The following is a 57063-nucleotide window of genomic DNA, read 5'->3' as shown; positions in this document are numbered from 1 at the left end:
CGTTCGAGCACATCTACCGCCACCACCGCCGCTACCGCATCACCGAAGGCGCGGAGGAAATCCAGATGCGCAAGGTCGGCGCGTACCTGTTCGGCTATCTCGGGCCGCGCAAGGGGATGTTCGGGTAGGGGGCTACTCGGACAACCCGTTTAGCTGATCGAGAAGTATCGGCAGCGCGCTGCACAAGGTTTCCCAGACAATGTCCAGATTGATGTCGTAATAGCCATGCGCGATCCGGTTCCGCATGCCCCGGATCGCGCGCCATTCGATGTGCCTGTGCGCGTCCGTAAGCTCGGCATGCTGATCCATCAGCTTGGTTGCTGCCTCGCCAATGATCACAAGGTTCAGGATCACCGCTTGCTGCGTGCGCTTGTCGCCGAGGAAGTCGTCACGCTCCATGCCTTCGGTGTAGGTCAGAGCTTGCTCTGCGGCTTCGCGAATATGCTTCAGCAGGTCTTGCGCAGAAAGCGCCATCAGATCGGGCGCGCCTCGGCGACGATCTGCTCCCGAAATTCGGGCGCGATATCCTCGGGTGTGAGCAGGTCAACCCGCACGCCAAGCAGGTCCTCAAGGTCTGCCTGAAGACCACCGAGGTCAAACAGCGTGGCTCCGGGAAGAGGATCGACAAGGATGTCGAAGTCGCTCAGCGCGGTCGCTTGCCCTCGCAGTACCGACCCGAACAGGCGCGGATTTGCGGCGCGCCGCTGTGCCGCGCATGCGATCACGGCGGCGCGGTGGCGGGTCAGGATGCTGGCATGATCCATGGCAGCGAATCTATGGCGCTCGGGAATAGAGTGCAAGGTGTCGGTCGAACAGTCTCGCCGAACTCCATTTTCCTACATGGCGGCAATCCGGTACAAGCGCACCCGGCCCTCGGCCTCCCGCTCTTTGCTATCGTCGTTCTGCCCATGCGCGATTTTCCGCACAAAGTGTCATCTGTCACTTTGTGCGGGAATCACACTTTCAGATCAGTATCTTAAGGCGCATTCCGAAAAGCGACACGGTGTCGCTTTTGTCGCCATTCTTCCAACATTCGCGCCGTCGGCCAGGCCTTGATCAGGCGAACGCGGCCTTCAGATCATCGACGAGGTCGAGGCGCTCCCACGGGAAGAAATCGCCATCCGCCTTGCGGCCGAAGTGGCCGTAAGCAGCGGTCGGCTGGTAGATCGGCTTGTTGAGGCCCAGGTGCGTGCGGATCGCGCGCGGGGTCAGGCCGCCCAGCTTGGTGATGGCCTTGATTGCTTCCTCGATCTTGTCGTCGCCCACCGTGCCGGTGTCATGCGTGTCGACATAGAGCGAGAGCGGCTCGGAAACGCCGATCGCATAGGCGATCTGGATCGTGCAGCGCGTCGCAAGGCCCGAGGCGACCACGTTCTTGGCGAGGTAGCGGGTGATGTAGGCCGCCGAACGGTCGACCTTGGTCGGGTCCTTGCCCGAGAACGCGCCGCCGCCGTGCGGGGCCGCGCCGCCGTAGGTGTCGACGATGATCTTGCGGCCGGTCAGGCCGGCGTCGCCATCGGGACCGCCGATCTCGAACGAGCCGGTCGGGTTGATGTAGTACTTGGTCTCGCGCAGCAGCACCGGCGGGATCACCTCGGCGACGACGCGCTTCACATAGGCGTGCAGTTCGGCTTCCTTCTCGCCCTCGTCATAGCCCGGCGCGTGCTGGGTCGAGACGACGACGGCGGTCGCGGCGACGGGGAGCGAGCCTTCGTAGCGCAGCGTGACCTGGCTCTTGGCATCCGGCTCGAGGAACGGTGCCGCGCCGGAGTGGCGGTCGGCAGCCATGCGCTCGAGGATCTTGTGGCTGTAGTAGAGCGTCGCCGGCATCAGGTCGGGCGTCTCGTCAGTTGCATAGCCGAACATGATGCCCTGGTCGCCCGCGCCTTCGTCCTTGTTGTCCGCCGCGTCGACGCCCTGCGCGATGTGCGCGGACTGGCCGTGGAGGCGGTTGATGAACTCGAACTTCTCCCAGTGGAAGCCGTCCTGCTCATAGCCGATGCGCTTCACCGTCTCGCGCACGGTCTTCTCGATCTCTTCCTGCGCGCCCGGGGCCCATTCGCCGTCCTCGTAGACGCCCTTGCAGCGGATTTCACCGGCCAGCACCACCAGCTGCGTCGTCGTCAGCGTCTCGCAGGCAATGCGCGCTTCGGGGTCCTTTGTGAGGAACAGGTCCACGATGCCGTCGCTGATCTGGTCGGCAACCTTGTCCGGGTGGCCTTCGGAAACGCTTTCGGACGTGAACAGGTAGTCGGTGCGCATGAGGGGCTTCCTATGTGATATAAAGAATCCTTTATGTGGCCTCCCTAGCGCCCTCCGCCCCGCCTTGCAACCACGAGCGCAGCGCCAATCATCAGGAGCGCCCACGCAAGCGCCAGCCGGTTGCCGAGCCGCGCGAACAGTGTCGGCGCGTGTGCCGGCGGCACCATGCCATCGATCCGGCCCGCGCTGAGGCGCGGCACGGACTGGCGAACCACACCGTCGGCATCGATCACGGCGCTGATGCCGGTGGTCGTGGCGCGCAGGACCGGGAGCCCTTCTTCGATCGCGCGCATGCGGGCCTGCGCCAGATGCTGCGGCGGGCCCCAGGCGCCGAACCAGCCGTCGTTCGAGGGGTTGAAGATGTAGTCCGGCCGGTGCGCTCGGTCGGCCACTTCGCCGGAGAAGATGATCTCGTAGCAGATCTGCACGCCCGCCTTGCCGTGGACTCCCATGTCCAGCGTCTGCGGTCCCGGGCCGGGGAGAAAATCGAGGCTGCCCGAAACCAGCCGCGAAAGACCCAGCGGCGCGAGCCATGCGCGCATCGGCAGGTATTCGCCGTAGGGCACCAGATGTGCCTTGGCGTAACTGCCCCGTATCGCGCCGCCTGCGTCCAGCGCGGTGACGACGTTGCGTGCACCCGTGACCTCGCCTCGCTCCATCACGAGATCGGTTGCGCCGGTCAGGAGCAGGCTGCCGGGGCCGATCACCCGCCCGATCCGTGCGCGGGCCAGCGCAGGATCTGCGCCGAAGGTGGTCGCATTGTAGAAGAACTGCGGATAGCCGGGCCGGAGATAGTCGGGCAGCCCGCCTTCGGGCCACAGCACGATTCTGGTCGATCCCGGCTTCGGCGTGAGCGAAAGGCGCCCGATGCCTTGGAACTGGCGTTCGTACAAGCTCGGATCGTTGATCGTGTCCTGTCCGATGTTGGGCTGGACAAGGGTATAGGCAAGATGCCCCTCGCCGCCCTTGCCGTGCCAAGGCAGCATCATGAGCGCGGCGGGAAGTGCCGCCGTCATCGCGGCTACGTGGAGCTTGCCCACCTTCGCTGTCCGCCATGCCATCAGCCAGACACCGGCGAGCAGCATGACGATGCCGGACAAGGCATATGTTCCGGTCCACGGCGCGATGGCGGCCAGACCAGGCCTTCCGAACCCGCCCAGCGCCACCATCGCGAGCGGGTTCCACGCAAAGCCGGTGAACAGCGTTGCGCGAAGGTACTCGGCGATGATCCAGCATCCCGCAAAGGCCGGAAGCAGCGCCGCCTTGAAGCGCTTCGCCAGCCACTTGGCGAGGAAGGCGGCCAGTGCCGGATAGATCGCAAGGTAGATTGCCAGCAGCAAGACCGCGATCCAGCCGAGCCAGGCGGGCATGGCTGCCTGATAAGTGAACGCCGTGGCAATCCAGTTGTTGCCGAGCGTGAAGTAGCCGAGCCCGAACAGCCAGCCCGCCAGCGCGGCGCGGCGAGCCGAACCGGCCTGCTCGATCCGGTGGATCAGGAAGGCCAGCGCCGCCAGCGTGAAGGGCCACAGCGCCAGCGGCTGGAAGCCCGTCGCGGCCAGAGCGCCCGCGCCGATCAGCGCGAGCGGGGCGAAGCGCTTTGTAGTTACCGGCACGCCGCGGCCTCGCTCAGGCGCTGCGAAAGGCCGCGATCAGCCTTCTGCCGCTTCCGGCAGCGGGTTCTTGCGCGGACGGCCCCGACGCTTGGGCGCAGGTGCTTCCGTTGCCGCAGGAGGTGCTTTGGCCGCGGGCGCTTCCTCAGCCGGCCCGGGTTCCGGGGCTGCACGCACGCCGATCGCGGGCGGCAGGCTCATCGGATCGAGCGCGGCGGCAGGTGCTTCTTCGGTCTCGCGCCGGGGGCGGCGGTCGCTGCGCGGACGCAGACCACGCTGCGAGCGGCTCTCGCGAACGAAGGGATTGTCAGCCGCATCGGTGATCGGCTCGCCTTCGTCCGCGCGGACCATGCCTTCGGCTACGGGCGCCGGTTCGAAACGCGCACGCTGGTTTTCGCGCGGCTCGCGGTTTTCGCGCTGCTCACGCGGTTCGCGGTACTCGCGCTGATCGCGGTGTTCGCGCGGCTCGCGATTGTCACGTGGCTCACGGTTGTCGCGCGCTTCGCGCTGCTGGTTATCACGCGACTCGCGGTTCTCGTCGCGGCGGCTTTGCGGGCGATCGAAGGCGGGGAAGTCGTTGTCCATCGAGAAGTCGGTGCCGTCGTCCTCTCCTTCCGCCTCGCTCCAGCGCTCGCCGTTGGGGCGCTGGCGCTGCTCGTCGATCCGGGTGCGGCTGTCGGCGATGACGCGGAAGTAGTGGTCCGCGAACTGCAGGTAGTACTCCGCCTGCACACGGTCGCCGTTGAGATGCGCGTCCTGCGCCAGCTTGCGATACTTTTCGAGCATCTGGGGCGCATTGCCCCGCGCGCGGCTGTCGATACGGTTTAGCTGCTGGCCGCCACCCTGCGGGCGGTTGTTGTTCCCGCGACCGCGCCGGCGGTTGTTCCCACGATTGTTGTTCAAGTCAGGCACTTTCCTGTTCTGGTGCAACCTTGACCCCGTTCTTTTCAACGTGGGCCTGACGTGGCGCAACTCCTGGGTCCGGACTGCATGACCCCGCTGCCGCGCATCCTCCACCACGAATGCTGCCATTCGCGGTGTCCAGCATCTGCGCGTTGCCAGCCTGCCCTGCCGGCGATCGATGCAAATGGTGGAGTAAGCCGGGACGGGAAGCCTTCATCCGTCGCCCTGCCTGCGATAGTGATTAGGGACGCAGCGCCGCCTTGCCAAGCAAAATGTTTGCCCGTTTCACGCCATTTCGACTGCACGTGGCCTGCCTGCGAGGTCCGGATGGACTTTGGCGGCAAGCCCGGCCTCCCGGGCCAGCGCCGAAACAGCATCGCCTTGCCTTGCCCCGATCTCGAACATCGCGGTGCCTCCGGGGGCGAGCAGGTGCGGAATCGCCGGGATCAGCAGACGGTAGTCGTCGAGACCATCGGGTCCGGCGAACAGCGCTTCGGCCGGCTCGTGCGCGCGGACGGAAGGCGCCAGTTCGGCGTCCTCTTCGACGTAGGGCGGGTTGGCGAGGATCAGGTCGAACCGGCCGAGATCACTACCCCACCCGCCTTGCGTCCAGTCGCCAGCGATGATGCGAGCGCGCGATGTGAGGTCATTGGCTTCGGCATTGCGCGCAGCCACCTCCCGCGCCGCGCCGGAGCGTTCGAGGCCTATCCCCTGCGCCTCAGGCCAGATCGTCAGCGCGGCCAGCAGCAGCGCGCCGGAGCCGGTGCCGAGATCGAGGATGCGCTTTGTCGGCTGGCCTTCGCGTGCAAGTCTGACCGCTTCGATCACCATCTCGCTGTCCCCGCGCGGGATCAGCACGGCGGGGCCGACTTCGAGATCAAGGCCATAAAAGGGTTGCGAGCCAAGGATATAGGCGATCGGTTCGTGGTTCAGGCGGCGGTCCAGAATGGACGTGAAGCTTGCTGGAGGTCCGGAATGGAGGTGTCGCAGCAGCAGTTCTGTGCGCGAAACGCCGAGCGCATGCGCCATCAATAGTTCGGCATCGAGCCGCGCCGTGTCGCTGGTGGCCGAGAGCCGCTCGGTGGCCTCACGCAGCGCAGAGCGGATATCAGGCATCGAGCGCGGCGAGGCGCTTGACCTGATCTTCGGCGGCGAGCGCATCGATCAGTTCGCCAAGCCCGGGGCCTTCGAGAATCTCGGGCAGGCGGTGCAGCGTCAGGTTGATGCGGTGATCGGTGACGCGGCCTTGCGGGAAGTTGTAGGTGCGGATGCGTTCGGAGCGGTCGCCCGAGCCGACCATCGCCTTGCGCGCTTCGGCCTCGGCGCCCTGAGCCTCATCGCGCATCTTCTCGTAGAGCCGCGCGCGCAGGACCTGCATGGCCTTGGCCTTGTTCTTGTGCTGGCTGCGCTCGTCCTGACAAGTCACGACAAGGCCGGTGGGCAGGTGCGTGATGCGCACGGCGGAGTCGGTGGTGTTGACGTGCTGCCCGCCCGCGCCGGATGCGCGGTAGATATCGATCTTGAGATCCTTGTCCTCGATCGCGACATCGACTTCATCGGGCTCCGGCAGCACCGCGACGGTCGCCGCGCTGGTGTGGATGCGCCCGCCGCTTTCGGTCACGGGCACGCGCTGCACGCGGTGGACCCCGCTTTCGTACTTGAGCCTGGCGAAAACGCCCTGCCCTGCAACGTTGGCGACAACTTCCTTGAAGCCGCCGATCTCGTTGGCGTTGGCGGAGACCATCTCGACCCGCCAGCCCTGTTCGGCAGCGAAACGCTCGTACATGCGGAAAAGGTCGGCAGCGAACAGCGCGGCCTCGTCGCCCCCGGTCCCGGCGCGGATTTCGAGCATCGCGGGGCGGCTGTCGGCACTGTCGCGCGGCAGCATGGCGATGGCGAGGGTGCGCTCTGCATCCGGCAGTTCGGCGCGGAGATGGGCGATTTCCTCTTCGGCGAGGGCGCGCATCTCCGGATCGGGATCTGTGCTAGAAGACAGTGCCGCGAGTTCACCCCGCATCGCGCTGACATGCGCGGCAGCGCGGGCGACGGGCTCTAGCTCCGCGTAGTCCCGGCTCGCGGCGACGAACGCCGGGCCTTCCAGCGTGCCCGAAGCGAGCCGCGCCTCGAGTTCAGCGAAGCGGGCCGCGATCTGGGCAAGGCGCTGGTCTGAAACGCTCACGGCAGACGGGGATCAATTCTGGACATGAGAGTTGCGAGTCTCTCAGGATCAAGGTGACCCTCGATAAGTGCGCGGCCAGCAACGGATGGTTCTCCGTTACGAATGTCGAGCGAATAGACCCAAGCCGGATTCTGCTTGAGCGCTCGATCGTATCGCTTGCGAGCACTGCCGGTTGAGAAGGCCTCTGCGACCATATTGGCACGGCGAAGTTCGATTGCGACGCGATTTGCTTCGTCGTCCCACGCCGGATTTTCAGCGACAACGGCAATGTCCAAAATCGACTGTGGCACGGAACCAGCAGCCCCCACCAGCATCGCCAGCCGCTCGATCCCCGCTGCCCAGCCGACGGCCGGGGTGTGCGGCCCGCCCAGTGCTTCGATCAGGCCATCATAGCGACCGCCGCCGAGCACGGTGCCCTGCGCGCCGAGGCGATCGGTGACGAATTCGAACGCGGTGTGGCGATAGTAGTCCAGCCCCCGCACCAGCGTTGGGGCGCGCGTCCAGGCCACGCCAGCGGCATCCAGCCCCGCCGTTACCTTGCCGAAGAAGTCCTGCGCCTCGTCCGAAAGGAACGCATCGATCTTCGGTGCATCCGCCGTAAACACCTTGTCGCGCGGGTCCTTGCTGTCGAGGATGCGCAGCGGGTTCTTTTCGAGGCGTTCCTGCGAATCCTCGCTGAGGTCGCCCTTCACCGCGCGGAAGTAGTCGATCAGCGCTGCGCGCCACGCCTCGCGGCTGGGGGCATCGCCCAGCGTGTTGAGCTGCAGCGTCACGCCGTCGGCAATGCCCAGTTCGCGCAGGATCTGGTCGGCCATCACCAGCAGTTCGACATCCGCCTGCGGTTCGCCCGCGCCGAGGATTTCGGCGTCGATCTGGTGGAACTGGCGGTAGCGACCCTTTTGCGGGCGCTCGTAGCGAAACAGCGGGCCATGCGTCGCCAGCTTGAGCGGCGCGTGCTGCTGCCAGCCGTTGGTGAGATAGGCGCGCGCGATGCCGGCGGTGAACTCGGGGCGCAACGTCAGCGATTCCCCGCCGCGATCCTCGAAGCTGTACATTTCCTTGGAAACGACGTCGGTCGTCTCGCCGAGGCTGCGGCTGAACACGGCGGTCTTTTCGAACACCGGCATTTCGGCGCGGCGGAAGCGGTAGAGCCGGCGGACGCGCTCGAAGGTCTCCACCACGAAGGCGAAGGCCTCGGCATCGGGGCCGAAGATGTCCTGCGTGCCGCGGATGGCCTGCGGGGTAGCGGGTGCGGATCTGGTCTTGTCGCTGCTCATGATGGCCCGCGCGATTAGCGGGAATGTCGGCGCGGGGAAAGGGTCTGCACCTTTGCGCGCCAAGAGGCCGGAGCGACTGCCGGTTGCAGTCGCAAAAGCTTCGCGCCATGAAGCGGCGATGATTACCTTCAAGAAGCGCCCGACGCGCCCTGCCGCCCTGCCCAATGTCGCCCTGCTGACTTTTGCCGCAGCTCTGCTCGCCACCACCAGCCCGCTCTGCGCGCAGGTCCAGCCGGCGTCGAACAGTCGCCCGATGGCGGTGCCGATCGCACAGACCATCCCGGACGCGCAGGACACGCCCTGGCCCGGCACGATCCAGCTCGCGATCGATGCCAGCGATACCACCACCGGCGCCTACCGCGTGACCGAGACGATCCCGGTGCCGCAAGGCACGACGAAGCTCACGCTGCTCCACCCCGAATGGCTGCCGGGGAACCACGGGCCGAAGGGCACCATCGCCGAACTGGTCGACATCCGCTTCCGCGCGGCTGGCCAGCTGCTGAGCTGGACGCGTGATCCGGTCGATGTGTTTGCCTTCCACGTCGACGTCCCCGCTGGCGCGTCCGAGATCACCGCGACGTTCATCCACACCTCGCCGCTCCGTGAAAGCGAGGGGCGCATCACGATGACGCGCGAGATGCTCAACCTGCAGTGGGAGAAGATGAGCCTTTATCCTGCCGGGCATTATGTGAGGGCGATCAAGGTGAAGCCCACGGTGACGTTCCCGGCGAACTGGCAGGTGTTCACCGCGCTCGATGGCAAGTCGGCGAACGGCAATGTCGTGACCTGGAGCGAGACCGACTACGAGACGCTGGTCGATTCGCCGATCTTCGCCGGGCTCTATGCGGACCGGCATGACCTCGGGAAAGGCGTCTACCTCGATCTCGTGGCCGACAAGCCGGAGCTCCTCAAGATCGCGCCCGAGAACCTGCAGACCTATCGCAACCTCGTCGACGAGGCGCTGCTGGCCTATGGCTCGAAGCACTTCGATCACTACGACCTGCTGCTGGCGCTGACAGACCGCATGGGCGGCATCGGGCTGGAGCATCACCGGTCGAGCGAGAACCAGTACGAGCCTCGCACCCTTGTCGATTGGGCGGCGGGCGACTGGGACCGCAACGTCGTGCCGCACGAGCTGTCGCATTCGTGGGATGGCAAGTTCCGCCGCCCGGCCAAGCTGTGGACGCCGGACTACCGTGTGCCGATGCAGGACAACCTGCTGTGGGTATATGAAGGGCAGAACCAGTTCTGGGGCCTCGTGCTCGCCGCGCGTTCGGGCGTCCAGAGCAAGGAGCAGGTGCTCGGCCAGTTCGCCAACTATGCTGGCTCGTTCACCCAGTATCCGGGGCGCGAATGGCGCTCGGTCGAGGATACCACCCACGATCCGATCATCGCCAACCGCAAGGCCAAGCCGTTCTCCTCGCTCGCGCGGAATGAGGAATACTACACCGAAGGCGCGCTGATCTGGCTGGAGGCCGAGGCGATCATCCGCGACGGCACCGGCGGCAAGAAGGGCATGGACGATTTCGCCAAGGCCTTCTTCGGCATGCGGGACGGCGATTGGGGCTCGCTGACCTACGAGCTGTCCGATGTGATCCAGACACTCAATACGATTTATCCCTACGACTGGGCCGGCTTCATCAAGACCCGCGTCCAGACCCCGGGCCAGCCCTCGCCGCTCGGCGGGATCGAGCGCGGCGGCTACAAGCTGGCGTGGAAGGAAGAGCCCAACCCCTATGACAAGGCACGCATGGCGGCGGCGAAATACATCTCGCTCAACCATTCGATCGGCCTTGCCATCGACAACGACGGCAAGATCACCGGCAGCCGCTGGGATGGCCCGGCGTTCAAGGCGGGGCTGGTAACGGGGATGCAGATCATCTCGGTCAACGGCAAGACCTACGATCAGGAGACGATCAAGGCCGCGATCACCGCCGCCAAGGGCACCAACATGCCGATCGACCTGATCGTTAAGCGCGACGATCTGGTTCGTCCGATCCGCATCGAATACCACGACGGCCTGCGCTGGCCGTGGCTGGAGCGCGCCGCTTCGGGGACCGCGCCGACCGGGCTCGACAAGCTGCTGGCACCCCGCGCGGCGGCGGCCAAGAAGGCAGCGGCGAAGTAAGGTGGGGAAGCGCGGCGATGCTGGAGAACAGCAGGCCGCACTGCGGTTCGGCCAGCGCTTTGCCCCGCCGCGTTTCGTGCTGTTCTTGGGGCTGCTGATCGGCGGTTTTGCCGCGCGCGGCTGGATGACGGGCTACGCCGATCTGGCCGATGCGCTGGTCGTCGGGTTCGATTTCGCGGTCACCGGCTTCCTTCTTTCGCTGATCCCGCTGCTGCGCGAATGCAAGAAGGAGACGATGCGGCGTCATTCGGAGGAGAACGACGCCAACCGGACCGTGGTCCTCGCGGTCAGCACGCTGATTACGCTGGTGGTCATGGCGGCCATTGCCGGCGAATTGCCTGCAGCAAAGCATGGCGAACCGGGCGCGCTGCTCCGCCTGATCGTTACATTGCTGCTGACCTGGCTCTTCGCCAATGTGGTCTATGCGCTGCACTACGCCCACGAGTATTACCGTGCCGGGGCGGTTCCGGGAGAGGATGCCGGGGGGCTGGAGTTCCCCGGCAGCGGGCATCCCGATTACTTCGACTTCGCCTACTTTTCGCTGACCCTCGGGATGACGTTCCAGACGTCCGATGTGGAGATTTCATCCCGCACGATTCGTCGGATCGTCACCGCGCATTCCTTCGCCGCGTTCATTTTCAACATCGGCGTGATTGCCTTCACGATCAACGGGATCGGCGGAATCTAGCCATTTTGCCCCACGTTCATGTTGCGGCGCACAAAGCGCGGCGCTAGAGCACGCGCGCAAGTTCCACCGGCCGCAGCGCCCAGCGAAAGCATCCCATGCGCATCGACATGATCCCCACCGGCGAGAATCCGCCTGAAACGCTCAACGTGATCATCGAAGTGCCCGTGGGCGGCGAGCCGGTGAAGTACGAGTTCGACAAGGCCTCTGGCGCGCTGTTCGTGGACCGCATCCTGCATACCCCGATGCGCTATCCGGCGAACTACGGCTTCGTGCCGCACACGCTTTCGCCCGATGGCGATCCGCTCGATGCGCTGGTGATCGCGCGCTCGCCGTTCGTCCCCGGCTCGGTCGTGCGCGCCCGTCCGATCGCGGTGCTCAACCTTGAAGACGAGCACGGCGGCGACGAAAAGCTGGTCTGCGTCCCCGACGACAAGACCTTCCCCTACTACCGCGACGTCGCCGAAAAGAGCGACCTGCCCGAGATCGTGCTGCAGCAGATCGAGCACTTCTTCACCCACTACAAGGACCTCGAAAAGGAAAAGTGGGTCCGCGTCGGCAAGTGGGGCGGCGCCGAAGATGCCAAGCGCATCACGATCGAAGCGATCGAGCGGGCCAAGGCCGCCAAGTAATCTGGTTTTGAGGGCGCTGCTGCGCCCTCAATCACCCGCGACGCTGAGGCCGTCGATCATGAGCGTGGGCACATCGATCCCGCGCCAGGTTTCAAGGTCGTCCGCCGCGACCAGCCGCGCGAACATGTCGATCAGGTTCCCGGCCACGGTGAACTCGGCAATCGGCGCGGCGATCTCGCCATTGACGATGCGGAAGCCCGAGGCGCCGCGGCTGTAGTCGCCGGTCACGCCGTTGACGCCGTGGCCGATCAGCTCGGTCACGTAGATCCCGTCCTTGATGTCGCCCAGCAGCGCACTGCGGCTGACAGTGCCCGGCTGCAGCACGAGATTGCCCGCGGTCACATGCGGTGCGCCTGATCCCCCGCGCGAGGCATGGCCGGTGGGCGTCGCACCGAGCTGGCGTGCCGCGGCGGAATCCATCAGCCAGCCGGTGAGGCGGCCATCCTCGACCAGATTGCGTGCGCCTGTCGGCAGCCCTTCGCCGTCGAACGGGCGCGAGCGGGGGCCGCGCTGGCGCAGCGGGTCCTCGCTGATGGTGATCGCGGCAGCGAAGATCTGCGCGCCGTCCTTGTCGAGCAGGAAGCTCGCGCGGCGGGCGATGGCCGAACCCGACATCGCACCGAGCAGGTGGCCGACGAGCGAGCTGCCGACGCGCGGATCGAACACGATCGGATAAGTGCCGCTCTTGACCCGGCCGGGATTGACGCGGGCGACAGTTCGCTCGCCCGCCTCGCGGCCGATTTCGGCGGGCGATAACAGGTCTGCGATGTGGCGGGCGCTGCGCCAGGAATAGTCGCGCTGCATGCCGCTGTCGGTTCCGGCGAGCACGCTGGCCGAGCGACCGTGGCTGGTTGCGGCATAGGCGCCGCTGAAGCCGTGGCTGGTGGCAAGCGCGACCACGCCCCGTCCCGCGCTGGCGCTGCCGCCCTCGCTGTTGGTGACGCCGGGAACCGCGCGGGCAGCATCTTCGGCTTCCTCGGCCCAGCGCCGCAGCGTCTGCGGATCGGGCTCGTATTCATCGACAAGATCGAGTTCGGGCGGAGCAGTGCGAAGCAGCAGCTCTTGCGGTGCAAGGCCGGCGAACTTGTCGGAAGGAGCGGCGCGCGCCATGTCGACCGCGCGGCTGGCCAGTTCGTCGAGCGCGCCGTCTGCCAGGTCTGTCGATCCAATGGAAGCCGAGGCGCCGCCGACGAAGACGCGCAGGCCGATATGTTCGGACTCGGAACGCTCGACATCTTCCAGCGCGCCGAGGCGCACCGAGACAGCTTCGGACGAATCGGCGATATAGACGGCATCGCCCGCTTCAGCGCCGGCCTTGCGCGCGCGCTCGATCAGCGCGTGGCAGCGCTCCTGGGCCTCTTGGGGGGACAGCATCGGGAAACGGGCCTTTCAGCAGATCAGTGTCAGGCCCCGCATATAGGTGCCGCCGCGCGGCGGGCAATCAGAACAGCGTGACGAGCAGCCGGAACACCGCCGCGAGCAGGAACGGCAGGCCGATCGCTACCGCCCAGGTAGCCATCTGATCGCGGCGGAAATCGCTGCGGCGCGCCGGATCGGCCGCGTCGCTATCGCTCAGGGCCTCCCAGCGGCGCTCGAAGTGGCGGAACATCGGGATGACGCCTGCGACCAGCACAACCAGCGCCATCATGGGCAACATCGAACCGCTCGAGCCTTCAAGCGTACGCAAGGTCACGAAGATCTGGAGGCTGGTATAGACAAGCAGGCTGTAGGCGACGGTGTCGCTCATCCGTTTGCGCCAATCGAGTGCATGGCCCTGCATCGCCGTGCCTTCGCTTCCCAGACCCGCAGCAATACCCTTGCGCATCGGTGGTGCCCCCGTTTTCACACTCTCCACCACGAGTAAAACACGCATTCGGCCATGTTTCAAGCGCTGCAATATTACCGGGGGTGTGTCGCGCTGCATCCTGCGATCAGCCATGCATAAATCCTGCCAAAGGCGCGCAGACGGGCTTTGCCCGCGCCGCAGACCGGGCTATGGACCTTCTCGATTATGGACGAAACGCCCGCCACCGCGACCAACCATGCCGCTCTGGAACAGGGCGGGCTCGAAGTGGTCTCGATCGCCAAGAGCTACGACAAGCGCGCCGTGCTGACCGATATCTCGCTGTCCGTGGGCAAGGGCGAAGTGCTGGGGCTGCTCGGGCCCAACGGTGCCGGCAAGACGACGTGCTTCTATTCGATCATGGGGCTGGTACGGCCGGATTCGGGCCGCATCCTGCTCGATGGCGTCGATATCACCCGCCTGCCGATGTATCGCCGCGCGATCCTCGGTCTCGGCTATCTGCCGCAGGAAACCTCGATTTTCCGGGGCATGACGGTCGAGCAGAACATCAATACGGTGCTCGAACTGGTCGAGCCCGACAAAGCGACCCGCGCGGCGGAGCTCGACCGGCTGCTCGATGAATTCGGCCTTACCCGCCTGCGCACCTCGCCCGCGATGGCGCTTTCGGGCGGTGAGCGGCGGCGCTGCGAAATTGCGCGCGCGCTGGCGGCCAATCCCTCGATCATCCTGCTCGACGAACCTTTCGCGGGCATCGATCCGCTCTCGATCAGCGATATCCGCCACCTCGTTATCGATCTCAAGAACCGCGGCATCGGCGTGCTGATCACTGACCACAACGTGCGCGAGACGCTCGACATCGTCGACCGCGCCTGCATCATCTATGGCGGGCAGGTGCTGTTCGCCGGCAGTCCCGAAGCGCTGGTGGCCGATCCCAACGTGCGTCGGCTCTATCTCGGCGAGGGCTTCACGCTATGACGCTGCCCGAGACGGGAGGATAGCGGGCCATGGCGCTGGGTCCGCGGCTCGACCTCCGCCAGAGCCAATCCCTCGTCATGACCCCGCAGCTCCAGCAGGCAATCAAGCTGCTGGCGCTGTCGAACCTCGAAATCGAGGCCTTCATCGGCGATGCGCTCGATTCGAACCCGCTGCTCGAACTGGGCGAAGGCGCGCCGGAAAGCGGCATCGATGCCGTGTTCGAGGGCGAGCCGGATAGCCTGCGCCGGACCACGCTCGAATCCTCCCCGGTCGATCAATTGGTCAGCGAAGGTCGTGCAGCGGATGATCGCCCGCTCGATATCGACGCCAGCGCGCTCGACCGGGACCGTGACACGGGAGATGGCACGCGGAGCGACTTCACGGACAGCTTGGGCGATTTCGGCTCGGCCAGCAGCGCCGGGGGTGAGGCGCCCGATATCGACGAGCGCGGTGGGGCAAGCGAGACGCTGGCCGAGCACCTTCATGCCCAGATCGGCGCGGTGACTTCAGATCCGATGCAGCTGTTTGCCGCGCGCTGGCTGATCGATCAGATCGACGAGGCGGGTTACCTCACGACCACGCTGGGTGAAGCGGGCGAGGCGCTTGGCCTCCCGCAGGCAGCAATGCAGTCCGCGCTCGCCCTCGTCCAGTCGCTCGATCCGACCGGCGTAGGCGCCCGCAACCTCTCCGAATGCATTGCGCTGCAGGCCCGCGAGGCGGACCGCTATGACCCCTGCATGGCGCGCTTGATCGACAATTTCGACCTCCTCGCGCGCGGGGAAATCGCGCGGTTGAAGCGGCTGTGCCAGGTCGATGACGAGGACTTTGCCGACATGCTGCGCGAGCTGCGCAGTTATGATCCCAAGCCCGGCCTGCGCTTCGGCAGCGGTCCGGCCGAGGCGGTGGTGCCCGATATCCTCGTGCAGGCGGTGATCGGCGATGACGGTGCGCCGGGGTGGGACATCGCGCTCAATCCGGCGACCCTGCCGCGCCTCGTGGTCAATCGGCGCTACTATGTCGAGATGCGCCACGCCTGTGTGGGCAAGGACGCCAAGGCCTGGCTGGGCGAGCGGCTTGCCGATGCGAACTGGCTACTGAAGGCGCTCGATCAGCGGCAGAAGACCATTCTCAAGGTGGCAGCGGAGATCGTGAAGCAGCAGGAAGGTTTCTTCCGCTTGGGCGTCGCCCACTTGAAGCCGCTGACCTTGCGAACTGTGGCGGAGGCGATCTCGATGCACGAATCGACCGTCAGCCGCGTTACCTCGAACAAGTATCTGCACTGTGCACGGGGCACGTTCGAGCTGAAGTACTTCTTCACGTCGGGTGTCGCCTCGGCGGATGGCGACGGCGCGGTTTCGGCAGAAGCGGTGAAGGCGGCGATCCGCCAGTTGATCGATGCCGAGGACCCGAAGGCGGTGCTCTCGGACGACACGCTCGTCGATCTGCTCAAGGCGCGCGGCTTCGATCTGGCGCGGCGGACGGTGGCGAAATACCGCGAGGCCATCGGGCTGGGCAGTTCGGTGCAGCGCAGGCGGCAGAAGGCGCTGGCCGGAGTGCGCTAGACCCTTCTGTCAGCCGGGCCGCTCCGCCAGCATGTGCTGGATCATGTCCTGCAGATTGGCGTCAAAGCGAGCGAGGACCGCATGATCCTCCGCCGTCTGCCAGTGCGTCACCAGTTCGCGTCCGTTCCACCAGTGCAGTGCATAGGCGGGCGGATCGGCGACGATCAGCGGGCGCTGATCAGGCACGCCGGGATCGATGGGCCTGAAATCGAGGGCAATCTGGGGCGCGGTCGAGGGACAGGTGGCGACGACAAGGCCTTCCCAATGCGCTGTCACCGCGCGGTGGATGTGCCCGCAGACGAGGCCGATCACGTTGGTCCGCCCGCGCAGGCAGGCCGCGAGCCGCGCGACCCATGGCTCGGCGGGATCGGTGTTCATCCACGCGATGCCGACTTCGATGGGCGGGTGGTGCTGGACGATCAGCGTCTTGCGCTCCGGCTCGGCATTGAGCTGCGCAGTGAGCCACGCCGCGCGCGCTTCGCAGAACGCGCCGCCGTGGCGGCCTTCCTCAAGCGTATCGAGCACAAGCAGCCGCAGCGACGGCGTCTCGATGGCATAGTGCAGGAAGCCGCCGTCGAACGCCGCCTCGGGAAAGACTACGGCAAAATTGGCGCGCTCGTCGTGATTGCCGAGCGCGTAGTAGACCGGGAAGGGCAGGCCGGAGAGTGCTTCGCGCAGCCGCTCGTAGCTGTCGCGGTCCCCGCGGTCGATGAGGTCGCCGGTCGCGAGCAGCATGTCGGGCTGCGGAACCATGCTGCGCAATTCCGCCACCACGCGGTCAAGCCTCTGGCGGTTGAACTCGCCGGGGCTGTCGGGCTCGAAGCCGAGGTGGATATCGGTAATCTGCGCTATCAGCATCCGGCGGTCCCCAGGGCGTCTATCGCAGCATCGGCGGATGGCGAGAACGATCCCAGGCTGCGGTGAGCAGCGCAGGTCCCTTACGCTTGTCGGCCGGCTTCCACGGTGCGCCGTTGTCCATGTGGTATTCGTGGCACATCGCGCAGCCGGACGCGACCGGTTCCTTGACCGCTGTGGAGGCAAGTTTCGCCCCCCCTTCGCCGACATGGCACGAGCGGCAGCCGCCTTGGCCGTCGATGCCGGGTATCAGCACGGCATCGGCATCGTTCGAGCTGTTTGCCTTGACGTGGCAGGTCACGCATTCGGACTTGTTGTGATCCTTATGGTCGAACCAGCCCTTGTTGTAATAGCGCCCGTTCTGCGCGACTTTCTGCACGGTAAAGCCTGCGGTCGCCGCGCTGCCGCCGCGTCCGATCGTATGGCAGTCATAACACATGCCGCCTTTGCTGAAGACTTGGCGCACGGCCTCGTCCGCCTGCATTGGATAGAATTGCACCGCGCGGGCATAGTCTGCGGCCGTCGATTGCTGCGCCGCTGCGCCCGGGATGCGCCGCGCCATCCCGCCGAGGCTGGCCGGACGCGGCGGCATGCCGCCCCGGAACGCCGCGCGCAGATCGGCGACCACCTGTTCGGGCTGGCCATGGCGCAAAGTGCGGAAAGTGCCACCGATCTCGTCGAAGGTCAGCGCGTGGCACGACTGGCAGGCCTTCTCCATCTCCACCGGCTTGAACCGCGCGCCGCCGCTGTCGGTCTGGTGGCAGTCCTTGCAGCCCAGCCCATCATTGGCGGCAAACTCGCCCGGGCGGCGGCGCACCATCTGCGCGATGCCGTTGGTTCTGGAGAGGTGTTGGGCGTGGGTGAACTTGAGCCCGGTGCTTTCCTTCATGCCCTGCTGCCACAAGGCGCGCTGGAACATGGGTTTGCCGTCCCCGCCGATCCCGGCCACGAGCATGGGCCGGAACTGGGGATGGGCCGTTCCGAAATCGGCGGCATCGGCGATCTTCGTATCGGGCAAGCGCGTTTTCAGTCCATCGTGGCAGGTGGTGCAGAATTGCTGCTGCGTGGCAGGCATAGCGCCCGCACCCTCGTGCTCGGTGTGACAATCGACACACCTTCCGGCGGGCTTGTTGAAGGCGCTCGCGACCGCGCGCTGGAATCCGGCGAATCCGGTCGGCTCGCCGCGCGCCTTCAAAAGCCGGGCGCCATCGGCGATGTGCTGGTGGGCATCCTGCGTGTGGCAGGTCATGCAGGCATTGTCGCGCACCGCCACGAAGGGCTTTACATGGCAGGCTTGGCAATCGCCGCCGAGGTTCTTGTGGGCGAGGCTGAGGTTGCCCGAGGACCACGCCAGGTCGCCATGAATGCCCGCCGGCCGACGCGCATCCTTGTGCAGCGCGAGCGGCTGGTAGGTTGCCCACGACCAGATCGGCACCGCAAGGAACGCCAGCAGCATCAATGCGGCAAAGCCCCAGGCGGACAGGCGCTTGCCGGGAAGCAGCTTCTGCAGCGTATAGGCGCTGCCAATGTCGATGGCCTCGGCGCTTTCCGAAACCGCCTCGACGCGGCGCACGGTGAAGGCGGGGAGACCGCTTTCCGCCTCGCGCGCCAACGTGATGCGATGGCCGCCGAAGGCAAGCTCGGCACCTGTGGCGACTTCGAGTTCGCTCGACGTGGTCGAGCGGCCGTTGACCGTAAAGGGTTGCGCGCCGATCGATTCGATCAGCAGCGTATCGGCATCGATCGCGTGGATCCGGGCATGGCGGGGATCGACGGCAAGGTCGGGCAGGTGAATGCCAGAAGACCCGTCGCGGCCGATGACGAGAACGGGTTCCTCGACGACCGCGCGCCGGACGATCTCCTCCCCGCTGGACTTGAGGGCGATCTGGCGGACGACATAGCTCATGGGCGCGCTCACCAGTAGAAGAAGACGCTGACGATATGCGCGGAGAGCGCGGCGATCAGCGCGAAGGTCATGGGGACGTGGACGTAGAGCCAGGCTTGCAGCCAGCCCTTGATCCTGAGGTGCCGCCTGAGGCGCGCCAACATGGCTTCCTTGCGGGTAAGCAGCGCGTCCACCTTGTCGAGCGGATCATCGGCCACGCGCGGCCGATGCGCCCGCAGACGGCGGAGTTCGCTCGCCGCCTCGCGCGTTGCGTCACCGGGGTAGCGCCCGGTCAGCCGGTTGATGATCGAGCCGGTGAACGGGTCCTGCTCAAGGCTGTGGTCGACGAGGATGGCGCACTCCCGGTCGAGCGGCTGGGCGGCGTCATGGAGCTGTCGGTCGAGCGAGCGCAGCGCTTCGACCATCTGCTTCTCGGTGATCGCGCCTTCCGCATCATAGCGGTTGGCGGAGAGTGCGCGGGGCAGGGTGGCATAGGCCGTCACCCCGAAGATGCCCGAGACGATCACGATCATCATCAACGCCCAAGCCAGCGTGTGGACGTTCCAACCGAAGGCGAAGCCCGAATGGAGGGTGCCGATCACGATCAGCAGCACGCCGAGCCAGACGTGGGCGGAGGTCCATGCCTTCAGCGACCAGCGCCCCGGCGTGATCGCGCGCTTGCGCATGCCGAGTGCGGTCAGCCACAGGATGAGCAGCGCGCCCACGGTGCCGAGCGTGTAGCCCAGCCAGCTCGAGCCGAAGTGGTGCGGCGGCAGCGGCACGAAAATGTAGAGCAGGATCAGCGCAGCGGCGAGCGCGGCGGATATCTTGATCCACCTGCCGCTCTTGTGAACGAGGAAGCCCTCGTGCGTGCTCTGCCGCTCGCGCGTGGCGCCGGTGCGGCGGCGGGAGGTGGGGGCCGGGGTGCTTGCCATGGCTCAGGCCCCTTCGTTTTCAAGGCGGGCGACAGTCAGGAACTCGTCGGGCGAGACGCGGATCGCGGCCCCCGTCGGGCAGGCGCGCACGCAGCTCGGGCCGCCTTCGATGCCGGCGCACATGTCGCACTTGATCGCCTTCTTGCGGTCGAGCGCTTCGTCGATGGCCGGGTCGCCGGTGTATTTGGTGTTCTTCTTCGACCATTTGTACGGCGGCTCGCCCGGCCCCGGCCCGCTGCCGAAGAACAGCCATGAGAGGAGCGAGGGTTTCTTCGGCGGCACCTTGTCCATGCGGATCACGCCATAGGGGCAATTGCGCTGGCAGTTGCCGCAGCCGATGCAGGTGTCGTTGATGAAGACCTCGCCGTCCGCCCCGCGGTGGATCGCGTTGGGCGGGCAATCGGCCATGCAATGCGGATGCTCGCAGTGGCGGCATGACGTCGGCACGTGGAGATGCGCGAAGCTCTTGCCTGCCTCCCGGTCAAGCCGGGAAAGGCCATCGTGGCTGTCGGCGCAGGCCTTCTCGCAGTTGTCGCAGCCGACGCAGAGCCGTTCATCGATGAGGAGAACGTCGGTCGCCTCACCGAGGCCCTGGCTGACGAGGAACTTGGCCTGCTCCGAATAGAGATCGACGACGCCGGAGAAACCGTCCTTCTTCGATTCGACGAAAGCATTGGTCGCGCGCCGCGCTTCCATGTCCTTGCGCGCACGCTCCAGCAGCGCCGGCTTGGCCGCAAGCACCCGCGCGAACGCCTCGCCGTCGATCTTGATCACTTCGCTCTTGATCGCCGCACGCACGGTGGCGGTGCGCTGCCCGCCATCGATCAGCGCCATCTCGCCGACATAGGAACCCGCCGGAAGGTAGGAGAGGAACACCGGCTTCCCGCCGACGACTTTCTCGACGATCATCGAGCCGACGCGGATGACGTAAATGTCCTTGTCGTCGGCGCCTTCGGTGATGATCGCCTCGCCCGCGCGTACGCCCATGATCTTGGCGGTATCGACGACTTCGCGCACGTCGTCCGGCGTGAGACCGGAGCCGAACATCTGCAGCAGTTGCCGTTCGGTCGAAATGCGCTCGATCGTCCGCCGGGCGCTCGGTACCTGGCTCTGCAGCTTGAGCGCGGCGTTGCGGCTGATCTCGACGCAGATACAGTCGCTCGCTGCAACCACCGTCGCGCCGCGCCGCCGCCCGGAAATGAGGCCGACTTCACCGAAGATCGAGCCCTTCTGGATCGGCACGACCTTGCTTGGATCATTGGCATCGATCCGCACGTTCACCGATCCATCGGCAATGGCAAAGAGCGAGGAGCCGGGATCGTTCTTCTCGAAGATCGTATCGCCCGCCTTGTAGAAGCGGGCATCCGAATCGAGCATGAACTCGCGGAGCTGCAGCGTGGTCATGCCGTTCAGGATGGCGATATTGGTGCGCAGCAGTTCCAGCCATTCAGCCACGCTGCGCTTGCCGGGCAGGCTGGCGAACTTGGCTTCGAGCAGCGGCTCGTCCGCCGGCTTGAGGTCCGCGTTGCCGTTGATGAACTCGATGACGTCGTAGCCCTGGTTCATGCAGTGCTTGATCAGCGGATAGCCAGCCAGCGCGCCGATCACGAAGATGCCGGGCGCGGTCGATTCGAACTGCGGCGAAAGCGTGGGGAAAGCGAGCCGATCATTGCTCGCAAACTCGATCCCGCAGCCCTCGACGAAGCCGCGCGGCGGGGCCGAGCCGATGCGCGCGATGATGCGGTCGCAGCGGATGCGCTCCTCGCCGTCTCGCGTGTTGAGCGTGATCCAGCCCGGCTCGATGGCCTTGGTCTCGGTCTCGTAGCGGATGGTGAGCTTGCCCGCCGTGTCATCCTCGACCAGCGCCTTGGCATTGGGCTCCTTGGCCGTGGCAAAACTTTCGCGCACGTTTGCCGATTTAGGCGAGCGGTTGAGAATGGTGACGACATTGCCCTGCGCCGAATCTTCGGCAAGCCCGCGCGCGTTTTCGATCCCCGCGTCGCCGGTGCCGACCACGACAATGTGCTCGTCCAGCACCGCATAGGGATCGTCGAGCTGATAGGTCACGTGCGGCAGGTCCGCGCCGGGGCAGCGCATCAGGTTGGGGTTGCCCTGCGTGCCGATGGCGAGCACGACCGAATCGGCCATCACCACTTCGCCGTTCGTCAAGGTGATCGCATAGGGCGGGGCGTGGCGCTGCAGTTCGGTTGTGGTGGTCGATCCGTCGCGCGCGCGGGTGACAATCTTCTGGATCGAGCCTTCGATGGCGGGGCCTGTGCCTTTGATCGATTTGACTTCGGCGTTGTACTTCACATTGACGCCGAGTTCCTCGGTCCGCTTGTTCCAGCGGCCCAGGATGTCCTCGCGCTTGCCGGCATCGAATTCCTGATCGGAGCGCAGCACGAGCTGTGACGGCGTTGCCATCACGTGCTTGCCCTTCTGGTACTTGTAGATCGTGTCGGAAAGGTGGTCGGTCTTTTCGAGCAGGACATGCGCAAGGCCGAGCTGCGCCGCGCGGCTCGCCGCACTCATGCCAGCGGGGCCTGATCCGATGATTGCAACCTTATGGACTTCGCTCACCGGTGCACGCCCCCCGCGCTGCCTGACACGGACCCCTGTTGGCTGGCCCTGTGCCCTGTTTTCCGATTTGCGCCCCTGTTTGCATTGGAGTTTAGCCGATGCACCGTGGTTTGCCAGCCGCAATTTAGCCGGGCTGGTACGCCAATCTGTTCCGATCCGGCGCGAGGCAATCCGCTGCGCTGCCGCTTGCATGGTGCGGGGGGCTGGGGATATGCCCGACAATATGGGGACGCGCCTGAACCGGCGCACAAGGGAGCATGTGATGACCGAGGCCGAATCCAAGCCGACCCCAGATCCTGCCTCCTCGTCTGCCGCTTCAACCAGCAAACCGTCCGGTCGTGGCGGGCGCATCGTGCTTGTGCTCGCGGCGGTTGTCGCGCTCAGTGCCGGTGGTGTCGCGGTCTGGCGCGGGCAGCGCGATGCCGAGATCATCGCCCAGCCACCTGCGCCCACCGAAAGTCAGGCGCCTTCGGTCGATGATGTGATCACTCGCCTGGAGGCACGGCTCAAGGCCAAGCCCGACGATGCGGAGGGCTGGCGCATGCTCGGCTGGTCCTACTTCCAGACCGAGCGCTACGCCGAAGCGGCGACCGCGTTGAAGGAAGCGACCAAGCTCGATGACACCCACGCCGAGACGTACTCCTTCCTCGGCGAGTCGCTCGTGCTGGCGAGCAAGAGCGAAGGCAGGATTCCGGCAGACGCACAGGCAGCGTTCAGGAAGGCGCTGAAGCTCGATCCCAAGGATGCGCGGGCGCGTTACTTCCGCGCTGTGGCGATGGATCTGGCGGGCCAGCACCGCAAGGCGATCGATGCGTGGTTCGCGCTGCTCAAGGATACCCCGTCGGATGCGCCCTATGCCGAAGACATCCGCGCGGTGATCAAGAGCGTGGGGGACCGCTACAAGATCCCCTACGAGGAGCGCCTTGCCGCCGCGCAGTTCGCGCCGCCCGCCAGCGGAATGGCCACCAACGGCGCAGCAGTCGCCTCCGGGGCGATCCCCGGGCCGTCTTCGGCAGAGATACAGGCTGCTTCGGCGCTGCCCAAGGGGCAGCAGGAAGCGATGATCCGCGGCATGGTCGATGGGCTCGAAGCCAAGCTCGCGAAGAACCCGGGCAATGCCGATGGCTGGATCATGCTGATGCGCAGCCGCATGCAACTGGGTGAGCCGGCCAAGGCGGCGAAGGCACTCGAAGGCGGGCTTGCGGCCTTCCGCAACGATCTCGCGGGGACCCGCAAGTTGCGCGAAGCGGCCGGTGCGATCGGTGTTCCCGGCGCCGGACCGGGCGGATAAACCGGGAGTTCTTAAAAAAGGTTTCGCCTCGTGATACGCGCCCGGACATCGAGGTTATCCCAGATAAGGGTTCTTAACTGTTGGATGGAAATGGGAAATTGCCATTCTGGGCACAAATTCCAGATAAGTGATATGCGAGGGGTACCGGGCCGTTCGCTTACGATAAATTAACCTTTCATGTTCATTGGTCATATGGTTAATGACGGCGAAGGCCCCGGATGTGGGGCTCAAGCCATCGGGGAATGGCAACAAGGGGCTATCCAATGCGCGTGCTGCTGATCGAGGACGAGCCGACCACGGCCAAGGCGATTGAGCTTATGCTCACCACCGAAGGCTTCAATGTCTATGCAACCGATCTCGGGGAAGAAGGCCTCGATCTCGGCAAGCTCTATGATTACGACATCATCCTGCTCGACCTGAACTTGCCCGACATGCACGGGTACGACGTGCTCAAGAAGCTGCGCGTCGCCAAGGTGCAGACGCCGGTACTCATCCTCTCGGGCATTGCCGAGATGGACTCGAAGGTCCGCTCGTTCGGCTTCGGCGCCGACGACTACGTGACCAAGCCGTTCCACCGCGAAGAGCTGATCGCCCGCATCCACGCCGTGGTGCGCCGCTCGAAGGGTCACTCGCAGTCGGTCATCCGCACCGGCAAGCTTTCGGTCAATCTCGATGCCAAGACGGTCGAGGTCGACAGCGCCCGTGTCCATCTGACGGGCAAGGAATATGCGATGCTCGAGCTGCTTTCGCTGCGCAAGGGCACCACGCTGACCAAGGAAATGTTCCTGAACCACCTCTACGGCGGGATGGACGAACCCGAACTCAAGATCATCGACGTGTTCATCTGCAAGCTGCGCAAGAAGCTTGCCCATGCCTGCGATGGCGAGAACTATATCGAGACGGTCTGGGGCCGCGGCTATGTGCTGCGCGATCCGGACGACAAGCTGGACGTCGAAGCGGCCTGATCCGGCCTCCTGCCCCCCGGCCTCGACCTCCGTGCGCAGCGGCCCGTCAGCAATGGCGGGCCGCTTGCGTTTGGGGATCAGCCGATGCGGTGGAAGGTGTTGGTCTCGAGCTTGGGCATCGTGCTGCCCGCCCAGATGATCGTCTCGGTCATCGACTTGCGATCGCGCGAGACGGTATAGACCCGCGTAGAAACGGGCGCGCCGTCCTTGCCGAGCGTCATCACCAGCGTGCCCGGAGCGGGCTGGCGCAGCGACGCGCTGTCGATGAAGCCCATGTTGCCGGCGGTCGGCACGGGAGCGGCATCAAGCGCTGCGGTCGATTCCGCGTGAAGCGTTCCGCCATCGGCATTGACGATCTCGACCAGGGTGGTCCAGCGCCGATCGGGTGCGACGCTGAAGCTGATGGTGACGGCGCGGGGACGTTCTTCGGCGGGTACAGCGGCCACATCCAGCGCCCAGCGGCCGACCAGCGGCGATCCTTGCGCTGCGGCCACGGCGCTTTGCGGGCGAGCTGCGTTGTAGGGGGCGTCGGCCGCCATCAGCAGCGATCCAGCGGCGATGAGAGGCATGGCGATCAGCATGGCAATCGTTCCTTTCGGTCCTGTCAGCCCACGGCTTGCGGGCTGGACCGGTGCCTCGGACGAAGGCGATGTCATTGCCAGATCAGGATTCTTGTCCCAGTTTTTCTGGGCTCCCAGCTGACGGGCGAGTTCGCGGCTGCTGCCTACGCCGGTCTTGCGCCGCGCATCGCGCAGCCGTTCGTTGATCGAGGCTTCGGTCCGGTCAAGCTGTGCGGCAATCGATTTGATCGTGTGCCCCTCGGCGAGCAGCCGCAGCACTTCCAGCTCGCGCACGTTCAAGGCGTCCGCAAGCGCGCTGGCTTCACGGGAAGGTGTACCCGACAAGCGTTCCATCGCCGACATGGTCCCTGAGTGACCATATGGGCTGCCGGGCGTCCATCCCAATTTTCTTGTCTGGCACGCCAGGTTTGCATACCGGGCACCCGATGAGGGGACAGCTCACCAGTGCCGTTGCGACCATGCTGGCGTGCGTGGCCTGCAGTGCGCGGGCGCAGGAGATCGATCAGTCCATTATCGTCACTGCGCCGGGCGCCGGAGTGGACAGCGACGACGCGCTCGGCCTCTCGCGCGGGGACATCGCCCGCGGCGGGCGGCCGGACCTGATAGGTGCGCTGACCCGCCAATTGCCGGGCGTGACCCTGCAGGATGCACAGGGCAATCCGTGGCAGCCGGCGCTGGTCTATCGCGGGCAGACCGCATCGGGCGCGCAAGGGCAGTCGCAGGGCCTTGCCGCCTATCTCGACGGTGCGCGGTTCAATCTGCCCTTCGGCGATACGATATCGCTCGATCTGGTGCCCGATGTCGCGCTTCGGACGGTCGAGCTCGTCGATTCGAGCCCGGTCTATGGCCTCAACGCGCTGGGCGGAGCGCTTGTGCTGGAGACTGCTACGGGCCGCAGCGAACCCGGCCTCAGTGCCAATGCCTCGCTCGGTGCTTACGGCGCGCACGATGTGAGCCTTGCCGCCGGCGGCGCAGCAGGGCGCTGGAGCGCCTATGCGGCGGTGCAACTCCGCGGCGAGGACGGCTGGCGCGACTACAGCACTTCGCGGCTCGCCAGCGGCTATGCCGATCTGGGCTATGATGGCGTCGCTGCCGGGCTCCATGCCAAGCTCGTCCTCGCCAGCACCGGCCTCAGTGGCAATGGCGCGGCGCCGGAGGAGTTGCTCGCCGTCCGCCGCAGCGCGGTGTTCACGCATCCGGATCGCACCGAGAACCGCTTTGCTCGCCTGAGCCTCCACCCGTGGGCTGATCTTTCGCCGACCACGCGGTTGCAGGCGGCATTCTACGCGCAGTGGCTGAAGAGCCGCCTGCTCAATGGCGATGCAGCCGATATCGAACCTTGCGAGGATGATACCGGGCTCCTTTGCCTCGAAACCGAAAACGAGGGAGAGGAAGAAGCCGAAGTCCTCACCGACCGGCAGGGCCGTCCCATCCGTGCGTTGGCGGGCGACCCGACCTATGCCGTGTTCAACCGCGGTGCGCTGTCCTCACGCGCGTTCGGTCTGCTGGCCCAGATCACCGATCGGCGGCCATTGCTGGGCGGCAGCAACGTGTTCACGATCGGCACGAGCCTCGACTATGGCCGCAGCGCATTTGGGGCCACGACCGAGCTTGGCACATTGGACGATACGCGCGGCGTGCAATCGGTTGGTCCGGTGATCGCGCAAGATGACAACGCCATCGCCCCGGTCTCGGTGATCGCGCGCAATCTCTACGCCGGGTTCTTCGTGGCGGAGACGCTGCCGCTGGGGCCGAACCTGCATCTAGAAGCGGGGCTACGCTACAACTACGCGGCAATCCGGCTCGACGATCAGATCGGGACCGCACTCAATGGGCAGCACCATTTCGGCCGGCTCAACCCCGGGCTGGAGCTCGATTGGGATGCGGTTCCCGGCCTCTCGCTGCGCGCCGGTTATGCCGAGACCAACCGCGCGCCGACGCCCGCGGAACTGTCCTGCGCCGATCCCGAAGCGCCCTGCAGCCTTGCCAACTTCTTCGTCGCCGATCCGCCGCTGCGCCAGGTCGTGGCGCACACGTGGGAGCTGGGTGCATCGGGCAAGGGTACCGCTGGCGGCTGGCGGATCGAATGGCTGGCCTCGGCCTACCGCGCTGACAGCCGTGACGAGATCCGCCGTGTCGCTTCGGGCGTGCGCGGGCGCGCCTATTTCCAGAACCTTGGCGATGCGCGGCGGCAGGGCATCGAGCTCTCGCTGACCGCGCAGCGCGGCGGCCTGCGAGTGGCGGCAACATATGCGTTCACCGATGCCACCAATCGTTCGCCGGTACGGATCGCAAGCCCTGGGAATCCGGCGGCGGAAGCTGGCGCAATCCTCGTGAAGCCCGGCGACCGTCTCCCCGGGGTGCCGCGTCACAGCGCGAACCTCAATCTGGACTATGCCGGGAAGGTAGGACCGTGGCGGCGCTTCACTGTCGGCGGAACAGTCTCCGCCCGCTCTGGGCAGGTGCTGCTCGGAGACGAATCGAACCGAGCGGCGCTGGTGCCGGGCTATGTCCTCGTTGACCTGCGCGCGGGGATAGAACTGCTGCGCGAGGTCGTGCTGTTCGGCGAAGTGCGCAATCTGCTGGACCGCCGCCATGCTACGTTCGGCACGTTCGGCGAGATCGGATCGGTGCTGCTGGCCGAAGCGCCGGGCGCCTCTTCCCCGCGCTTCCTCGGACCTGGCGCGCCGCGGCGCTGGACTATCGGGATCCGGCGCGGCTTCTAGGGGCGTTGACCGGCTGGCATCGCGCTGCCAGAGGCGCCGCACCATGACCGCACACAAGCCGGGCGATCCGCTCACCATCAACCGCCTCTACGGCCGCGCCAAGGGCAAGCCGCTGCGCGCCGGGCAGCAGGCGCTGATAGACACCCTGTTGCCGCAGATCGCGGTGCCGGAAGAAGGCCCCGTCACGGCGCAGGTCCTGTTCGGCCATGATTGCCCGCTGCACTTCGAGATCGGCTTCGGCGGCGGCGAACACATGGCGGGCCGTGCGGACATGCTGCCAGATCACGGCTTTATCGGCGCGGAGCCCTTTCTCAACGGGGTGGCGCAGGCGCTGGTCCATCTCGATGGCGGGCGCGGCAGCGATGGCAGCGCCACCAGCATGCCTATCCGCAACGTACGCATCCACCACGGCGATGCGCTGGAAGTGCTGGCGCGCGTGCCGGACGGTGCGCTCTCGTTCGTCTACCTGCTGCACCCCGATCCCTGGCCCAAGGCGCGCCACGCCAAGCGGCGGATGATGAACGATGGCCCGGTCGATCTGATCGCACGCAAGCTGAAGCCCGGCGGCGAATTCCGCTTCGGCACCGATCACCCGATCTACTTGCGCCACGCGCTGATGGTCATGCGCCGCCACACCGACCGGTTCGAGTGGCTGGCGCAAAAGGCGGCGGACTTCCAGAAGCGCCCCGGCGGCTGGCCCGAAACCCGCTATGAGGCCAAGGCCCGCGCGCAGGGTCATGAGGTCTGGTACTTCCGCTACCGCCGCCGGTGCTGACGAGGCCCAGCGGCAGCGCCTGCCATGCTTTGCCAATCTTTCCCCAGATGGCCCGGGAGGAAGCGCATTAACCAATTAATCTCTTCCTAACCAGCCGGGCTTAGCTTGGGCTTCGACGCTGGACAGCAAGGGTTGGTCCGGCAGAGGAAAGCGCAGCGAGGGGCTTATGGCCACGACCACGACAACGCAGACCATTCTCACCGAGATGCGGGAGTTCGCCGGGTTTTCGCCGAGTGAGCAGCGTTATATCCGGCGTAGTCTCGATATCGGTCTCGGACGGCAGGATGCCTTCCGCCGGTGGGCGCGCGGGCCGGCCGAAGCGGCTTCGATCCGCACACAATACGTGATGTATCAGGATCTCAAGCTCCTCCGCAGCCTGTTGACCGCAGATGGCGAGGGTAGCGAGGCGGCGGGCCTTGAAGACCTGGAAAGTGTGATGGGCCCGCTGCTGCGGGTGACCACATTCGATCTCTCGCAGGGCCGCATCGAAAGCTTCTCGGCCTATCGCTTCCTCTATGAACGCCTGCTCGGTGCCGCAGTGCGACCCTGGCTCCCCGGCGCCTTTTGCGGGGCCGCCGCGCTGCCGCACATCCGCCCGGAACGTCGCAAGGAACTGCTGCAGTCGATCAGCGAGGCCGCGGCGACAGCTCCTGCCTGGTCAATGCGCGCGCCGCAGTTCTTTCCCGAATATGTCGAGATGGAAGACGCGGCTTGAGGGCCTTCGCAGGCTGACCTACTTGGCCCGGTCGGGCTTGGCGCGCCACGTGCCCTTGCGGTGCGGCTTGGGCGCTTCGGCCCGGCCCGGCGTGCGATAGGGCTTGGGCGCGTAGCCCGGCTTGCCTTCCCTGCGGTGGCGACGCGATTCCTCGCGGGGGGCAGCGTCCATCGGCAAGATCTCGAACTCGTCAGCCTCCTCGGCCGTGCGCCGCACTGCGTCCATGAAGCGCGCGGCGATCGCCGTCGGCACTTCGAACAGCGTTTCGCGCGCGGTGATCCGGATCGCGCCGATTTCGCTGCGGCTGACATGGCCGCGGCGGCACAGCAGCGGCAGGATCCAGCGCGGATCGGCGTTCTGGCTGCGCCCGATGTTGAGCCGCATCCACGTGCTCTGCTCGAAACCGGGGCGCGGCTCACGCGGGCCGGGCGGCGGACCGGCGTCGCCGCTGATCAGATCCTCGGGCTCCGGCAGCTTTGAACGGTGGACCTGCACCAGCGCGGCGGCGATATCTTCCGGGCTGCGTTCGGCAAGCAGGCGCTGGGCGAGCGCGCGGTCTTCCTCGGTCGCCTCGACGGGCGCGAGCAGCACCGACATCAGACGCGCTGAATCAGCTTCGCGGATATCGGCAGCGGACGGCACCGGCACCCAGCGCGCGGGAATACGCGCGCCGCGCAGCATCGCCTCGACCCGCTTGCGGCGCGGATATGGGACGATCAGCACGGCGGTGCCCTTCTTCCCCGCGCGCCCGGTGCGGCCCGAGCGGTGCTGCAAGGTTTCCGCATCGCGCGGGATTTCGACATGGACGACGAGGCTGAGCGAAGGCAGGTCGATCCCGCGAGCGGCAACGTCGGTCGCCACGCAGACGCGGGCGCGGCGGTCGCGCAGCGCCTGCAGCGCGTGGTTGCGTTCGTTCTGGCTGTGCTCGCCGGAGAGGGCGACCACCGCGAAGCCGCGCTCGGTCAGGCTGGCGTGGAGGCGGCGGACATTGTCGCGCGTGGCGCAGAACAGCATCGCGGTTTCGGCCTCGTGGAAGCGCAGCAGATTGACGACAGCGTGCTCGATATCGGCGGGGGCGACAGCCATCGCCTGATAGTCGATATCGCCGTGGCCGCGCTCTTCGGTAACGGTCGAAATGCGCAGCGCATCGTTCTGGTAGCGGCGGGCAAGCGCGACGATCGGCGAGGGCATTGTCGCGGAGAAGAGCAGCGTGCGGCGCTCGTCGGGCGTCGCGTCGAGGATCGCCTCGAGGTCTTCGCGGAAGCCCATGTCGAGCATTTCGTCGGCTTCGTCGAGCACGGCGACACGCAGCGCGGCCAGCTGGAGGGCGCCGCGTTCGAGATGATCGCGCAGGCGACCCGGGGTGCCGACGACGATATGGGTGCCGTGCATCAGCGTGCGGCGTTCGCGCGACGGGTCCATGCCGCCGACGCAGGTGGCAATTCGTGCGCCGGTCTGCTCGTAAAGCCACATCAGTTCGCGGCTGACCTGAAGGGCGAGCTCGCGGGTCGGGGCGATGACGAGCGCGAGCGGGGCGCCGGCGGGGCCGAGCTTGTCTTCACCGGCTAGGAGGTCGGCGGCCATGGCGAGGCCGAAGGCGACGGTCTTGCCCGAGCCGGTCTGCGCCGAGACGACGAGATCGCGGCCATGTGCTTCGGCTTCGAGGACGGCGGCCTGGACCGGGGTGGGGGCGGCATAGCCACGGGCTGCCACGGCGGCGCCGAGGGCGGGGGGGAGCTGGGAAAAGGGCATAGGACTTTCGGGGATGAATAGCGGGCCGGACTCGCGGTGGCAGCCTGAAAAGCTCGCCTCGCGCCGGGAGAAGCGCGCCCCATAGAACAATTCGCGGCGTTTGGCTTGTATTCTTTGCGAGGGGCCTTGCGATTTGCCTCCCCTTGCCAGCCGGTCTGCGAGCGGACAAGCTGGCGGGATAAGAATGGCTGGAGGGGATCGGGATGCTTTTTCGCGCGCGCATGATGCGGCTTGCTTTGGCGACGGCGGCATTTTTGCCTGGCTTGGCGCAGGCCGCACCAGCTGCCGATCCGGCGCTTTCGCCCAAGCCTGCCAGCGCGGCGACAGTCGCGGCGCAGCAAGCCGTGGCCGCCGCGCTGCCGCAGGAAGACGGGCGCGATGCAGCCTTTGCCGCACAAGGCTTCGTGGCAAGCGCCGCCGATCCGGTCATCCGCGATCCAGCGGGCAAGCCGGTGTGGAACGTCGCCGCCTATGATTGGGTGCAGGGCGCTGCGCCCACCAGCGTCAATCCCTCGCTATGGCGGGAGGTGGGGTTGCTCAAGCAGCATGGCCTGTTCGCTGTGGCCGACGGCGTCTGGCAGGTGCGCGGCTTCGACGTTTCGAACATGACCGTGATCCGTGGGGCAACCGGCTGGGTGCTGGTCGACCCGCTGACGACGAAGGAAACAGCGGCGGCTGCGCTGGCGCTGGTCAATGCGCAATTGGGCGTGCGGCCGGTTTCGGCAGTGATCTACAGCCACAGCCATGCCGACCACTTCGGCGGGGTGCGCGGGGTGATCGCCGAGGCGGACGTGGCGGCGGGCAAAGTGCAGGTGCTGGCCCCGGCGCATTTTGTCGAGGAAGCGGCGAGCGAGAACATCCTTGCCGGTGCCGCGATGGGGCGGCGCGCGCAGTACCAGTTCGGCGGCGGCCTCGTGCCGGGCGCGCAGGGGCAGATGGGGAGCGGCATCGGGCTGGGCGTGTCTTCGGGCACGATCACGTTGATCGCGCCGACGGACACGGTCGCTCGCACCGGCGAGACTCGGGTGGTCGATGGCGTGCCTATGGAGTTCCAGATCGTCTCGGGCAGCGAGGCGCCGAGCGAGCTCAACGTCTATCTGCCGGGGGCGAAAGTGCTGCTTTCGGCGGAGATGAGCACGTGCTCACTGCACAATATCCTCACTCCGCGCGGGGCGAAAGTGCGTGATACGCGGGCCTGGGCGGGCTATCTCGATGAAGCGCTGCGGCTTTATGGCGGGCGCAGTGATGCGGTGATCTCGAGCCACTGCTGGCCGCGCTTCGGGCAAGCGGAAGTGAGCCGAATGCTGGCAAGCCAGCGCGACAACTACCGCCTGCTCCACGATCAGACGCTGCGGCTGATGAACAAGGGGGAGACCCCGGCGGAGATTGCCGAAGATCTGGTGCAGCCCGCCGCGATTGCCGCCGACTGGTTCAACCATGGCTACTACGGCACCTACAGCCACAACGCGAAGGCGGTCTATCAGTTCTACCTCGGCTGGTACGATGCGGTGCCCGCCAACCTCAACCCATGGCCTGCGGTGGAGCGCTCGAAGCGGCTGGTCGCGGCGATTGGCGGCGGGGCCAAGGTGCTGGCGCAGGCCAAGGCGGCGATGAAGGCGGGCGATTACCGCTGGTCGTCGGAGCTGCTGAGCGCTGCGGTGTTCGCTAATCCTGCAGACAAGGCGGCGCGCGCCCTGCTGGCCGACAGCTACGAGCAGCAGGGCTATCAGGCGGAGAGCGCGATCTGGCGCAACCAGTTTCTTGCCGCAGCGAACGAGCTGCGCAACGGGCGGATCAGTTCGGCCACATCGAGCCAGAGCCAGGACATGATCGCGGCGGTGCCGACGCAGCTGCTGCTCGATTCGGTGGCGACAAGGATCGATCCGGCGAAGCTGGCGGGGCGTCACGCAGCAATCAACCTAGTGATGCCCGAGCGTAGCGAGACCGCGGGAGTCGAACTGACAGGCACCGCGATGCTGGCGCGGATGAGCGCGGCGAGCGGGCCGGCGGCGACGCTGACGGCCCCGCGCCGTCTGCTGCTCGGCCTGCTGTTCCTGAAACTGCCGCTGGCGCAACTGGAAGCGGCGGGGCTGAAGGTGGAAGGCGACCGTGCGGTGGTGGAAGCGTGGCTGGCCGCGCTCGATCCTATGCCGGGGGCGTTCAATATCGCCGAGCCTTGAAGGGGGGTGTCAGATCATCTTGGCGGTCAGGATGGACACCCAGACCAGCAGCGTCAGTCCTCCGCCAGCGATCGTCCAACGGATGGCAAGGCGCAGATAATGGGCCTGCGCGTCGATCGAGTGCACAAAGCTGGCAAACAGGCGCTGGCGCAGCGCGGCATCGCCTTCCAGCCCTTCGGCGTCGAATTCTTCGCCCAACAGCATGGCCCTGAGCGCGAGCGCGCAAGACACGATCAGCGGCGCCAGCCCGGCAAGGCTGGCAAGCACGAACAGTGGCTGACTATGCGCATCAAGCGCGAGCGGCGCGCCGGGGCTGGCCGAGATGGGATGCGTGCCGATGGTGATCATCAGTGCGTTAAAGCCCAGCATCGCGCCCAGCCGGACCGAAAGATCAAGATCGCGGTTCTCGAGGAACTCAAGATCGGCGATGAATCCTGGATCTGGTGGATCCCCTCGCATCTCGCGGAATGCGCGGAGGCGGGAGCGGAACGAGGTCGGTAGCGTCACGCTTTATACAGCGCGTCGAGCCTTGCCCCGTAGCGTTCCTTGATCTTGTGGCGGCGGATCTTCATCGAGGGGGTCATTTCCTCGTTGTCGATGGTGAAGGTCTCGTCTGCGAGGGTGATCTGGCGGACTTTCTCGATCACCGAGAGGTCCTTGTTCACGCGGTCCACCGCCGCACGCACCGCGCTGCGGAAGGCGGGGAGGTCGGACAGGGCGGCCATATCGTACTTCTCGCCCTGCGCGCGCGACCATTCCATCGCCCATTCGGGATCCGGGACGATTAGGCCGACGATGTAAGGCCGCTTGTCGCCCGAGACCATCGCCTGCGCGATTTCGGGCTGAAGCGTGAGCATGCCCTCGATCCGCTGGGGGGAGACATTGTCGCCCTTGTCGTTGACGATCATGTCCTTCTTGCGATCGGTGATCTTGATGCGACCCTTCTCGTCGAAGTGGCCGATGTCGCCGGTGTGGAGCCAGCCGGCATTCGGCCCGTCCTGCGGGATCGCGCGCAGCGTTTCGGCATCGTTGTGCCAGTAGCCGTGCATGACGAGTTCGCCGCGCACGAGAATCTCGCCGTCATCCGCGATCTTCACCTCGACCCCGCGCAGCGGCGGGCCGACGGTGTCCATTGCAAGGCCGACCTTGGGACGATTGCAGCTGACGACGGGTCCTGCCTCGGTCTGGCCGTAGCCCTGCAGCATGGTGAGGCCCATCGCATCGAAGAACAGGCCGACATCGGGATTGAGCGGTGCGCCGCCCGAGACGAGGGCTTTGAGGCGTCCGCCGAAACGCTGGCGGATCTTGGGGCGCAAGGTGCGCTCGATGAAGAAATCCATCGGTGCATCGATGATCCGGCGCAGGATGTTTGCCCCTTCGGCCTTGCGCGCGCCGATCGCGAGCGCGCGGGCCATCAGGTAGTTCGGGAGTTTGCCCTGCTTTTCGACCTGCTTCATGATCCGCGCGCGCAGCACCTCGAACAGGCGCGGCACGACGACCATAAGTGTGGGCCTGGTCTCCTCGATGTTGCTGGCGAGCTTCTCGAGTCCCTCAGCATAGTAAATCTGCGCGCCGAGACCGATGGGGAGGAACTGCCCGCCGGAATGCTCGTAGGCATGGCTCAATGGGAGGAAGGAGAGGAACACTTCGGTCTCGCGGCCAGTTGTGTCCCAGCTCAGGTCCTCGGCGACGACATGCGCCGCGCCGTCGACGTTGCAGAGGATCGCGCCGTGGTGCTGGAGCACGCCGCGCGGAGCGCCGCCGGTGCCGCTGGTGTAGATGATGCAGGCCGTATCGGCGCGGCCGATGGCAGCAACGCGCGCGGCAGCCGAGAGGCGCGCAGGCGCGGCGTCACCGCTGGTGAGGGCCGACCAGTCGTGGAAGCCGAGGCGGTCGGACTGGATGCGGCGGAGCGGCTCGATGCCGATCACATGCTCCACCCCGCGCGCGCTCAGGCAGGCGGCGAGCAACGGCTGGGCAAGCTTGGCGTTGGAGACGATCACCGCCCGCGCACCCGAGTTTTCCAGCACGTGGAGATGGTCGCGCTCGGTGTTGGTGACATAGGCGGGGACGGTGATCAGCCCGGCGGCCATGATCGCAAGGTCGGCGATGCACCACTCCGGGCGGTTTTCCGACACGAGGATGACGCGGTCACCCGGATCGAGGCCAAGGCCGCGCAGTGCCTCCGCCAGCAGGCAGACCTGGTCCGCTGCCTCGCGCCAGCTCTGCGATGTCCACGTGCCGCCGCGCTTTGCCCAGAGGAACGGACGATCGCCGAAGAACTCGGCCCGATCGAGGAACATGGCGACGAGATTCGGATAGGACGCGAAATCGGAAAGCTGCACGTTGCGGTGATCCCCTGCCCATGGTGCCCGCGCCCGCGGGTCACGTGTTTGGCCCGGAAACTAGGAGTGCCGTAGCGGAAGGGCAAGGTGGGCTGTGGATAGCGCCTCAAGGGGAGGCGGCGGCGCCTTCGCTGCGCGGGTCGGCGGCGCCCACCCAGTGGTTCTTGCCGTCCGCTCCCGGCACCCATTCGATGGCATTGGCCTTGAGGCGCATCGGGACGGCGACGACCTTGGCATGGCCAAGTGTTTGCAGCGCCGGAACCATGGCGGCAAGCGGAGTGCCTGCTTCCACCGCGAGCACGCCGCCCGGCGCGGGCATCACGATGCCTTGCGAGATGGCATCGCGCGCGGACAGGTTCCAATCGAGCGTGCCGATGATCACGCGGATCACCTGCGGCGGGATGGTATAGCCGCCCGCCGCGCCGGCGATCAGGCGCAAGTGGCCGTCGGGACCATAGATCACGACCGGACTCATCGAACTGCGCGGCCGCTTGCCTGCCTCGACGCGGTTGGCGGTAGGCTTGCCGTCGCGGTCAGGATCGAGGTTGAAGTCGGTCAGCTCGTTGTTGAGGAAATAGCCGCCGACCATGAGGCCCGAGCCGAATGCGCTTTCGACGGTCGCAGTATAGCTGGCCGCGTTGCCCCAGCGGTCGACGGCAGCAAAGTGGGTGGTTCCATGCTCGTCCACCGGGGCGGCCATGGCGAAACGATCGCTTGCACCGGCTGGCTTGCCGGGCGCGGCATTGTTGATGGCCGCGGTCTCCGAGATCAGCGCGGAGCGGGCGGCGAAATAGGCGGGATCGATAAGGCCGGCGGTCGGCACGGGCACGAAGTCGGGATCAGCCAGCCATGTATCGCGGTCGGCAAAGGCGAGCCGCTCGGCTTCCGCGATAAGGTGCCAGGCCTTTGGCGAGGCGGGGCCCATCGCCTTGAGATCGAAGCGCTCAAGCTCGCCCAGCGTTTGCAGCACGGTCACGCCGCCGGCAGACGGCGGGCCCATCGTGCAGACGCGGTAGACGCGGTAGCGGGCGCAGATGGGATCGCGGGGCCGGGCCTTGTAGGCGGCAAGATCGGCGGTGGACATCGGCGCGGGGTTGCGCGGCGCCGTGCCGACCTTGGCGGCGATCGCCTTGGCGTTGTCGCCCAGATAGAAGCTGTCGGCGCCGAGTGCGGCGATTTTCTCGAACGTCGCCGCGAGTTCAGGATTGCGGACGACGGTTCCGACCGGGAGCGGATTGCCGTCAGGTCCGAAGAACAGCGCGCGGCCTGCGGGGTCCAAACCGGCGATGTCGGACGCGAAGCCGAGCGTGTTGTTGAGGCGCGGGGTGATCGCGAAGCCGTCCCCGGCCAGCTTGATCGCGGGGCCGAACAGCACGCGCCAGGGCAGCTTGCCGTTGCGGGCATGGGCCATGGCGGCAAGGCGCAGGTTGCCTGGAACGCCGACGCTGCGCCCGCCGGGGACGGCATCGCTGTGGCTGAGGACCTTGCCATCAACCTTGAACCAGTCCGGCGTGGCGGCCGAGGGGGCCATTTCGCGCCCATCGAAGCTTTCAACCTTGCCTGCTTCGTCTGCCGTCACGAGGAAGCCGCCGCCGCCAATGCCGGAGCTTTGCGGTTCGACCACGGTGAGCGCGAGCATCATGGCGATGGCGGCGTCGGTCGCCGATCCGCCAAGGCGCAGCATTTCCGCGCCTGCCGCAGCGGCGCGGGGATCGGCGGCTGTCACGACGCCCGGATCTTCCGGCGCCTGCTCAGGAGTTGGGGCGAGCGCTGCGACAGGGCGCGCGGCGTTGGGCAACGGCGCGCACGCGCTTGCCAGCGATGCCACAGCGAGCGAGGTGAGCAGCGAGCGGGTGAGGCGGTTCTTCATCACCGCCAGTGCCTATTCGCTGCCGACCGCCTCGGCAATGCTGCTCATGCCCTCGGCGCGCACGCGTTTGGCCAGGCCATCAACGATGCGCCGGACCAGCCCCGGTCCTTCGTAGACCAGCGCGCTGTAGATCTGGATCAAGCTGGCCCCGGCGCGGATGCGGGCCCAGGCATCGTCTACGCTGGCAATGCCGCCGACGCCGATCAGCGGAATCCGGCCGGCAGTGGCGCTGCGGAAATCGCGCAGCACCTGCAGTGCCAGCGGACGCAGCGGTTCGCCGGAGAGGCCGCCTGCCTCGCCGGCCAGCGGCGAGCGCAGCGAAGGGCGGGTGATCGTGGTATTGCTGACGATCAGAGCATCAAGCCGCTTGTCGACCGCGATTCGGCAGATCGCATCGATATCGGTGGATGTGAGATCGGGGGCGAGCTTGAGGAACAGCTTGGTTGGCAGTGCACCGCGCGCCTCGATCACCGCATCGAGCAAGTCGGCCAGTGCCGCGGGATCCTGCAAGGCGCGCAGGCCGGGCGTGTTGGGCGAGCTGATATTGACCGTGAGATAGCTCGCCAGCGGGGCCATGATCCGCGTCATCGCGGCATAGTCGGCAATGCGGTCGACCGAATCCTTGTTGGCACCGATGTTCGCACCGACGACGCCGGGCCGGCCTTGCCGCGCGGCAAGTCGGCCTGCGACCACCTGGGCGCCGGCGTTGTTGAAGCCCATGCGGTTGATCACCGCATTGTCCTCGACAAGGCGGAACAGGCGCGGCTTGGGATTGCCTTCCTGCGGGCGCGGGGTGACCGTGCCGGCTTCGACAAAGCCGAAGCCAAGGCCAAGCAGCGCGTCAGGAACTTCGCCGTTCTTGTCGAACCCGGCGGCGATCCCGACCGGGTTGGGGAACACGAGCCCCGCGACTCGCTGGCACAGCAGTGGCTGCGGTGCGATGCGCCCACCGCGTGGTGCGGCTGCCAATGCGGCGATAGTCAGGCGGTGGGCAGGCTCGGCGGGAATGCGGAACAGCAATGGGCGGCAAATCGAATAGAGCATGCGCGAGCGTTTCCCTCCGGTCCGTATCCGCCTTAACGTTACGGATCACTGGTTCTATTGCCGCACCGGGCGGGCGCGCCAAGCCGCAATTGCAACCAATTTGTCGGTTAACCGCCAGTTAAGCATTGAATTCACTAGCCTGTTGCATGGCTGCCACCCATTTTGTCGAATCCGTACAATTCTTTGGCAGGCTGCTGATCTACCAGACTCGTGCGACCCGAAGGGCTCGGTGCAGCAATGCGGCCGAGTTCTCGACTTCATGGCGGCTCGTGCCCTGGCACGGCCGCCTTTTTTTGTGCCTCGCGCCAGAACGGGCATTTTTGGGCATGGTGCACCGCTTGCGCAGCACGCGCCCTTCGCCTAGATAACCGGAACAGATTAGTCCGATTTTGGATCGGGCGCCTTTCCGGGACAGTGCCGCAATGCGACTTTCAAGCATGGCCGACTATGCCGTGGTGACGATGACCGCCGCTGCCCGCCATTGTGGGCGCCACGCTGCGGGTGGGGCGCGCGTTTCGGCGCAGCAGCTGGCGGATGAGACCGGGCTGCCGGTGCCGACGGTTCAGAAGCTGGTCAGCAAGCTGTCGGCGGCGGGCTTGCTCAAGTCCGCGCGCGGGTTGGGCGGCGGGCTCAAGCTGGCGCGTCCGGCGGCGGCAATTTCGCTGGCCGACATAGTCGAAGCGGTCGAAGGCCCGATCGCGATGGCGCCCTGCAGCGTGCATGGCCGTCACGATTGCACCCTGGAAGCCGATTGCACCGTGCGCCCGCATTGGCCGCAGGTCGATGCCGCGCTGCGCGGGGCGCTCGCCGGTGTGCCGCTGACGCAGCTGGCAAGCCCGGTGGCTTCAGGGATTTCAGCATGAGCGAAGATATCGAGATCAAAGACCAGGCCGCGCGCGAGGCCGCGGCGCGAGTCGCTGACTACGAGCACGGCTGGTCGTCGGACATCGAGCAGGAATATGGCCCCAAGGGTCTGTCCGAAGACACCGTCCGTTTCATTTCGGCCAAGAAGGACGAGCCGGAGTGGATGCTCGAGTGGCGGCTCAAGGCCTATCGTCACTGGCTGACCATGCCGACGCCCGAATGGGCCAAGCTCAACATTCCCCCGATCGACTATCAGGAAGCCTATTACTGGGCCGCGCCCAAGGCCAAGCCCAAGCTCGGCAGCCTTGACGAAGTCGATCCCGAGATCCTGCGCATCTACGAGAAGCTCGGCATTCCGCTCGAGGAGCAGAAGGTGCTCGCGGGCGTCGAAGGCGCGCGCAAGGTCGCGGTCGATGCGGTGTTCGACAGCGTGTCGGTGGCGACGACGTTCCGCAAGGAGCTGGAGCAGGCGGGGGTCATCTTCCGCTCGATCAGCGAGGCGATCCGCGAATATCCCGAGCTGGTGAAGCGCTGGCTGGGCAAGGTCGTGCCGATGCACGACAACTACTTTGCGGCTCTCAATTGCGCAGTCTTTTCGGATGGCACCTTCGTCTATATCCCTGAGGGCGTGCGCTGCCCGATGGAGCTTTCCACCTATTTCCGCATCAATGCGGAGAATACCGGGCAGTTCGAGCGCACGCTGATCGTGGCCGACAAGGGGGCCTATGTCTCCTACCTCGAAGGCTGCACCGCGCCGCAGCGCGACGAGAACCAGCTGCACGCCGCGGTGGTCGAACTCGTCGCGCTCGACGATGCCGAGATCAAGTATTCCACCGTGCAGAACTGGTATCCCGGTGACGCCGAAGGGAAGGGCGGCATCTACAACTTCGTGACCAAGCGCGCGCTGTGCCAGGGCGCGCGCAGCAAGGTTTCGTGGACGCAGGTCGAGACCGGCTCCGCGATCACGTGGAAGTACCCCAGCTGCGTGCTCAACGGCGAGGAGTCGGTGGGCGAGTTCTACTCCGTCGCGGTCACCAACAACCACCAGCAGGCTGATACCGGCACCAAGATGATCCACAACGGGAAGAACACCCGCTCGACCATCGTCAGCAAGGGGATCAGCGCGGGCCACTCGAACAACACCTACCGCGGCCTCGTGCGCGTCGCCCCGCAGGCCGAGGGCGTGCGCAACTTCACCCAGTGCGATTCGCTGCTGCTCGGCGCGGACTGCGGCGCGCATACGGTGCCCTATATCGAGGTGCGCAACCCCTCGGCGACGATCGAGCACGAGGCGACCACGAGCAAGATTTCGGACGACCAGCTGTTCTACGCGATGCAGCGCGGCCTCGCGCAGGAGGACGCCATCGCGCTGATCGTGAACGGCTTCGCGCGCGAAGTTCTGCAGCAGTTGCCGATGGAGTTCGCGGTCGAGGCGCAGAAGCTGCTCGGTATTTCGCTGGAAGGTTCGGTTGGGTGAGCGATGCGATCACCCTTGCCGTGCGCCCGGTGACGTCGGCGGATGCGCCCGCGCTGGCCGACCTGCTCAACGCGGTTATCGCGGCGGGCGGGACGACGGCGCTGCAGGATCCCTACACGCCGGAAGCGCTCGATGCGGCCTATTTGACGGGGCCCAACGTCCACTGCTGCTTCGTAGCAGAGGATGAGGACGGCACGCTGCTCGGGTTTCAGACGCTGGGGCGCTATCCGGGACTTCCGGAGGATGTCGGCGATATCGGCACGTTCGCGCTGGTGGGCGGGACGCAGCGCGGGATCGGTTCGGCGCTGTTTGCCGAGACCTCCAAGCGCGCCGCCGAACTCGGCCTCAGCGCGATCAACGCGACGATCCGGGGCGACAATACCGGCGGTCTTGCGTTCTACACCAAGCAGGGCTTTGTCGATCATGGCGTGACCGAGCGTGTGCCGCTCAAGGATGGCACTCCGGTTGACCGCGTGCACAAGCGGTTTGCTCTGGCGGCCCCAGCAAAGCGCAAGCTTTCGCTGCGTTTTGGCGAGGCCGATGCGCCGACCCTGCAAAAGAAGGGGCACGGCTGGGCGATTTCGGAATCGCGGCTCGACGCCCTGCACGAGAGGGCGCGCGAGATGCGGCGCAACCCCAGCCCCGCGCAGGAAGCGCTGGCCGAGGCGCTGACCCGCGTGGAGACTGGCGGCTACAGCTTCAAGCGTCAGGCGGTGATCGGTTCGGCCATCGTCGATTTCGCGTGCAAGCAGCTGATGCTGGTGGTCGAAATCGACGGCGATGCCGATGCGGCGTTCACCGCCGCGCGCGACAAGAGCCTTGGCGAAGTGGGCTACCGCGTCGAGCGCATCGCGGCCGCCGATGTGCTCGCCGATCCCGATGCCGCCGCGCAGCGCGTTTCCGATGCAATGCGCGCGCTCCACACCGAACGCCGCGCCAAGCGGTCCGCCTCCACCAGATCCGGCGCGCGCCGCCCCGCGTCGCGCCGTCCCCGGGAATACTGATGCTCACGATCGACAATCTGCAGGCCACCGTGGCCGACAAGCCCATCCTCAAGGGCCTCTCGCTCCAGATCAACGCGGGCGAAATCCACGCGATCATGGGGCCGAACGGCGCGGGCAAGTCCACGCTGGGCTACACGCTGGGTGGCCGTCCGGGCTATGAAGTGACCGGCGGCAGCGTCGACTTCGATGGGCAGGACCTGCTAGCGCTCGAACCGCATGAGCGCGCGGCGGCGGGGCTGTTCCTCGGTTTCCAGTATCCGGTCGAGATCCCCGGCGTTTCCAATCTGCAATTCCTGCGCGAGGCGCTCAATGCCCAGCGCAAGGGGCACGGAGAGGAGCCGCTTTCGGGCGCGGCCTTCATCAAGCTCGCCAAGGAGCAGGCGGGGCTGCTGCGGTTCGATATGGACATGCTCAAGCGCCCGGTAAACGTCGGCTTCTCGGGCGGCGAGAAGAAGCGCGCCGAGATGGTGCAGATGGGCATCCTGAACCCGAAACTGGCGATTCTCGACGAGACCGACTCCGGCCTCGACATCGATGCGCTGCGCATCGTCGGCGAGGGGATCAACGCGATCATGCGCAAGTCCGACAAGGCCGTGCTGCTCATCACGCACTACCAGCGCCTGCTCGATTACGTGAAGCCGGATTTCGTCCACGTGCTGGCTGGTGGCCGCATCGTCAAGTCGGGCGGGCCGGAACTCGCGCTGCAGCTGGAAGAACAGGGATACGAGGCCGTGGCGGCATGAGCCTGCTGCTCGCCCTTGCCATGGCAGCGGACCCGGCGCCCGCTACCCCGCCTGCGGCCGCCATGCCCGCCGAATTCCTCGGCGAGTGGGCGCCCTCTGCGGCGGCCTGCGGCGACAAGTACGCACGGCGCATCGTGACCGCCACGATGAACACCGAAGGCGACTACTGGGGCGTGGTCAAGGCGGTCGAGACGCTCGGCAGTCGGCATATCCTGGTGCGTGAGGGTGACGACGATTTCGGCGTGGCACTGACGGCGGACTATGTGCTGAGCCCGGATGCGCGCATGCTGGTGCTCCACGTGCTGGAGCGCAATGGCGCCAAAGTTGCGGAAAGCCCGATCCCGATGGTGCGCTGCGAGGTGACCCGTGGCTAGTCTTGCTTTGCCGACGCGGGCCCACGAGGCCTATCGCTATGCCGATCTCGCTGCACTGGAGCCGCTGTGGCCGGTCGCGGTGGAGGAAATCCATGTCGCCGCTGGCGAGAGCGGGGCGCTGGCGATCACCGCAAATGCCGAAGCGGCTGAAGCGCGCGACATCGTGATCATGCTGGAAGAGGGCGCGAGCTTCGATCTGCGCGTGCTCAATGCCGGGCAGGCCTATGGCCGCATTGCCGTGACCGCAACGCTGGGCAAGGGCGCGTCGTTCCACTTCGGCGCCGCGCAGCTGGGCGGCGGGGTGCAGACGCTCGAGATCGTGACCGAAGTGCGCCACATGGCGCCTGATGCGGTGAGCCGGCAGGTCGTGCGCTCGGTGCTGGGCGGCCATGCAACCGGCACGTACCTCGGCAAGGTCCATGTCGCGCGCGGGGCGATCGGCACGGACGGCGAGCAGTCGATCCGCGCCATGCTGCTGGAGCGCACGGCGACGGCCAATGCGCGGCCCGAACTCGAAATCTACGCCGACGACGTGAAGTGCGCGCATGGCTGTGCGGTGGGTGAGCTCGATCCGATGGGCCTGTTCTACCTGCAATCGCGCGGCCTGCCGCCGTCGGAAGCGAAGAAGCTGATGCTCCATGCGTTCATCGCCGAGGCCTTTGTAGGCGCGCCGGAAGGTGAAGCGTTGACCGAAGCTGCGCTGGCGGCGCTGGAGGGCTTGCTGTGAGCACCGAAACCCTCACGCGCGCCGCCGAGTGGCCCGGCCTGCTCAACGCTGAAGGCAAGCGCTGGCACTATCTTGATACGGCTGCGACGGCGCAGAAGCCGCAAAGCGTGATCGATGCGATGACCCGCGCGATGGGCGCGGACTATGCGACGGTGCATCGGGGGGTCTACACCCGCTCGGCTGAAATGACGCTGGCCTATGAAGCCGCACGGCGGACCGTGGCGGCGCTCATTGGCGGGCGCGAGGATGAGCTGGTGTTCACCCGCGGGGCGACCGAGGCGATCAACCTCGTCGCGCAGACATGGGGCGTTTCCAACCTCCGGCCCGGCGACCGCGTGCTGCTTTCGCAGCTGGAGCACCATTCGAACATCGTGCCGTGGCAGCTGATCCGCGAGCGCACCGGCCTTGAGATCGACGTCTGTCCGCTGACCGAGGATGGCCGGATCGACCTCGATGCGGCGGAGCGGATGCTGACCCCGGCACACAAGCTGGTGGCTTTTGCGCATGTCTCGAACGTACTGGGCTCGGTGCTCGATGCACCGCGTGCGGTCGCTCTCGCACACCGTGTCGGTGCCAAAATCCTGCTCGATGGCTGCCAGGCTGCTGCGCGACTCCCGATGGATGTGACGGCGCTCGGCTGCGATTTCTACGTCTTTTCAGCGCACAAGCTCTATGGGCCGACCGGGATCGGCGCGCTGTGGGCGAAGAAGGACCTGCTCGATGCGATGCCGCCGTGGCAGGGCGGCGGCTCGATGATCGACCGCGTGACCTTTGCCGAAACGACCTGGGCTCCGGCCCCGCAGCGCTTCGAGGCCGGTACCCCGGCGATTGTCGAGGCGATTGCCTTCGGCGCGGCGGCGGACTTTCTCACCGGCCACGGCCTTGATGCCATCCATGCCCATGAAGCGAAGCTTGTGCGCATGGCGCGCGAGGCGCTCGGGCGGAACAATTCGGTGCGCCTGTTCGGCCCGGAAGACAGCGCGGGGATCGTCAGCTTCGCGCTGGAAGGCGTCCACCCGCATGATCTCGGCACGATCCTCGATGAGGAGAACGTGGCGATCCGCGCGGGCCACCACTGCGCGCAGCCGCTGATGGAGCATCTCGGGGTGCCAGCCACCGCGCGCGCCAGCTTCGGCATTTACAGCGATGAAAGCGATATTGCCGCGCTCGTGCGCGGGATCGAACGGACGATAAGGATATTCGGATGAGCCGGATCGAGATCGAGGAAGTCGAAGGCGTCGAACCGCCGCGCCGCGCGCGTGTGGAAGAGGCTGTGGAGACGCCCGCCGAAAAGCTGGAGCGCAAGCGCGACTATCTGGAGGGCTTTCTGGCCGAAAAGCCGGCCGATGCCGCGCCGGGCGAGCCGGGCGGCGAGATCTACGAAGGTGTGGTCGCCGCGCTGCGCGAGATCTTCGATCCGGAAATCCCGGTCAATATCTACGACCTTGGCCTGATTTATGGCGTCGATGTGAGCGACGAAGGTTCGGTCATGGTGACGATGACGCTGACGACGCCGCATTGCCCGGTGGCCGAGTCGATGCCCGCGGAGGTGGAACTGCGCGTCGAGGCGGTGCCCGGCGTGCGCGATGCCGAAGTGAATCTCGTGTGGGATCCACCGTGGGACCCGCACAAGATGAGCGATGACGCCAAGCTCGAACTTGGTATGCTCTGAACCGTACCTATCTAGGTGAAATCATGACCACCGACACGACCACCCGCCCCAAGGCCCGCCCCCGACCCGCAGCGGTCATCCTCACGCCCTCCGCCGAGGCGCGTGTGGCGAAGCTGATGGCAAGCGCGCCGGAGGGCATGATCGGGGTCAAGCTCTCCACCCCGCGCCGGGGCTGTTCGGGTCTGGCCTATTCGGTCGACTATGTGGCGCAGGCCAATCCGATGGACGAGCGGATCGAGACGCCGGGCGGCACCTTCTTCATCGACGGGGCCTCGGTGCTCTACCTCATCGGCAGCACGATGGACTGGCAGGAGGATGATTTCACCGCCGGTTTCGTGTTCCAGAACCCCAATGCCAAGGGCTCCTGCGGCTGCGGGGAAAGCTTCACGGTTTAGGCCCCGCGTGCCCACACCCATTGCCGAGCTGCGCCAGCGGATTGCCGCGCAGCGCACGGACAATCCGGCGATGTATGGCGCGGTCGATTTCAGCATTCAGCCCGAGCGCCTGCTATTGGATGGTGACATCGCCGGCAGCGAGCTCCGCTCGTATCCCAAGGTTGCGGCCAAGCTGCTCGAGAACACCGAGCTGATGGAGCGCATGGCTGCCTATACCCTGATGGGCGATGCTGTGGCTGATCCCTATGCCGCGTTCATGCCGGAATATGGTTTCCGGCGGCTGGTCGATCTGCTGGTCGAAGCCTGCGACAAGGGCGTCGACAAAGTGGAAGGCGCGCCTGCCGAGCTCGTCACCTTCATCCGCGCGATGGAAGCGACGCCTGCATGGGTCGACATGGCGAAAGTTGAGGAAGGTGCAAGGCTGCACCGGGTGAGTTTTGCCAATGTCGCGCCGTGGGCCATTCGGGGCGCCTTCGTCGCGACGTTCATGAACAAGTACGCCGCACTGCCGATGGCGCTGACGGGCACGCTCTCCAACAAGACCGCCGCGCGGCGGATCAAGGAGACCGCGACATTCTTCGGCACTTCGGTATTGCCCGGCGCGCTGGCGCGGTTCGGGCCAGGGTTCAAGGCGGCGGCGATGGTGCGGCTGATGCACTCGATGGTGCGCTTCAACGTGCTTTCGGGCGGCAAATGGGACCAGCAGGTCTACGGCATTCCGATCCCGCAAGTGGACCAGATGCCGGCGGGGCTGATTTCGGACTTTCTCATTTCTTCCAAGGTGCTGAAGGAAGGCCGCAGCGACTTTACGCCGGAAGAGCGCGCGCAGATCGAGCTGTCGCGCTACCGCTGCTTCCTGCTCGGTCTGCCGGAAGACCTGCTGGCCGAGACGCCGCAGGGGATCGTCGACATGTGGAATGCGCGGGCGCTGACGCTGCGGGCGGGGTTTGACGAGACGACGTGCGGCGGCCTCTTGCGCGCGACGCTTGAGGCCGATCTGATCGACACCTCGACGCCGCAAGGACAAGTCCGCGCCCGGCTCGAACGTTCGTTTGCCAAAGTCTATTTCATGCAGAACTTCTGCAATGGCAGCGAGAAGGCGGCGGCGCGCTTCGGCGTGCAGATCCGCGCGATCGACAAGTTGCGCGCGACGGCGGTCGGGGTAGGCCTGATGGGGCAGATGCGACTTTATGGCGTTGCCGCAAAGACGCCGGTGGTGCGCCACCTCGCCGACCAGCGGCTGGTGGGCAAAGTGCGCGGCTACCTCGGCAGCCTGGGGCACGCCGAGTTCACGACGGATGCCGCGAAGTACAAACCGACGGCGGCGGTGAAGCCTGCGGCTTAGAGCCGTCGCAACTTGATCGGTGCTGGTTCAGCCAGCAATGTATCGACCTCACGCGAACCGAGGGGCCGGGCAAACTCGAGGCCGAGCCGCGCACGGTCCGACCAGCGGATGATGGCGCGGGTAACGACCGTGCCGAAATCGATCTCGACAAACTGGCCACTGGCGCCGTCGGCAAGGTCATTGCTTTCGATCTGGCAGCCATAGCGCGAGATATCGAAGATGCGCTGCACCCGCCCGGCGGGGTTTTCACCCGCGCGCTGGCGACGGACGCGGCGATTGTCGACTGCGTCTTCGTGCGTCAGCATTCTGGCCGGAATGTGCATAGACGTCCCCTTGCGATGGGACCGTTATGCCTTGGTCGGGTAAACGCTTCTTGCAGCCAGAATGGCTAATTTCGCGTGAAGAGCGGTCTCACCCTTCGGCGAGAAACGCCAGCAGGGCCTGTTCGAGCGGATCGATCTGGCCGTCGTTGCCGATGCGGGTGTCGAGCCACTGCTGTTCGCTTCCGGTCACAGCGGCATCAGCGACGGCTTCTCTGGTAAAGTTGCGCGCGGAGGGGCTCGTGAGCAGGTCGCGGGCTGCAGAGCGCAGATCGCCGGCGGCGACACTGCCCATACGGCGAAAGAAGCCGCTCAGGCCGCCCGAAGGATGGTTCATGAAGGCTTCCAGCTCGGCGGCACGCTCGCGGGTGAGACCCTTGGCGCCCTGCCAGCCTTGCAGGTAGTTGCCGACGCCTTGCACGAACAGGCGCTGCCATTCGGCGGCGTTATCGGCGCCGAGGGTCGCATCCTTGAGGCGGAACAGCATTTCGGCCTCGCGCTGGCTCACGGCGGCAGGCCGGTCGCCGCCGCTCGCGAAGATCACGCGGCGCAGCAGCTTGCATTCGGCTGCGGTGATCGATCCGGCGCTGAGGTGGCCGCCGTCGCGCGTCGGGCCCTCGCCGGTCAGTACCGAGTGCTCGATCTGGGCGAGGGCGTAGTCCTTGAGGCGATCCGGGGTGCCGAGTGCCTTTTCGAGCACGCGGACGAGCAGTTCAAGTTCCCCTGCCGAATCGAGGCGCCCGTCATTGTCGAGCTTGGCGATCAGCCAGTCGGCGGTCTCATCGGCGACATAGCCGCGCGGCTCGGTGCCATTGAGGACATATTCGCCGACCGCTTCGACGAGGAAGTCGATCCATTCGGCACTCTTGGCGGAGACCATGTCGTTGATCGCGAGAATGGCTTCGGCTTCAGTCTCGTCGATCCGGCCATCGGGCCACGCGGAGCGGCGCAGGGCCAGCACTTCCTCGGGAGTGATCGCGCCGTCGGCCGCGGCCTGACGTGCAAGCTCGGGGAAATTGATCGTCATCGGCAGTCCGTCCGGTTGTCCAGTCGTGGCACCTATGGACCGACGAGGGTTACTTTGGCGTTACCCATGATACGGCCCGCCTTAGGCAGATCAGCCGAGCAGGCGGACGACAGCCATGAGAGCCGAGACCGCGAGCAGCAGGCCGACGAAGCCGCGCCACAACGTATCGCTAACCTTCCCGAAGGCGAGCGAGCCGAGGTGATTGCCGAGGAGGACCGGCCCGAACAGGAGCAGCGCGAAGAGCGCATCGCGCCAGGACGCCAGCCGCAGGACGAGGGCAGCAGCCGTGCTGGCGGTGGAGGTCAGCAGGAACACGGTGAGCATCGAGGCGCGGGCGACTTCGCGCGGGATCGGGCGGCGCAGGTAATAAGGCACGACCGGCGGGCCGGGCATGCCGGCGAATCCGGTGAGCAGGCCCGAGGCGACGCCAGTCAGCCCGGTTTCCAACTGGCCCGGGGCATGGCCGGGTTTGGCAGGGAGCAGCACCATCACGAAGGCACCGATGGCGACAGCGGCGATGACCACACGCGCGACGGCGGGCGGCGTGGCGAACAGTGCGAGGAGACCCGGCGGCGTCATCACCATGGCAAGCCCGCCGATCACGCCCGCGCTTTTTTCGCCCGCCTTCCACACCTTGCGCGCGCCAACGAGGCCGATGAGGAGGCCGAGCATGTTCGAGACAACGACCGCCTCGCCTGGGCGGATCACCAGCGCGATCAGCGGCACCAGCAGGATTGCCATGCCGAAGCCCGCAAGGCCCCGTACGAAGGCGGCAACGAACGCCGCCAGCGCACAGAGAGCCAGCGAGAGCAGCGGCAGATCGAGCGTGATCAGCTCCGCAGATCCGGCGGGGTCGCTTCGGCCTTGAGCATCGCAAGTGCCTCGGCCAGCGGCATCACCTTCTGGTGCTGTTCGCCCAGCGTGCGGATCGCGACAGTGCCTTCCTCCGCCTCGCGCTTGCCGACCACCAGCAGATAGGGGACCTTCTGCAGAGAGTGCTCGCGCACCTTGTAGTTGATCTTCTCGTTGCGCGTGTCGGTCTCGCAGCGGATGCCGGCGGCGCGCAATGCGGCCGTTGCTTCATGCGCATAGTCGTCCGCATCGGAGACGATGGTGGCGACGACGGCCTGCACGGGCGCGAGCCAGGCGGGCAGGCGGCCCGCGAAATGCTCGATCAGGATGCCGATGAAGCGTTCGTAGGAACCGAATATCGCGCGGTGGAGCATGACCGGACGGTGGCGCTCGCCATCCTCACCGATATAGCCCGCATCGAGCCGTTCGGGCAGCACGCGGTCCGACTGGATCGTGCCGACCTGCCAGGTGCGGCCAATGGCGTCGGTGAGATGCCATTCGAGCTTGGGCGCATAGAACGCGCCTTCGCCGGGGAGCTCTTCCCAGCCATATTCCGGCGTGGCGAGACCGGCCTCGATCACCGCATTGCGCAGTTCGTGCTCGGCCTTGTCCCACATCTCCTCGGTGCCGAAGCGCTTCTCGGGGCGCAGCGCCAGCTTGATCGAATAAGTGAAGCCGAAGTCCTTGTAGATGCGGTCCGCCAGTTCGCAGAAGGCGCGCACTTCGGAGACGATCTGGTCCTCGCGGCAGAAGATATGCGCGTCGTCCTGCGTGAACTGGCGCACGCGCATCAGCCCGTGGAGCGCGCCGTGCGGCTCGTTGCGGTGGCAGCAGCCGTTTTCGTAGAGGCGCAAGGGGAGTTCGCGGTAGGACTTGAGGCCCTGCCGGAAGATCAGCACGTGGGCCGGGCAGTTCATCGGCTTCAACGCCATCCACTCGGCGTCGTCCGAAACGATCGGGCCTTCGTCCTTGGTGTTCGGCACTTCGTCGGGAATGACGAACATGTTCTCGCGGTACTTGCCCCAGTGGCCGGACTGCTCCCACTGGCGCGCGTCCATCACCTGCGGGGTCTTGACTTCCTTGTAGCCCGCGCCGTCAATGGCGCGGCGCATATAGGCCTCGAGCTCGCGCCAGATGCGGTAACCCTTGGGGTGCCAGAACACCGAGCCATGGGCTTCCTGCTGGAGGTGGAACAGGTCCATTTCCTGCCCCAGCTTGCGGTGATCGCGCTTGGCCGCTTCTTCCAGCCGCGTGAGGTGCGCATCGAGCTGCTTCTTGTTCAGCCAGCCGGTGCCGTAGACGCGGCTGAGCATCGCCTTCGACTGGTCCCCACGCCAGTAGGCGCCCGAGACGCGCGTGAGCTTGAAGGCCTGCGGATCAAGCTTGCCGGTGGAGGCAAGATGCGGCCCGCGGCACATGTCGAGCCAGTCATCGCCGGACCAGTAGACCGTCAGTTCCTCGTTCTCGGGGAGTTCAGCGGCCCACTCGGCCTTGAACGTCTCACCCTGCTGCTTCCAGCGGCTGATCAGCTGCTCGCGGCTCCAGACCTCGCGGCGGAGCGGCTTGTCCGCAGCGATGATCTTGCGCATCGCGTCCTCAATTGCCGGAAGGTCCTCCTCGGTGAAGGGCCGGTCCTTCGGCGCGAAGTCGTAATAGAAGCCGTCGTCGGTCGCGGGGCCGAAAGTGATCTGCGTGCCGGGGAACAGCGCCTGCACCGCCTCGGCCAGCACGTGGGCATAGTCGTGGCGCACGAGCTCGAGCGCATCGGCCTCGTCGCGCGCAGTGACGAGCGCGAGCGCGGCATCGCCTTCGAAGGGGCGGGTAATGTCGAAAAGCTCACCATCCACACGCGCGCCGATCGCGGCCTTGGCAAGGCCCGGGCCGATCGCGGCGGCAATGTCTGCCGGGGTCGTGCCGGGCGCGACTTCACGCACGGAACCATCGGGCAGGGTGATCTTGAACATTTCGGACATGGTAACTCTCGCTGGTGTTCCGGGCGCTTTGGCAGAAACTACCGCCATGCGGAAGGCCGGTTTTGGGAATGAGCAGCGCCGAATGCGTTGGCCTTGGCGCGCCGAGGTGGCACAAGCGCGGCATGACCCAGTACATGACCATGCCTTCCGGCGAACGGATGGCCTATCGCTACCTGCCGGGCCAGGGCCCTGCACTCGTGTTCCTTCCCGGCTACATGTCCGACATGAGCGGCGGCAAGGCGCAAGCCTTGATGGCGCATGCCGAGCGGCGCGAAAGGGCCTGCCTGCTGCTGGACTATAGCGGGCTTGGGCAGAGCGAAGGCGTGTTCGCCGAAAAGACTCTGCCGCTATGGCGCGACGAGGTGACCCTGCTGCTGGACGGGCTCGGAATCGAGCGCGTGGTGCTTTGCGGCTCGAGCATGGGCGGCTGGCTGATGCTGCTGCTGGCCGAAGTGCTGGGGAACCGGGTGGCGGCGCTGGTCGGCCTCGCGCCGGCGCCGGATTTCAGCGAATGGGGCTTCACCGACGAGCAGAAGGCCGTGTTTGCGCGGGGCGAGACGGTCTACGAGGACAACATCTACGGGCCGGAGCCGACCCCGACTTATGCGAAATTCTGGGCTGCCGGCCAGAAATGCCGGGTGCTGGCCAAGGGTATCGCCTTCGATGGCCCGGTGCGGCTGATCCACGGGCAGGCCGATCCGGACGTGCCGTGGGACATCTCCATCCGGCTTGCGGCCGCGCTGCGTTCAGCCGATGTGCAGGTGCAGCTGATCAAGGATGCGGACCACCGCCTGTCCCGCCCGTCGGATATCGCCGTGCTCCTCGCCGCGCTGGATGCGCTGGGCGGGGCCTGAAGGATCCCTGATGCTGTTCCTGCTTTCCGCTCTGGTTGCCGCGCAAACGCCCCTTGCCCTGGACGTCTGGCACCAGATCGGCCCCAATCCCCGGCAATACGAACCCTCGCCGCTGCCGATCCCGCGCCGCAAGCGCGTGACCGAAGTACCGCCGCCGAAGCCGGGCGAGACACCGCAAGCGACGCAGACGGGCATTCCAGCTGCGCCGGTCGAGACCGCACCGCGGCCGACGCGGTATACGCTGTGCCTCAAAGTGGGCGAGAAGGATCTGGCCGCAGGCGTCGCCGCTGCCCGCGCATGGCTTGCCGAAGCGGCCAAGGCGGCGACACCGGATACGGCGCATGGCGCTGCCGCGCAGTGTCTGGGCCAACTGCTTTTGCAGCAGGGCGATTCCGCTGGGGCGGAAGCGGCCTTTGTCGAAAGCGCGGGGCAGGTGCCCGCCGACAAACAAGCTGCCGCAGCGGCGTTGCAGACGATGGCCGGGAATGCCGCGCTGGCTGGCGGGCGCGCTGAAACCGCGCTGGGTTGGTTTGACAAGGCGCTTGCTCCGCTTCCATCCAGCGCGTCCAGCGCGGACGACAACGCGGTGCGCGGCGCAGCGCAGATCGGCCGGGCGCGCGCGTTGGTTGCGCTGGGGCGCCTGCCCGAAGCGAGCGGTGCCCTGCAGGACGCGCACCGGCTCGCGCCGAACGATCCCGAAGGCTGGTTGCTCTCTGCCACGCTGGCGCGGCGGGGCAAGGATCTGGAGCGGGCGCAGCGTGATATCGAAGTCGCGGCCAGCCTTGCCGCGCGAGGCGATCCACTCGGTCCGCCTATTGGCCTCGAGGCGGGCGTGATCGCCATGCTTTCGGGCCGCGAGGATGCCGCGCGCAAATCGTGGGAATCGGTCCTGGCACTCGCGCCGGACAGCGCGGAAGCGGCGACGGCCAAAGGATATCTTGACCAGATCGGACCAGCTCCCACATCATCCGCACCGGCAGCAGCCGCTGCCGCGCCACCGGAGCCGCCGCGATGAGCCTCGAAAACCTCAAGCTGTCCGTCCTCGACCTCGTCCCCGTGCGCGAGGGCGGGACAGTGAGCGAGGCGCTGGCCGAAGCGGCAGCGCTGGCGAAGACGGCGGAGGACCTCGGCTACAACCGCTTCTGGGTGGCCGAGCATCACGGCATGGAAGGCATCGCCGGCGCTGCCGTCTCGGTCGTGCTGGCGCATATCGGCAATGCCACTTCGCGCATCCGGCTCGGTGCGGGCGGGATCATGCTGCCAAACCACAACCCGCTGGTGATCGCCGAACAGTTCGGCGCGCTCGACGCGCTGTTTCCGGGGCGGATCGACCTCGGGCTCGGCCGCGCGCCGGGGGCCGATCAGCGCATCCTGCGCGCGCTGCACAAGGACATCCACCAGGCGGCCGAGAGCTTCCCCAATGACGTTGTCGAGCTGCAGCTGCATTTTGCCGGCGATCCGCGTCTGCCCCTGCAGGCGACGCCGGGGCTCGGGGCCAAGCCGGAGATGTGGATCCTCGGCTCCAGCCTGTTCGGCGCGCAACTCGCGGCAATGCTGGGCCTGCCCTATGCCTTCGCCTCGCACTTTGCGCCCGACCAGCTCGACGCGGCGCTCACGCTTTACCGCGAGCGGTTCCAGCCTTCGGAGCGGCTTGAAAAGCCCTACGTCATGGCCGCCATCAACGTGATCGCAGCGGAGACCGACGAGGAGGCCGTGCTGCTTGCTTCCTCGATGGACCAGTCTTTCGTGCGACTGCGCACCGGATCGCCAGGCAAGCTGCCGCCGCCGGTGCCGGGCTACCGCGACAGCCTGCATCCCTCCTCGCTCGCGATGCTCGATCATATGCGGCAGGTCAGCGCCATCGGCAGCGTGAAGACGGTGCGCGAGCGGCTGACGGCTTTCCGCGCGCGGACCGGAGCGGACGAGCTGATTGTTTCGGGCTCGACTTTCGATCCGGCGCTGCGCCACCGCAGCCTCGCGTTGACGATGGATGCGCTCAAGACCGACTTGGCCGTTCCGGCATAATAGCCAATGACGCCGAATTCCTAAGGCTCCTCCCGCTTGCCTCTGCGCCGATGCCGGAGTAGGCTTCGCATGATTAGTTCATGGGTGTGACATAAAATTACGCACCCATGACGACAAGAAGGCGCGCCGCTGACAGGGCAAAACCTGCGGGGTGATCGCGCCGGGAAGCAGGAGCGACCATGGCTACGAAGACCGCCGACACCGGCGCCGATGCGATTCTGTCGCAGGCGCTGTCCCAGACTCTGGCCACGCGTTTTGCGAACTCGTTGCTGCCCGCGGAAGCAGCGGAATTCGATGCGGAGCGGCTGGCAGGGGCGGCAAGCTTCACGTTGAAGGCGGCCGCCATGCGTTGTGGCGCAGAGCCGGCCATCGCCATCGAGAGCATCGGCGGCCAGTCCGGGGCGGGCGGCGGCGCGCGCTATCTGCGCATCGCGGTGATCAACGACGACATGCCGTTCCTGGTCGATTCCATCGCAGCGACGATTTCGGCGCAGGGTCTGGCCATCGACCGGCTGGTGCACCCTGTTGTGGCGGTCCGGCGCGATCCTGAAGGCAAGCTGTTAGGCCTGCCCGAGGGTGATGCCGTGGGCGAACGCCGCGAGTCCATGGTCTATCTGGAAACCGAGCGCGTCGATGCGCGCGAACGGCGCGAATTGCTGGCCGCGCTGCGCGCCACGCTGGCGGATGTTCACGCCGCGGTTGCTGACTGGCCGCGCATGCAGGCGGCGATGCAGGAGGATGCCCGCACGCTCCCCGATCAGGAGGGCGCCGCGCTACTGCGCTGGCTGGCCGATGGCATGCTCACCCAGCTCGGCCATGTCGTTCAGCACCGGGATGGTTCGCATGCGGAGGCGCTTGGTATCTGCCGTGCGAGCGATGCGCCGCTGCTGGCCAAGGCGAGCTACGACCGTGCGTTCAAGTGGTTCGACCGGCTGGGCGAGCGCGGGGCCGATGCGCCGCGCAGCCCGCTTATCGTCAAGGCGAACCGCATTGCGCGTGTTCACCGCCGCGTGCCACTCGATCTGTTCATCGCGCCGGTGATGGAAGGCGGCAAGGTTGTGGCGCTTTCGGTCCATGCGGGCGTGTGGACCAGCGCCGCGCTGGCCGCGACGCCGGACCGCATTCCGCGCATGCGCAGCCAGCTTGAAGCGCTGATGGACAAGTTCGGCTTTGCGCCCAACGGTCATGCCGGCAAGGCGCTTGCCCATGCGCTCACCGCTCTGCCGCACGATATCCTGATCAGCTTTGACGAAGCCGACCTCGAACGGGTCGCGACGACGATGATGACTTTGATCGACCGGCCGCGCCCTCGCCTCGCGCTCGTCGCCGCGCCGCTTGCGCGCCACCTGTTCGCGTTTGTCTGGTTGCCGCGCGATGTGCAGTCGACTGAGCTGCGCCACCGCGTGCAGGCCATGCTCGAGGCCGCGACCGACGCGCCTATCCTCGACTGGAGCCTTTCGGTCGAGGGCGGGACGCTGGCGCTGATGCGCTTCGTCATCGATATCCGCGATGGCGCGGCGCTGCCCGATGAAGCCGCGCTCGACATGGCGCTGCAGACGATGGTGCGCGGCTGGGGCGCCGCAGTCGAAGCCGAGCTGGCCAAGGGTGAAGACCCGGCGCGCGCCGCCGCCATCGCCGCGCGCTATGCCGAGGCGTTCCCCATCGGCTATCGCAGCGCCTATGGCCCGGCCGAAGCAGCCGACGATATCCGTGTGCTGCGCGCGTTGACGCAGACCGATGCCCCGCGCCGCGCGGTGCGGCTCCACCGCCTGCCGGGCGAGGAAGGCCTGCGCCTGAAACTCTATCAGCGCGAAGGCGCGATCGTGTTGTCGGACGCGGTGCCGGTGCTGGAGAACTTCGGCTTCCGCGTACTGGAGGAAGTCCCGACCGCACTCGCCAAGGGCCGACTGGGCTTCATCCATGATTTCCTTGTCGCGCTGCCCGAAGGGATCGAGGGCGAAGGACTGCTCGCGCGCAAGGAGGCCATCGAGGAGTCGCTGGCCGCCGTGCTCAATGGCGGGGCCGAGGATGACCTGTTCAACCGCCTGATCGTGACGGCAGGGCTTACCGCGCGCGGCGCCAACTGGATGCGGGCGTGGTATCGCTACTTGCGGCAGGCCGGGATGACGTTCTCGATCGCGACAGCGGTCGAAGCACTGCGCAGCGCCCCCAAGGTGACGCGCGGGCTGATCGGCCTGTTCCTTGCCCGCCATGATCCGGCGTTCGAGGAAGACCGCGCCGCGGCCGAAGCCCGCTTTGCCGAGCAGATCCGCACAGGGCTCGCCGGAGTGGCCGCGATCAACGATGACCGCCTGCTGCGCCAGTTCCGCGCCCTGGCCGAAGCAATTCTGCGGACCAATGCGTTTTCGCCTGCTGCGGCCGAAGCGCTGGCGTTCAAGATCGATTCCGCGCTCGTCCCCGGCCTGCCCAAGCCGGTGCCATGGCGCGAGATCTTCGTTTACTCGCCGCGCGTCGAGGGCATCCATCTGCGCGCCGGCCCAGTCGCGCGTGGCGGCCTGCGCTGGTCCGACCGGCGCGACGACTTCCGCACCGAAGTGCTAGGCCTGATGAAGGCGCAGCGCGTGAAGAACGCGGTGATCGTGCCGACGGGCGCGAAGGGCGGCTTCTATCCCAAGCAGCTCCCCGACCCGGTCCGCGCGCGCGAAGCCTGGCTCGCCGAGGGCCGCGCAAGCTATCAGGTGTTCATCCGCACGCTGCTTTCGGTGACGGACAACATCGTCGGCGGTGAAGTGGTCCATCCGGGAGACGTGGTGATCCGCGATGGCGAGGATCCCTATTTCGTCGTGGCGGCTGACAAGGGCACCGCGACGTTTTCGGACATCGCGAATGCGATCGCCGAGGACAAGGGCTTCTGGCTGGATGATGCTTTCGCCA

The 57063-nt window shown here is 66.4% G+C and carries 50 protein-coding genes (2 of these 50 only partly in view); 26 read left to right on the top strand and 24 right to left on the bottom strand.

Going from position 1 to position 57063, the window contains the following annotated elements:
- A protein-coding gene (locus NDB2M1_RS21145) for an acyl-CoA dehydrogenase family protein (RefSeq protein WP_072384653.1) crosses the window boundary here: on the top strand, window positions 1-128 show its 3' end. The gene continues 1174 nt to the left of window position 1, outside the view; only the last 128 of its 1302 coding nucleotides appear in the window; its start codon lies beyond the left edge, outside the window; the stop codon is at window positions 126-128.
- A 4-nt stretch (window positions 129-132) separates the two neighbouring features.
- Here NDB2M1_RS21145 and NDB2M1_RS21140 read toward each other — a convergent pair whose 3' ends face one another.
- From NDB2M1_RS21140 to hisS, 8 genes are all read right to left on the bottom strand, one after another.
- Complete coding sequence (locus NDB2M1_RS21140) at window positions 133-474, bottom strand: HepT-like ribonuclease domain-containing protein (protein WP_072384652.1); 342 nt, start codon at window positions 472-474, stop codon at window positions 133-135.
- A complete protein-coding gene (locus NDB2M1_RS21135; RefSeq protein WP_072384651.1) occupies window positions 474-764 on the bottom strand; it encodes a nucleotidyltransferase family protein in 291 nt (96 codons plus the stop codon). Before NDB2M1_RS21135 ends, NDB2M1_RS21140 begins: the two co-directional genes overlap by 1 nt.
- Before the next feature lie 292 nt (window positions 765-1056).
- On the bottom strand, window positions 1057-2262 hold the full coding sequence (gene metK, locus NDB2M1_RS21130; protein ID WP_072384650.1) for a methionine adenosyltransferase: 1206 nt from the start codon (window positions 2260-2262) through the stop codon (window positions 1057-1059).
- Window positions 2263-2306: 44 nt separating this feature from the next.
- Window positions 2307-3875, bottom strand: coding sequence for an apolipoprotein N-acyltransferase (lnt, locus tag NDB2M1_RS21125; RefSeq protein ID WP_083555011.1), 1569 nt, complete (start codon window positions 3873-3875; stop codon window positions 2307-2309).
- A 36-nt stretch (window positions 3876-3911) separates the two neighbouring features.
- Entirely contained in the window at window positions 3912-4784 is an 873-nt protein-coding gene (locus tag NDB2M1_RS21120) for a DUF4167 domain-containing protein (protein WP_371328228.1), read from the bottom strand.
- 276 nt (window positions 4785-5060) lie between these two features.
- Complete coding sequence (gene prmC, locus NDB2M1_RS21115; RefSeq protein ID WP_072384731.1) at window positions 5061-5891, bottom strand: peptide chain release factor N(5)-glutamine methyltransferase; 831 nt, start codon at window positions 5889-5891, stop codon at window positions 5061-5063.
- Window positions 5884-6954 (bottom strand): peptide chain release factor 1, encoded by a 1071-nt coding sequence (gene prfA / locus NDB2M1_RS21110; RefSeq protein ID WP_072384648.1) that lies wholly within the window; start codon window positions 6952-6954, stop codon window positions 5884-5886. The genes prmC and prfA overlap by 8 nt, the downstream gene beginning before the upstream one ends.
- Window positions 6951-8231, bottom strand: a complete 1281-nt coding sequence (gene hisS / locus NDB2M1_RS21105) for a histidine--tRNA ligase (protein ID WP_072384647.1) — start codon at window positions 8229-8231, stop codon at window positions 6951-6953. The genes prfA and hisS overlap by 4 nt, the downstream gene beginning before the upstream one ends.
- Window positions 8232-8349: 118 nt before the next feature.
- Here hisS and NDB2M1_RS21100 point away from each other — a divergent pair, with 118 nt between their 5' ends.
- The 3 genes from NDB2M1_RS21100 to ppa all read left to right on the top strand — a co-directional run bounded on the left by NDB2M1_RS21100 (window position 8350) and on the right by ppa (window position 11676).
- The gene (locus NDB2M1_RS21100) at window positions 8350-10359 is read left to right on the top strand and encodes a M61 family metallopeptidase (protein WP_083555035.1); all 2010 of its coding nucleotides are present in this window, start codon (window positions 8350-8352) and stop codon (window positions 10357-10359) included.
- 1 nt (window position 10360) lies between these two features.
- Complete coding sequence (locus tag NDB2M1_RS21095; RefSeq protein WP_253185984.1) at window positions 10361-11047, top strand: DUF1345 domain-containing protein; 687 nt, start codon at window positions 10361-10363, stop codon at window positions 11045-11047.
- A 95-nt stretch (window positions 11048-11142) separates the two neighbouring features.
- Window positions 11143-11676, top strand: a complete 534-nt coding sequence (gene ppa / locus NDB2M1_RS21090; RefSeq protein WP_054121397.1) for an inorganic diphosphatase — start codon at window positions 11143-11145, stop codon at window positions 11674-11676.
- A gap of 27 nt (window positions 11677-11703) precedes the next feature.
- On the opposite strand, the gene NDB2M1_RS21085 is transcribed toward ppa, so the two are convergent.
- Both NDB2M1_RS21085 and NDB2M1_RS21080 read right to left on the bottom strand, forming a co-directional pair.
- Window positions 11704-13050 carry a TldD/PmbA family protein gene (locus NDB2M1_RS21085; protein WP_072384646.1) on the bottom strand — a complete coding sequence of 449 codons (1347 nt, stop codon included), beginning with the start codon at window positions 13048-13050 and terminating at the stop codon, window positions 11704-11706.
- 67 nt (window positions 13051-13117) lie between these two features.
- Entirely contained in the window at window positions 13118-13501 is a 384-nt protein-coding gene (locus tag NDB2M1_RS21080; RefSeq protein WP_253185983.1) for a hypothetical protein, read from the bottom strand.
- A gap of 186 nt (window positions 13502-13687) precedes the next feature.
- Here NDB2M1_RS21080 and lptB point away from each other — a divergent pair, with 186 nt between their 5' ends.
- Both lptB and rpoN read left to right on the top strand, forming a co-directional pair.
- Entirely contained in the window at window positions 13688-14455 is a 768-nt protein-coding gene (gene lptB, locus NDB2M1_RS21075) for an LPS export ABC transporter ATP-binding protein (RefSeq protein ID WP_072384645.1), read from the top strand.
- Window positions 14456-14484: 29 nt separating this feature from the next.
- A complete protein-coding gene (gene rpoN, locus NDB2M1_RS21070) occupies window positions 14485-16017 on the top strand; it encodes an RNA polymerase factor sigma-54 (protein WP_072384644.1) in 1533 nt (510 codons plus the stop codon).
- A gap of 9 nt (window positions 16018-16026) precedes the next feature.
- Here rpoN and NDB2M1_RS21065 read toward each other — a convergent pair whose 3' ends face one another.
- The 4 genes from NDB2M1_RS21065 to NDB2M1_RS21050 are packed head-to-tail and all read right to left on the bottom strand — an operon-like array spanning window position 16027 to window position 22272.
- Entirely contained in the window at window positions 16027-16875 is an 849-nt protein-coding gene (locus tag NDB2M1_RS21065; RefSeq protein ID WP_072384643.1) for a phosphodiesterase, read from the bottom strand.
- 19 nt (window positions 16876-16894) lie between these two features.
- Complete coding sequence (locus NDB2M1_RS21060; protein WP_253185982.1) at window positions 16895-18790, bottom strand: cytochrome c3 family protein; 1896 nt, start codon at window positions 18788-18790, stop codon at window positions 16895-16897.
- Complete coding sequence (locus NDB2M1_RS21055) at window positions 18787-19692, bottom strand: hypothetical protein (protein WP_054121402.1); 906 nt, start codon at window positions 19690-19692, stop codon at window positions 18787-18789. The genes NDB2M1_RS21060 and NDB2M1_RS21055 overlap by 4 nt, the downstream gene beginning before the upstream one ends.
- 3 nt (window positions 19693-19695) lie before the next feature.
- A complete protein-coding gene (locus tag NDB2M1_RS21050) occupies window positions 19696-22272 on the bottom strand; it encodes a cyclic nucleotide-binding domain-containing protein (protein WP_072384641.1) in 2577 nt (858 codons plus the stop codon).
- A 262-nt stretch (window positions 22273-22534) separates the two neighbouring features.
- Between NDB2M1_RS21050 and NDB2M1_RS21045 the strand changes: the two genes are divergently transcribed.
- Both NDB2M1_RS21045 and ctrA read left to right on the top strand, forming a co-directional pair.
- Window positions 22535-23563 (top strand): tetratricopeptide repeat protein, encoded by a 1029-nt coding sequence (locus NDB2M1_RS21045; RefSeq protein ID WP_054121492.1) that lies wholly within the window; start codon window positions 22535-22537, stop codon window positions 23561-23563.
- Between the two features lie 263 nt (window positions 23564-23826).
- On the top strand, window positions 23827-24528 hold the full coding sequence (gene ctrA, locus NDB2M1_RS21040) for a response regulator transcription factor CtrA (protein ID WP_054121404.1): 702 nt from the start codon (window positions 23827-23829) through the stop codon (window positions 24526-24528).
- A gap of 77 nt (window positions 24529-24605) precedes the next feature.
- Here ctrA and NDB2M1_RS21035 read toward each other — a convergent pair whose 3' ends face one another.
- A complete protein-coding gene (locus NDB2M1_RS21035; protein ID WP_082364553.1) occupies window positions 24606-25442 on the bottom strand; it encodes a helix-turn-helix domain-containing protein in 837 nt (278 codons plus the stop codon).
- 92 nt (window positions 25443-25534) lie between these two features.
- On the opposite strand from NDB2M1_RS21035, the gene NDB2M1_RS21030 reads away from it, so the two are divergent.
- From NDB2M1_RS21030 to NDB2M1_RS21020, 3 genes are all read left to right on the top strand, one after another.
- On the top strand, window positions 25535-27835 hold the full coding sequence (locus NDB2M1_RS21030) for a TonB-dependent receptor (RefSeq protein WP_072384640.1): 2301 nt from the start codon (window positions 25535-25537) through the stop codon (window positions 27833-27835).
- A gap of 43 nt (window positions 27836-27878) precedes the next feature.
- Entirely contained in the window at window positions 27879-28610 is a 732-nt protein-coding gene (locus NDB2M1_RS21025) for a tRNA (guanine(46)-N(7))-methyltransferase TrmB (protein ID WP_054121407.1), read from the top strand.
- A gap of 166 nt (window positions 28611-28776) precedes the next feature.
- Window positions 28777-29325, top strand: a complete 549-nt coding sequence (locus tag NDB2M1_RS21020; RefSeq protein ID WP_072384639.1) for a hypothetical protein — start codon at window positions 28777-28779, stop codon at window positions 29323-29325.
- An 18-nt stretch (window positions 29326-29343) separates the two neighbouring features.
- Here the strand turns inward: NDB2M1_RS21020 and NDB2M1_RS21015 are convergent, their stop codons facing one another.
- Complete coding sequence (locus tag NDB2M1_RS21015; protein WP_143146864.1) at window positions 29344-31077, bottom strand: DEAD/DEAH box helicase; 1734 nt, start codon at window positions 31075-31077, stop codon at window positions 29344-29346.
- Window positions 31078-31340: 263 nt separating this feature from the next.
- Between NDB2M1_RS21015 and NDB2M1_RS21010 the strand changes: the two genes are divergently transcribed.
- Complete coding sequence (locus NDB2M1_RS21010) at window positions 31341-33257, top strand: alkyl/aryl-sulfatase (RefSeq protein WP_171955464.1); 1917 nt, start codon at window positions 31341-31343, stop codon at window positions 33255-33257.
- 9 nt (window positions 33258-33266) lie between these two features.
- Here NDB2M1_RS21010 and NDB2M1_RS21005 read toward each other — a convergent pair whose 3' ends face one another.
- From NDB2M1_RS21005 to NDB2M1_RS20990, 4 genes are all read right to left on the bottom strand, one after another.
- Entirely contained in the window at window positions 33267-33716 is a 450-nt protein-coding gene (locus NDB2M1_RS21005; protein ID WP_072384637.1) for a hypothetical protein, read from the bottom strand.
- A gap of 44 nt (window positions 33717-33760) precedes the next feature.
- Window positions 33761-35602 carry an AMP-dependent synthetase/ligase gene (locus NDB2M1_RS21000; protein ID WP_072384636.1) on the bottom strand — a complete coding sequence of 614 codons (1842 nt, stop codon included), beginning with the start codon at window positions 35600-35602 and terminating at the stop codon, window positions 33761-33763.
- A 106-nt stretch (window positions 35603-35708) separates the two neighbouring features.
- On the bottom strand, window positions 35709-37472 hold the full coding sequence (gene ggt, locus NDB2M1_RS20995; RefSeq protein ID WP_072384635.1) for a gamma-glutamyltransferase: 1764 nt from the start codon (window positions 37470-37472) through the stop codon (window positions 35709-35711).
- A gap of 12 nt (window positions 37473-37484) precedes the next feature.
- Window positions 37485-38516: a quinone-dependent dihydroorotate dehydrogenase gene (locus tag NDB2M1_RS20990; protein WP_072384634.1), complete on the bottom strand. Its 1032-nt coding sequence runs from the start codon at window positions 38514-38516 to the stop codon at window positions 37485-37487.
- Between the two features lie 422 nt (window positions 38517-38938).
- Here NDB2M1_RS20990 and NDB2M1_RS20985 point away from each other — a divergent pair, with 422 nt between their 5' ends.
- Genes NDB2M1_RS20985 through NDB2M1_RS20935 form a run of 10 tightly spaced genes read left to right on the top strand, consistent with a single transcriptional unit; the run spans window position 38939 to window position 47117 of the window.
- Window positions 38939-39379, top strand: coding sequence for an RrF2 family transcriptional regulator (locus NDB2M1_RS20985; RefSeq protein ID WP_072384633.1), 441 nt, complete (start codon window positions 38939-38941; stop codon window positions 39377-39379).
- Complete coding sequence (gene sufB / locus NDB2M1_RS20980; protein ID WP_072384632.1) at window positions 39376-40857, top strand: Fe-S cluster assembly protein SufB; 1482 nt, start codon at window positions 39376-39378, stop codon at window positions 40855-40857. Before NDB2M1_RS20985 ends, sufB begins: the two co-directional genes overlap by 4 nt.
- Window positions 40854-41861 (top strand): GNAT family N-acetyltransferase, encoded by a 1008-nt coding sequence (locus tag NDB2M1_RS23260; RefSeq protein ID WP_253185981.1) that lies wholly within the window; start codon window positions 40854-40856, stop codon window positions 41859-41861. Before sufB ends, NDB2M1_RS23260 begins: the two co-directional genes overlap by 4 nt.
- Window positions 41861-42604 (top strand): Fe-S cluster assembly ATPase SufC, encoded by a 744-nt coding sequence (gene sufC / locus NDB2M1_RS20965; protein WP_072384631.1) that lies wholly within the window; start codon window positions 41861-41863, stop codon window positions 42602-42604. Before NDB2M1_RS23260 ends, sufC begins: the two co-directional genes overlap by 1 nt.
- Window positions 42601-42978, top strand: coding sequence for a hypothetical protein (locus NDB2M1_RS20960; protein WP_072384630.1), 378 nt, complete (start codon window positions 42601-42603; stop codon window positions 42976-42978). Before sufC ends, NDB2M1_RS20960 begins: the two co-directional genes overlap by 4 nt.
- Window positions 42971-43705 (top strand): SufD family Fe-S cluster assembly protein, encoded by a 735-nt coding sequence (locus NDB2M1_RS20955; RefSeq protein ID WP_072384629.1) that lies wholly within the window; start codon window positions 42971-42973, stop codon window positions 43703-43705. Before NDB2M1_RS20960 ends, NDB2M1_RS20955 begins: the two co-directional genes overlap by 8 nt.
- Window positions 43702-44913, top strand: coding sequence for a cysteine desulfurase (locus tag NDB2M1_RS20950; protein WP_072384628.1), 1212 nt, complete (start codon window positions 43702-43704; stop codon window positions 44911-44913). Before NDB2M1_RS20955 ends, NDB2M1_RS20950 begins: the two co-directional genes overlap by 4 nt.
- A complete protein-coding gene (locus tag NDB2M1_RS20945; RefSeq protein WP_072384627.1) occupies window positions 44910-45377 on the top strand; it encodes an SUF system Fe-S cluster assembly protein in 468 nt (155 codons plus the stop codon). The genes NDB2M1_RS20950 and NDB2M1_RS20945 overlap by 4 nt, the downstream gene beginning before the upstream one ends.
- Before the next feature lie 23 nt (window positions 45378-45400).
- Entirely contained in the window at window positions 45401-45772 is a 372-nt protein-coding gene (locus tag NDB2M1_RS20940; protein ID WP_072384626.1) for a HesB/IscA family protein, read from the top strand.
- A 7-nt stretch (window positions 45773-45779) separates the two neighbouring features.
- Entirely contained in the window at window positions 45780-47117 is a 1338-nt protein-coding gene (locus NDB2M1_RS20935; protein ID WP_072384625.1) for an oxygenase MpaB family protein, read from the top strand.
- Here the strand turns inward: NDB2M1_RS20935 and NDB2M1_RS20930 are convergent.
- From NDB2M1_RS20930 to thrS, 4 genes are all read right to left on the bottom strand, one after another.
- Entirely contained in the window at window positions 47114-47422 is a 309-nt protein-coding gene (locus NDB2M1_RS20930; protein WP_054121423.1) for a PilZ domain-containing protein, read from the bottom strand. The genes NDB2M1_RS20935 and NDB2M1_RS20930 overlap by 4 nt on opposite strands.
- A 106-nt stretch (window positions 47423-47528) precedes the next feature.
- Window positions 47529-48464: a hypothetical protein gene (locus NDB2M1_RS20925; protein WP_072384624.1), complete on the bottom strand. Its 936-nt coding sequence runs from the start codon at window positions 48462-48464 to the stop codon at window positions 47529-47531.
- 90 nt (window positions 48465-48554) lie between these two features.
- On the bottom strand, window positions 48555-49253 hold the full coding sequence (locus tag NDB2M1_RS20920; RefSeq protein ID WP_082364544.1) for a sulfite exporter TauE/SafE family protein: 699 nt from the start codon (window positions 49251-49253) through the stop codon (window positions 48555-48557).
- A gap of 41 nt (window positions 49254-49294) precedes the next feature.
- The gene (gene thrS / locus NDB2M1_RS20915; RefSeq protein ID WP_072384623.1) at window positions 49295-51289 is read right to left on the bottom strand and encodes a threonine--tRNA ligase; all 1995 of its coding nucleotides are present in this window, start codon (window positions 51287-51289) and stop codon (window positions 49295-49297) included.
- Window positions 51290-51357: 68 nt separating this feature from the next.
- Between thrS and NDB2M1_RS20910 the strand changes: the two genes are divergently transcribed.
- From NDB2M1_RS20910 to NDB2M1_RS20895, 4 genes are all read left to right on the top strand, one after another.
- Window positions 51358-52143 (top strand): alpha/beta fold hydrolase, encoded by a 786-nt coding sequence (locus NDB2M1_RS20910; protein ID WP_371328227.1) that lies wholly within the window; start codon window positions 51358-51360, stop codon window positions 52141-52143.
- A 10-nt stretch (window positions 52144-52153) separates the two neighbouring features.
- Complete coding sequence (locus NDB2M1_RS20905; RefSeq protein WP_143146861.1) at window positions 52154-53158, top strand: tetratricopeptide repeat protein; 1005 nt, start codon at window positions 52154-52156, stop codon at window positions 53156-53158.
- The gene (locus NDB2M1_RS20900) at window positions 53155-54168 is read left to right on the top strand and encodes an LLM class flavin-dependent oxidoreductase (protein ID WP_072384622.1); all 1014 of its coding nucleotides are present in this window, start codon (window positions 53155-53157) and stop codon (window positions 54166-54168) included. The genes NDB2M1_RS20905 and NDB2M1_RS20900 overlap by 4 nt, the downstream gene beginning before the upstream one ends.
- A gap of 179 nt (window positions 54169-54347) precedes the next feature.
- Window positions 54348-57063 carry the 5' portion of an NAD-glutamate dehydrogenase gene (locus NDB2M1_RS20895; protein WP_072384621.1) on the top strand. 2027 nt of this gene lie beyond the right edge of the window, so 2716 of the gene's 4743 nt are visible here — the first part of the coding sequence; the start codon lies at window positions 54348-54350; the stop codon falls past the right edge of the window.

Source organism: Novosphingobium sp. NDB2Meth1, assembly GCF_900117425.1.
Classification (GTDB): Bacteria; Pseudomonadota; Alphaproteobacteria; order Sphingomonadales; family Sphingomonadaceae; genus Novosphingobium.
This window is presented reverse-complemented; position numbering and strand designations above follow the sequence as displayed.

What these genes read in the sequence shown, in the direction of transcription:
- prmC (WP_072384731.1), bottom strand. Translation starts at nt 5,891, where the DNA reads ATGCCTGATATCCGCTCTGCGCTGCGTGAGGCCACCGAGCGGCTCTCG.
- NDB2M1_RS21135 (WP_072384651.1), bottom strand. Translation starts at nt 764, where the DNA reads ATGGATCATGCCAGCATCCTGACCCGCCACCGCGCCGCCGTGATCGCA.
- NDB2M1_RS21140 (WP_072384652.1), bottom strand. Translation starts at nt 474, where the DNA reads ATGGCGCTTTCTGCGCAAGACCTGCTGAAGCATATTCGCGAAGCCGCA.
- ppa (WP_054121397.1), top strand. Translation starts at nt 11,143, where the DNA reads ATGCGCATCGACATGATCCCCACCGGCGAGAATCCGCCTGAAACGCTC.
- NDB2M1_RS20985 (WP_072384633.1), top strand. Translation starts at nt 38,939, where the DNA reads ATGCGACTTTCAAGCATGGCCGACTATGCCGTGGTGACGATGACCGCC.
- NDB2M1_RS21045 (WP_054121492.1), top strand. Translation starts at nt 22,535, where the DNA reads ATGACCGAGGCCGAATCCAAGCCGACCCCAGATCCTGCCTCCTCGTCT.
- NDB2M1_RS20900 (WP_072384622.1), top strand. Translation starts at nt 53,155, where the DNA reads ATGAGCCTCGAAAACCTCAAGCTGTCCGTCCTCGACCTCGTCCCCGTG.
- metK (WP_072384650.1), bottom strand. Translation starts at nt 2,262, where the DNA reads ATGCGCACCGACTACCTGTTCACGTCCGAAAGCGTTTCCGAAGGCCAC.
- NDB2M1_RS21035 (WP_082364553.1), bottom strand. Translation starts at nt 25,442, where the DNA reads ATGGAACGCTTGTCGGGTACACCTTCCCGTGAAGCCAGCGCGCTTGCG.
- NDB2M1_RS21085 (WP_072384646.1), bottom strand. Translation starts at nt 13,050, where the DNA reads ATGCTGTCCCCCCAAGAGGCCCAGGAGCGCTGCCACGCGCTGATCGAG.
- NDB2M1_RS21065 (WP_072384643.1), bottom strand. Translation starts at nt 16,875, where the DNA reads ATGCTGATAGCGCAGATTACCGATATCCACCTCGGCTTCGAGCCCGAC.
- NDB2M1_RS20990 (WP_072384634.1), bottom strand. Translation starts at nt 38,516, where the DNA reads ATGCTCTATTCGATTTGCCGCCCATTGCTGTTCCGCATTCCCGCCGAG.
- NDB2M1_RS21080 (WP_253185983.1), bottom strand. Translation starts at nt 13,501, where the DNA reads ATGCGCAAGGGTATTGCTGCGGGTCTGGGAAGCGAAGGCACGGCGATG.
- ctrA (WP_054121404.1), top strand. Translation starts at nt 23,827, where the DNA reads ATGCGCGTGCTGCTGATCGAGGACGAGCCGACCACGGCCAAGGCGATT.
- NDB2M1_RS21015 (WP_143146864.1), bottom strand. Translation starts at nt 31,077, where the DNA reads ATGCCCTTTTCCCAGCTCCCCCCCGCCCTCGGCGCCGCCGTGGCAGCC.
- NDB2M1_RS21005 (WP_072384637.1), bottom strand. Translation starts at nt 33,716, where the DNA reads ATGCGAGGGGATCCACCAGATCCAGGATTCATCGCCGATCTTGAGTTC.
- NDB2M1_RS21055 (WP_054121402.1), bottom strand. Translation starts at nt 19,692, where the DNA reads ATGGCAAGCACCCCGGCCCCCACCTCCCGCCGCCGCACCGGCGCCACG.
- hisS (WP_072384647.1), bottom strand. Translation starts at nt 8,231, where the DNA reads ATGAGCAGCGACAAGACCAGATCCGCACCCGCTACCCCGCAGGCCATC.
- NDB2M1_RS21100 (WP_083555035.1), top strand. Translation starts at nt 8,350, where the DNA reads ATGATTACCTTCAAGAAGCGCCCGACGCGCCCTGCCGCCCTGCCCAAT.
- thrS (WP_072384623.1), bottom strand. Translation starts at nt 51,289, where the DNA reads ATGTCCGAAATGTTCAAGATCACCCTGCCCGATGGTTCCGTGCGTGAA.
- NDB2M1_RS20925 (WP_072384624.1), bottom strand. Translation starts at nt 48,464, where the DNA reads ATGACGATCAATTTCCCCGAGCTTGCACGTCAGGCCGCGGCCGACGGC.
- NDB2M1_RS21025 (WP_054121407.1), top strand. Translation starts at nt 27,879, where the DNA reads ATGACCGCACACAAGCCGGGCGATCCGCTCACCATCAACCGCCTCTAC.
- NDB2M1_RS20930 (WP_054121423.1), bottom strand. Translation starts at nt 47,422, where the DNA reads ATGCTGACGCACGAAGACGCAGTCGACAATCGCCGCGTCCGTCGCCAG.
- NDB2M1_RS20945 (WP_072384627.1), top strand. Translation starts at nt 44,910, where the DNA reads ATGAGCCGGATCGAGATCGAGGAAGTCGAAGGCGTCGAACCGCCGCGC.
- NDB2M1_RS20910 (WP_371328227.1), top strand. Translation starts at nt 51,358, where the DNA reads ATGAGCAGCGCCGAATGCGTTGGCCTTGGCGCGCCGAGGTGGCACAAG.
- rpoN (WP_072384644.1), top strand. Translation starts at nt 14,485, where the DNA reads ATGGCGCTGGGTCCGCGGCTCGACCTCCGCCAGAGCCAATCCCTCGTC.
- NDB2M1_RS21030 (WP_072384640.1), top strand. Translation starts at nt 25,535, where the DNA reads ATGAGGGGACAGCTCACCAGTGCCGTTGCGACCATGCTGGCGTGCGTG.
- lptB (WP_072384645.1), top strand. Translation starts at nt 13,688, where the DNA reads ATGGACGAAACGCCCGCCACCGCGACCAACCATGCCGCTCTGGAACAG.
- NDB2M1_RS20905 (WP_143146861.1), top strand. Translation starts at nt 52,154, where the DNA reads ATGCTGTTCCTGCTTTCCGCTCTGGTTGCCGCGCAAACGCCCCTTGCC.
- NDB2M1_RS20960 (WP_072384630.1), top strand. Translation starts at nt 42,601, where the DNA reads ATGAGCCTGCTGCTCGCCCTTGCCATGGCAGCGGACCCGGCGCCCGCT.
- ggt (WP_072384635.1), bottom strand. Translation starts at nt 37,472, where the DNA reads ATGAAGAACCGCCTCACCCGCTCGCTGCTCACCTCGCTCGCTGTGGCA.
- NDB2M1_RS21020 (WP_072384639.1), top strand. Translation starts at nt 28,777, where the DNA reads ATGGCCACGACCACGACAACGCAGACCATTCTCACCGAGATGCGGGAG.
- NDB2M1_RS20940 (WP_072384626.1), top strand. Translation starts at nt 45,401, where the DNA reads ATGACCACCGACACGACCACCCGCCCCAAGGCCCGCCCCCGACCCGCA.
- sufB (WP_072384632.1), top strand. Translation starts at nt 39,376, where the DNA reads ATGAGCGAAGATATCGAGATCAAAGACCAGGCCGCGCGCGAGGCCGCG.
- sufC (WP_072384631.1), top strand. Translation starts at nt 41,861, where the DNA reads ATGCTCACGATCGACAATCTGCAGGCCACCGTGGCCGACAAGCCCATC.